We start from the raw sequence: 57,671 nt of genomic DNA, 5'->3' as shown, positions 1-57,671 counted from the left end.
CGAGCTGCACCGCCAGCAGACCACCCTGGAGATGATCGCCTCCGAGAACTTCGCCCCGGTGGCGGTCATGGAGGCCCAGGGCTCGGTGCTGACCAACAAGTACGCCGAGGGCTACCCCGGCCGCCGCTACTACGGCGGCTGCGAGCACGTCGACGTGGTCGAGCAGATCGCGATCGACCGCATCAAGGCGCTGTTCGGCGCCGAGCACGCCAACGTCCAGCCGCACTCCGGCGCGCAGGCCAACGCCGCCGCGATGTTCGCGCTGATCAAGCCGGGCGACACCATCCTGGGTCTGAACCTGGCCCACGGCGGCCACCTGACCCACGGCATGAAGATCAACTTCTCCGGCAAGCTCTACAACGTGGTGCCGTACCACGTGGACGACAAGACCAGCCAGGTCGACATGGCCGAGGTCGAGCGCCTCGCCAAGGAGCACCGCCCGCAGCTGATCATCGCCGGCTGGTCCGCCTACCCGCGCCAGCTCGACTTCGCCGAGTTCCGCCGGATCGCCGACGAGGTCGGCGCGCTGCTGATGGTCGACATGGCGCACTTCGCCGGCCTGGTCGCCGCGGGCCTGCACCCCAACCCGGTGCCGTTCGCGGACGTGGTCACCACCACCACCCACAAGACCCTGGGCGGCCCGCGCGGCGGCGTCATCCTCTCCAAGGCCGAGCACGCCAAGAAGATCAACTCCGCGGTCTTCCCCGGCCAGCAGGGCGGCCCGCTGGAGCACGTCATCGCCGGCAAGGCCGTCGCCTTCAAGGTCGCCGCCTCGGAGGAGTTCAAGGAGCGCCAGCAGCGCACCCTGGACGGCGCCCGGATCCTCGCCGAGCGCCTGCTGCAGACCGACGTCACCGAGGCCGGCGTCTCGGTGCTGTCCGGCGGCACCGACGTCCACCTCGTCCTGGTCGACCTGCGCAACAGCCGGCTCGACGGCCAGCAGGCCGAGGACCGTCTGCACGAGGTCGGCATCACCGTCAACCGCAACGCCATCCCGAACGACCCGCGCCCGCCGATGGTCACCTCCGGCCTGCGGATCGGCACCCCGGCGCTCGCCACCCGCGGCTTCCAGGCCGAGGACTTCCGCGAGGTCGCCGACATCATCGCCGAGGCCCTGAAGCCGGCCTTCGACGAGGGCACCGCCGAGGCGCTCAAGGCCCGGGTCACCGCCCTGGCCGAGAAGTACCCGCTCTACCCCAACCTGTAGGTCCCGCCGTTCGGCGGCCGGTGACCGGGCTCACCCCGCCCGGACACCGGGGATTCCGGGGCACCGCGCACACTGGAGAGTGCGCGCGGTGCCCCGACCCGTGTCAGCCGCCCGCCCACGCCCGACCCACCCCTCCCGCCACCGCCGTCCTCCCCTCCCTGCCGGCACCACCCACGAGACCAGACAAGGACGTCCCTCCGTGGCCATCAGCGTCTTCGACCTCTTCTCCATCGGCATCGGCCCCTCCAGCTCCCACACCGTCGGGCCGATGCGCGCAGCCCGGATGTTCGCCCGCCGCCTGAAGTCGGAGGGCCTGCTGACCGAGGTGACGGCCGTCCGCGCCGAGCTTTACGGCTCGCTGGGCGCCACCGGCCACGGCCACGGCACCCCGAAGGCGGTGCTGCTGGGCCTGGAGAACGCCTCCCCGCGCACCGTCGACGTCGACCAGGCCGACCGCGACGTCGAGCGGATCACCGCGGAGAAGCGGATTCACCTGCTCGGCGTGCACGCCATCGACTTCGACCCCGACACCCAGCTGGTGCTGCACCGGCGCCGCTCGCTGCCGTACCACGCCAACGGCATGACGCTGTGGGCCTTCCGGGCCGACGGCTCCACCGTGCTGGAGAAGACCTACTACTCGGTCGGCGGCGGCTTCGTCGTCGACGAGGACGCGATCGGCGCGGACCGGGTCAAGCCCGACGACACCGCGCTGAAGTACCCCTTCCGCACCGGCGAGGAACTGCTGCGGCTCACCCGGGAGACCGGCCTGTCGATCTCCGGTCTGATGCTGGAGAACGAGAAGGCCTGGCGCACCGAGGAGGAGATCCGCGCCGGACTGCTGGAGATCTGGCGGGTCATGCAGGAGTGCGTCCGGGCCGGCATGTCCCGCGAGGGCATACTCCCCGGCGGCCTCAAGGTGCGCCGCCGCGCCGCCGCGGCCGCCCGCGCGCTGCGCGCCGAGGGCATCGGCCCGGCCAACGCGATGGAGTGGGTGACCCTCTACGCGATGGCGGTCAACGAGGAGAACGCCTCCGGCCGCCGGGTGGTCACCGCCCCGACCAACGGCGCGGCCGGCATCATCCCCGCCGTCCTGCACTACTACCTGAACTTCATCCCGGGCGCCGACGAGGACGGCATCGTCCGCTTCCTGCTCGCCGCCGGCGCGATCGGCATGCTCTTCAAGGAGAACGCCTCCATCTCCGGCGCCGAGGTCGGCTGCCAGGGCGAGGTCGGCTCGGCCTGCTCGATGGCCGCCGGCGGCCTCGCCGAGGTCCTCGGCGGCAGCCCGGAGCAGGTCGAGAACGCCGCCGAGATCGGCATCGAGCACAACCTCGGCCTCACCTGCGACCCGGTCGGCGGCCTGGTCCAGATCCCCTGCATCGAGCGCAACGGCATGGCGTCGGTCAAGGCCGTCACCGCCGCCCGGATGGCCCTGCGCGGCGACGGCCGCCACCACGTCTCCCTCGACAAGGCGATCAAGACCATGAAGGAGACCGGCGCCGACATGAAGATCAAGTACAAGGAGACCTCGCGCGGCGGCCTCGCCGTCAACGTCATCGAGTGCTGATCCCGCACCCGGCCGGTACGGCGCCCCCGCCATCCCGGCGGGGGCGCCGCCGTCTCCGGACTCAGCCCGCCGTCACGATCGCCCGCACACCGGGCAGGTCGGCGAAGGCCGCCGAGGCGTCGGTGGTCACCACCGTCCGAGCGGTTGCCAGTGCCGTGGCCGCGGTGATCAGGTCGTGGGCGCCGCGAGGACGGCCCTGTCGGCGGACGTGTGCCATCAGCCGCGCGTGGATCCGGGCCGTGTCGGGCGTGTAGTCCTCCACCGGAACGACCGCGAGCACCGCGTCCACGAAGCCCTGCCGCCCGAGCCGGCGCGAGTCGCTCGCCAGTTCTACGCCCAGATGGAGCTCGGCCGCCGTGACGGCGGCGATGGCCACATCGTCCTCCGGATCGAACAGGATCCCCCCGCCGCTCCGCTCCGCCTGGATCAGTACACCGGTGTCGAGGATCAGTCGACGGGCCACTCGGCCACCTTGTCTTCGAGCAGGGAACGCGCGGACTCGACGTCCGCGGCGAAGTCGTCGTCCGGGCGGAAGCGCCGCAGCACGTCGTTGAGGGCCGCCCCGTTGCCGGACGGGGCCGGCCCGATGACGGCGATCCTCCGACCGCCGCGGGTCACGACGATCGTCTCACCGTGCTCCGCCGAATCGAGAACGGCGGCAAAGCTTCTGGAAGCCTCTGTTGCGGTCATCAGCCTCATGGAATCAGATTATCTGAGGCAGGTGTCCCGCGTCGATGCTCTCACCGCTTCCCCGCACGCGCCGAAGCGCACCGGACGTCACGCGCTCGCTCGCAGGGGTGAACCACCGCCCATCCAGGCGGCGGGGGTCCGCGGTGACTGCCATCGTGGCCGCAACACCACCCCCACGAGCCCCCGGAGCGCGGATGAAGCACACCCGAACCGGTGTCCGCACCCTCACCGCCCTGCTGCTGGCCGCCGTCCTCGGCGCGGCCGCCACCACCCCCGCCGCGGCCCGCGCCGCGCTGCCGGACGCCACCGACGCGGCCTTCGCCGACGACTGCCTGCGCGCCCACAACGAGTACCGCGCCCGGCACGGCGTCCCGGCGCTGACCCTGGACCCCGCCGTCCAGGAGTACGCGAAGAGCCGCGCCGCCCGGCTGTCGACGTACGAGCGCCTCTCCGGCGGCCACGCCGGGCTCGACCCCGCGTACGGCGAGAACCAGTCCTGGTTCGCCTCCAGCACCCCCGACCGCGCCGGCTGCCGCCGGGCCGTCGACGCCTGGTACGCGCAGGCCGGGAACTACGACTACGGCCACCCCGGCTACTCCTCCGCCACCGGCCTGTTCACCCAGGTGGTCTGGAAGTCCTCCACCCGCCTCGGCTGCGCCCGCGCCTACGGCCGCGGCGACACCTGGTACGAGACCTACGTCGTCTGCGACTACAACCCGCCGGGCAACGTCTCCCCCGAGTACGCCGACAACGTGCCGCCGCCGCGCGGCTGACCCCGGCGCCGGCCCGCCGCCGCGGCCGTCAGCCGGCGGCCAGGCGGCGGTGGAGCTCGTCCGGCGAGGGGTCCTCCAGGTGGGTCAGGAAGACCCACACATGGCCCGAGGGATCCCTGAGGACGGCGGTGCGGTCGCCGTGGAACATGTCCGTCGGCTGCTGGAGGACCTCCGCGCCGGCGGCCCCGGCGCGTTCGGTGAGGGCGTCGACGTCCGGGACGAAGACGTGCAGGGTGACGCTGGTGCCGCCGAGCGCGGTCGGGGCGGTGAACGGGGCCCGATCGCCGGCGTCACCCAGCATCAGGACGGACTGCCCGATGCTGATCTCCGCGTGCAGGATGCCGCCGCCGGGCGCGTCGAGCCGGAAGTCCTCGCGGGCCCCGAAGGCCTTCACGTAGAAGTCGATCGCGGCGGCGGCGTCGCCGACCATGATGTGCGGGACGACGGCGTAGCGGTAGCGGTCGGGAACGACGCTGTCGGTGGCGGTCATGACGGATCCCCCTCAGTGGGCGCCGCCGGCCGTTCACCGGCGGTCTGAAGAGGACCGTAGGAGCTGAAGTCGGCTTCAGGTCAAGGGCCGCGGACCGAGCACGGCGGCGAGCAGGCCCGGGAAGGCCGCGTCCGTCTCCGCCCGCCGCAGGGACATGATCCGGGCCTTGCCGTCCGCGCGGGTGTCGGTGAGGCCGGCCTCGCGCAGGATGCGCCAGTGGTTGGAGAGCGTGGAGCGCGGCACGTCCAGGCCCTCGGGGCTGCACGCGCACTCGCCGTCGGCGGCCATCCGGCGGACCAGCTCCAGCCGGACGGGATCGCCGAGGGCGTGCAGAACGGCGGCCATCTCCATCGGGCACTCCCTTCCGCCGCTCCTCCTACGCCCCGTAGTATGCGGCTCGATTCGTCGTTTCGGGAAAATCGAAATGATCAAGGAGCCCGCGATGCCCGTCCTCCGGACCTTCACCCGCGTCTACGTCGACGAGCTCGACGCCGCCCTGCCCACATTCGTCGAACTCACCGGCGAGCAGCCCTCGTTGCGCTTCCCCTACCTCGACCTCGAACTCGCGGCGGTCGGCCCCCACCTGCTCGTCGCCGGCACCCCGGAGGCCCTCGCCCCCTTTCGGGCCACCCACGCCACCGCGATCGTCACGTCCCTGGACGAGATCCTCGCGCTCCTGGGCACCCACGGCGGCGAGATCCTCGACGGCCCCAACACCGTCCCCACCGGCCGCAACCTCACCGCCCGCCACCCCGGCGGCGCGATCGTCGAGTACGTCGAGCACCACGAGGAGGCCCGGGCGAGCCTGGGCATCGCCTAGGGAAAATAGTGTCGATCATGAATAATCTCAGGCGCCGACGTGAACCTATGCAAATTCCCAAGGTGAACTAAGTTACAAACCTTGAAATCGAAGCCACCTGGTTTGCCCACATGCTGAGATCCGTGCGATAGTCGAGTTGTCCGACGGCGGACGCCAGCGACTGGCGCGCGCCCTGGGCGACGATGACTTCGGCTGGCCCGACCTGGCACGGCCGACGCCCATCGCGCGGCACGCACCCCCTTGGCCGGCGCGATGACCTGCAGGGGCCCCCAGCCACCGGACCACGGTGAATTCGGGGGCCCCGCGTGTTTTCCCGGAACCTTCCGGACCGCCCGGGGCCCTCCCCGGACCGGGCGGCTCAGACCGCCCGGTCGCGGACCTTCAGCTCGAACCAGACGCCCTTGCCGCGCGGCAGCAGGTCCGCGCCCCAGCGGTCCGCCAGGTCGTCGACCACCTGGAGCCCGCGCCCGCGCTCGTTGACCGGCAGCGGCTCCGCCAGGATCATGCACGGCAGCGCCCGCGAGGAGTCCCGCACCTCCACCCGGACCCAGCCCGGCTTGCGCGCCACGTGCAGTCCGATGGTCCGACCGGCGGCATGCCGCAGCGCATTGGCGACGAGCTCGCTGGTGAGTAACTCACCGACCTCCAGGTGCTGGTGCAGGTCCCAGTTCTCCAGGGCCGCGAGCACCAGCCGCCGCGCCAACGGGCCGGTCGCCGGCCGGGACGGCAGCCGCACCTCGTGCGGCGCCTCCCGGTCGCACAGCTTCCCGACGTACAACTGCTCCAGCTCGTCGGAGCTGAGCCGCTCCAGGGCCGCGAGGGCGTCCTGGAACGGTGCCCACGACGCGTCAGCGACCAAGCTGGATCCCGGAAGTGATGACTGATCTGTTTCGCCCCAACCCGCCATGCGCCCCATCATTGCGGAACGCAAGCGGCCGCGTACGGACAATGAGCAAACGATCACGGGTGTTTCGGCATATGCCGCGTGCAACCCGAACCCGCGTTCGGGCAGGTCCGGGTCACGCGGGTCGCGATTGGGCGGGCGCTGCGGCTACCAGGCGCTCCAGTCGAGGTTCCAGCCGCTGAGACCGTTGTCCGGCGCGACCTGGCCGCGGCTGGAGTTCTGCACGGTGACGACGTCCCCGACCAGCGAGCCGTCGTAGAACTTGCCGGCCGAGGTGCCCGAGCCGCCGCCGTTGACGTCCTTGAGGCCCACGCAGCCATGGCTGACGTTGTCCTCGCCGAAGGCGTTGCTCCAGTAGTTGCCGTGCACGTAGGTGCCCGAGTCGGTGAGCCGCATGGAGTGCGGGACCTGGAGGTCGTAGGGATCGCCGGTCATCCCGGGCAGGGTGCTGGACTGCATCCGCACCACGCCCTCCTTGGACATGACGACCATGGTGCCGTTCCAGGTCGGGTGCTCCGTCGAGCCGGAGGTGATCTCGACGACCGAGCTCTGACCGCCCTGGACGACCGTCATCCGGTGCGTCTTGGCGTCAACCGTCGAAATCTGGGATCGCCCGATAGTGAAGGGCTCGTCCCGGTCGACTCCCCCGTAGACGCCCGGGGCGATCTCCACGCTCTTCAGCCGGTACTGGACGGTGACCTTGGTGCCCGGGTTCCAGTACTTCTCGGGACGGAAGTCCAGCCGGCGGTCGCCGAACCAGTGGCCCTTCACCGCGGTGCCGTCGCTGGTCCTGAAGGTGATGCCGCGCGCCACCGCGTCCTTGTTCTTCACGTCCTTGTCGAAGGCGACCGAGACGATCATCCCGACGCCGTAGGTGGCGTCGTCCTCGATGTTGTCGCTCGCCTTCGCCTCGCGCTCGGGCGTGAGCGTGGTGAAGCTGCTGTCCGCCGAGGCGACCAGGCCGCCGGCGTCCGCCGCCAGCGCGCTCACCCGGTAGGCGGTGCCGACCGCCAGCGGAGCGGACGGGGTCCAGCTCGACCCGTCGGCGGCGATGGTGCCGGCCACCTCGGCGCCCGCCTTGTCGCTCACCTTGACGGTGGTCAGCCTGCCGCCGGAGACCGCGACCTTGAGCGCGCCGTCCGGGGCGACGTCCACCGCGCCGGCCCTCGGCTCGATGTCCACCACGGCCTGCGACACCTTGGGGGCCGCGCTGGTGGCGGGCGCGCCCGTGGGCGGCGCCGACGGGACCCCCGCGGCCCCGCCCAGCTCCGCCTTGGCCGCCCCCGCGTTCCCGCCGCCCCCGTCCCCGCTCGCGCCGCCGCCGGCGCCGCAGGCGCTGGTCAGCACCAGCGCTCCCCCGACCAGCCCCGCGGCCACCGCCCTGCGTATCGCTCCCACCGTCGGTATCGACTTCACCGTCGTCTCCCTCCCTCGTGTCCGATGTCCGACAGTTACACGCGCTGTCCCCCGGACGAGGTTGCGCCGTCCGGGGCACGACCCGCCCGGAGAATGCGAGCGGCCCGACCCTCACGAGTGAGGATCGGGCCGCTCGTCGCCGTACGGGACGGACGTGCCTTCCGGCGGGCGGGACTACCAGTTGGCCCAGCCGATGTTCCAGCCGCTCAGGCCGTTGTCGGGGGCGACGGTCTTCTCCTTGGAGTTCTTGATGACGACCACGTCTCCGACGATCGAGTCGTTGAAGAACTTGCCCGCCACCGAGCTGTCGCTGCCGCCCTTCTCGTCCTGCATCGAGATGCAGCCGTGGCTGGCGTTGGTCTTGCCGAAGGGGCTGGCCCAGTAGTTGCCGTGCACGAAGGTGCCGGAGGTGGTCAGCCGCATCGCGTGCGGCACGTCCGGGATGTCGTACTCGCCGCCGAGACCGACGGTCTGCGAGTTCATCCGGGTGACCTTCTCCTTGCTGGAGATCACCATGGTGCCGTTCCAGGACGGGTTCTTCTCGTCGCCGAGGGTCACCGGCACGGTGTGGCTCGCGCCGTCCCTGGTCACGGTCATCTGGTGGGTGGCCGAGTCGGCGACGGAGACCTGCGAGCGGCCGATGGTGAACGGCTCGTCCTTGTCGATGTCGCCGTAGACGCCCGGGGCGACCTCGACGTTCTTCAGCCGGTACTTGATGGTCACCTTGGTGCCCGGCGCCCAGTACTTCTCGGGGCGGAAGTCCAGGCGGCGGGCGCCGAACCAGTGGCCCTTGACCGTCGTGCCGTTGTTGGTCTCGAAGCTGATGCCCTGGAGGACCGCGTCCTTGTTCTTGATGTCCTTGTTGAAGACCACCGAGACGATCATGCCGACGCCGTAGGTGGCGTTGTCGGCGATGTTGTCGTTGGTGGAGACCTTCTTCGCGGGCGTCAGCGTGGTGAACGAGGTGGTCGACGCGGCGACCAGGCCGTCGGCGTCGGTGGCCTGGGCGTTCACCTTGTACGCCATGCCGACGGCCAGCGCGGCGTTGGGCTTCCAGCCGCTGCCGTCCGCGGCGAGGGCGCCCTCGACCGGCTTGCCCTCCTTGTCGGTCACCTCGACCGTGGTGAGCTTGCCGTTGGCCACCGAGACCTTGAGCGCGCCGTCCGGGGCGACGTCCTGGGAGCCGTCCTTGGGCTCGACGGTCAGCACGGCGGCCGAGGTCTTCGGCGCGGCCGAGGACTGGCCCGGCGCCGGGTTGCCGGTACCGGCGTCCCCGCCGGTGGCACCGGCCGTCGCGGTGCTCTCGCCGCCTGCGTCGGTCTTGTCGTCGCCGCTGTTGCAGGCCGCGGTGAGCAGCAGCACCCCGCCCATCGCCAACGCCACCGCGCTCCGGCGGACGCGGCGGCGGGTGACGGTGGTGCGTATCGCGGCGTCGGCCGCCCTAACCTGCTTCACGGTTTCTCCCCTCCCGGTGTACATCCTTGTGGACGCCCTGTTCGCCCGGACGGGTTGCACCGGACCGGCGATCTTTCGCGCCGGTCTTCGGCGCGGCAAGTCAGGATAGCTGGGCCGAACGAGTGAATCCCGGGGAGGCCACCGGTGAACACCGGTGAAGATCATCCGTAGCCGGCAGTCGCGGCGCCGGCGTTGACGAGGGCGCTCCCGGCCACCCACTGCGCCCAGGGCAGGTTCCACCCGTTCAGACCGTTGTTCGGCGGCACCACCTCCCCCGTCGCGGCCCTCACCTCGAACACGTCCCCCGGGATCGTGTGCTCGAACAGCCAGCCCGCCGGGGTCTCGGCACTCGCCCCGCCCTTGACGTCGGCCAGCCCGATGCAGCCGTGGCTGGTGTTGTCGCTGCCGAACACCGCCGGGTTCGCCCAGTAGTTGCCGTGCACGAAGGTGCCCGAGCCGGTCAGCCGCATCGCGCGCGGCACGTCCTTGATGTCGTACTCGTCGCCCATCCCGACCGTCTGCGAGTTCATCCGGGTCACCCGGTACTTCTCGGAGACCACGAGCACGCCCCGGTACGTCGTGTGCCTGGCGTCCCCGCCGGACACCTTGAGCGTGCGCACCGGCCGGCCGCCCTGGCCCGCCCGGACGGTCAGGGTGTGGGCGTCCAGGTCGACGGTGGACACCTGGGCGCGGCCGACGGTGAACCGGACCTCCTTGTTCTGGGTGCCGAACTCGCCCGGCGCGCCCTGCACGCCCCCCAGCCGCAGCGCGACCGTGACCCTGGTGCCCGGCGCCCAGTACTCCCGGGGCCGGAAGTCCAGCCGCTGACCACCGAACCAGTGCGCGGCCACCTCCACCGGCGGGTCGGCGGTCACCGCGACGGCGCGCTCCACCGCGGCCCGGTCGGTGACCGGGCGGCTGAACCGCAGCGAGACCGGCATGCCGACGCCGACCGTGGAACCGTCCTCGGGGGTGAAGAAGGCGACGAAGGTGTGGGCGCGGGCGGTCGTGGAGAAGTCGGTGTGCTGGACCGCGCGCTGGCCCCGGTCGTCCTCGGCGACGGCGTCCAGGGTGAAGGCGGTGCCCAGTGGCAGCGGACCGTTCGGGGTCCAGCCGGTGCCGTCCGCGGCGAGCGTGCCGGGGACCTCGGTGCCCCGGGTGTCGGCGAGCCGGACGGAGACCAGCCGGCCCTGGGTGACCGTCACCCGGACCGGGCCCTCGGCCGGCAGGTTCTGGGTGTCGTCGGCGGGCAGCGCGGTGATCGACGCCCGCGAGGGCGGCGGAGGACCGGCCGGACCGGCCCCCACGGCGTCGGCGCCGGGCTCCTCCGGCGCACCGCCACCGCCGGAGCACCCGGCCAGCACCGCCAGGCAGCAGCCCAGCGCCGCCAGCCGCCGTACCCACATCCGGGGCCTCCCGCCCTCGCCGTCCGCCATCCCCCACAACGAGACCGGTCCCACCAGGACACGCCGGACCCGTCCCGCGGCCGCTCCGGGCGGACCGGCCCGCGGACCGCCTCCCCCGGAGCGGAAAGCCGGACCGGCCGGCTTCCGGGGTGCGCGCCGGGGCGCCATCTGCCGGTAAGACGGCGTTCAGCCGCTTCCGTCCGGTGCGAACAGGGAATGAGAGACCGCACGGGGTCCGGGACACCCCGCCAGGGAGGGCACCGCCATGGCGTCAGGGCAGGAGCCGGCCACCGCCGTACGCACACAGCACGGCGGCGCGGTGCCGTGGCCGGGCAGCCGACAGCCGCTGGGCGCCCGCTTCCACCCCGGCCCGGACGGCCGCCCCGGCACCAACTTCGCGCTCTGGGCCGCCGGCGCCGAGGCCGTCGACCTCTGCCTCTTCGACGAGGACGGCCGCGAGACCCGGCTGCGCCTCACCGAGCAGGACGCCCGGACCTGGCACGGCTTCGTCCCCGGTGTCCTCCCCGGCACCCGCTACGGCTACCGCGTGCACGGCCGCTGGGACCCGTGGACCGGCGCCCGCTGGAACCCGGCCAAGCTGCTGCTCGACCCCTACGCCCGCGCCGTCGACGGCGGCTACACCTCCCACGGTGCCGCCTGCGCCGCCGTCCGCGGCTGGCCCGAGGCGGACGTCGCCGACACCGTCCGGGACAACCGCGACTCGGCCCCGTACGTGCCGAGATCCGTCGTCGTCCGGGACGACGACGACTGGTCCGACGACCACCGTCCCAAGACCCCCTGGGCCGAGACCGTCCTCTACGAGCTGCACGTGCGCGGCTTCACCCTGCGCCATCCCGACGTCCCCCCCGCACTGCGCGGCACCTACGCCGGCCTGGCCCACCCCGCCACCCTCGCCCACCTCACCGGTCTCGGCGTCACCGCGGTCGAACTGCTCCCGGTCCACCACCACGTCAGCGAGGACCACCTCCAGGCCCGCGGCCTCGTCAACTACTGGGGTTACAACACCGTCGGCTACTTCGCCCCGCACGCCGGCTACTCCGCCTCCGGCTCGCGCGGCGGCCAGGTCGGCGAGTTCAAGCGGATGGTCCGCGCGCTGCACGCCGCCGGCATCGAGGTGATCCTCGACGTCGTCTACAACCACACCGCCGAAGGCGCCGAGCTGGGCCCCTCGCTCTTCCTGCGCGGCATCGACAACGCCGGCCACTACCGCCTGCCGCCCAACCGCCCGCGCGGCTACGCCGACTACACCGGCTGCGGCAACACCCTGGACACCCGCCGCCCCCAGGTGATCCGGCTGATCACGGACTCGCTGCGGTACTGGGTGCACGAGATGGGCGTGGACGGCTTCCGCTTCGACCTCGCCGCCGCCCTCGCCCGCGGCGACGACGACGTCACCACGGACCACCCGCTGCTCTCCGCCATCGCCCAGGACCCCCTGCTGAGCCGGGTGAAGCTGATCGCCGAACCCTGGGACGTCGGCCCCGGCGGCTACCGGGTGGGCGGCTTCCCCCCGCCCTGGGCCGAGTGGAACGACCGCTACCGCGACACCGTGCGCGACTTCTGGCGCGGCGCCCGCCCCGACGTCCGGGAGCTCGGCTACCGCCTCTCCGGCTCCTCCGACCTCTACCAGCACGCCGGGCGGCGCCCGTACGCCTCCGTCAACTACGTGACCGCGCACGACGGCTTCACCCTGCGCGACCTGGTCTCCTACGACCGCAAGCACAACGAGGCCAACGGCGAGGCCAACCGGGACGGCACCGACGACAACCGCTCGTGGAACCACGGCGCCGAGGGCGACAGCGCCGACCCCGATGTCACCGCCCTGCGCCACCGCCAGCTGCGCAACCTCCTCGCCACCCTGCTGCTCTCCGCCGGCGTCCCGATGCTCACCGCCGGGGACGAGTTCGGCCGCACCCAGCGCGGCAACAACAACGCCTACTGCCAGGACAACGAAGTCAGTTGGCTGGACTGGTCGCTGCTCGACGACCCGGCCTGGCGCGCCCTGCGCGACTTCACCGCCGCTCTGGTGCGGCTCCGCCGCCGCCACCCCGTGCTCCGGCAGCGGGCGTTCTTCTCCGGCCGGGCCACCACCGCGGGCGGACGGCCCGATCTGCTCTGGTTCACCCCGCTTGGCCGGGACATGACCGAGACCGACTGGTTTGCGCCGTCCGCGGCGCTCGGCATGCTCCTGTCGGGAACCGCGATCTCCGCACGCGACGCGTGCGGCCGTCCGCTGCTCGACGACAGCTTCCTTCTGCTCCTCAACGCCGGTGCGCGCCCACTTCCCTTCGTCCTGCCGGGCGCTCCCTGGACGGCCGACGGCACCCGCTACGAGACCGTCGTCGACACCGCCGCGGAGGTCTACACCACCCCCACCGGTCTACACCTTCCGAAGGACACGGTGCTGCTCACCGGCCGCTCCCTGCACCTTTTCCGGGTGACGCCCTGATCCGGCCGTGCACTTGGCCGGTAATCGACGGTGCGTTCGATACCTGACTGAGCGATAGAGGGTATCCGGCCTATTCTCGCCACGATGGCCAAGAACCCAGTCCTTGACACAGCCACCGATTCCGTCGCAGTGCCCGGCACCGCGCCTCCCGCGCCGGGCCGTTCGACAGTGCGATCGCTCCTCCGGCTGTGGCCCTACGTCCGTCCCGTCCGCACGCGCCTGGTCGTCTCGGTGGCCGCCGCGATGCTCGCCTCCCTCAGCACTCTCGTCATACCGATCGTACTCGGATGGATCGTCGACGGTCCGATCGCCGAGCACGACCTCGCAGCCCTCTGGCCCTACGCGGCCCTCCTGCTCCTGCTCGGCCTCTCCGAGGCCGTCTTCTTCCACGCCCGACGGGTCGTCCTGGCCCGGCCGCTGGCCGGCGTCGAATCGACGATGCGCGGCGAGCTGTTCGGCAAGCTGCAACGCCTGCCGGTCTCCTTCCACGACCGTTGGGGCTCCGGCCAGTTACTCTCCCGCGCGATGTCCGACCTGTACGTCGTGCGGACTTACCTGGCGTTCCCCCTGATCTTCCTCGTCGTCAACTCGCTGACCTTCCTGGCCGGCATCGCGCTGATGTTCACCCAGGACTGGCGGCTCGCCCTCATCACCCTCGCTCCGACCCTCCCGCTGTTCCTGCTCACCCGCCGGTTCGAGTCCCGCTACTCCCGCGCCACCCGCATGACGCAGGACCGGAACGGCGACCTCGCCACCCTCGTCGAGGAGTCCGTCCTCGGCATCCGGATCCTCAAGGCCTTCGGCCGCCACCGCTCGATGTCGGAGCGGTTCCACGAGCAGTCCGCCGTGCTCCGCCGGACCGAGCTGGAGAAGGCGGGCATGCTCGCCAACCTCTGGTCGATCGTCATCGGTCTGCCCGAGCTGGCCCTCGGCTGCTCCCTCGCGGTCGGTGCCTACCTGGTCGCGCACGACGAGATGAGCGCCGGCGCGCTCGTCGCCTTCCTCTCCACCGCGCTGACCATCCGCTGGCCGATCGAGTCGCTCGGCTGGCTGATCGCCTACTCCAACGAGGCCGCCACCGCGGCCGACCGCTTCTTCGAGGTACTGGACGCGCCCGACGCCGAACCGGCCGAAACCGTTCGCACGACCACACCCTCGACCACACCCTCCGCCGTACCCTCGACCACGACCACGGCCGTGAAGACCGTCACCACCCCCGACGGCATCCGGCTCACCGGCGTCCGCTTCCGCTACCCCGACGCCCCCGCGGACACCCCCGACCTGCTCCGCGGAATCGACCTGCACATCCGCAGCGGCGAGACGATGGCCCTGGTCGGCGCCACCGGCAGCGGCAAGACCACGCTGACCGCCCTCCTCCCCCGCCTCTACGAGGCCACCGCCGGCACCATCACCCTGGACGGCCGGGACATCCGCGAGCTGGACCGCTCGCGGCTGCGCGAACTGGTCGCGGTCGCCTTCGAGGACCCCACCCTGTTCTCCGCCACCATCCGCGAGAACGTGCTGATGGGCGCACCCGGCGCGGGCGAGGACCGGCTGCGCGCCGCCCTCGCCACCGCCCAGGCCGGGTTCGTCGACCACCTGCCCGAGGGCGTCGACACCGAGGTCGGCGAGCAGGGCCTGGGCCTGTCCGGCGGCCAGCGCCAGCGGCTCGCGCTGGCCCGCGCGGTGGTCGGCGACCCGTCGTTCCTGATGCTCGACGACCCGCTCTCCGCACTGGACGTGCACACCGAGGCGCTGGTCGAGCGCGCCCTGCGCGAGGTCCTCGCCTCCACCACCGCGCTGGTGGTCGCCCACCGTCCGAGCACCGTGATGCTCGCCGACCGGGTCGCCGTCCTCGCCGACGGCCGGATCGAGGCGGTCGGCACCCATCAGGAACTGCTGCAGAGCTCGGCGCGTTACCGCGCACTCATGTCGGGCGAGGCCACCCTCGCCCCCGAGGGGAGCACCGCCCGATGACCACCACCTGCGAGCCCGTCGACACCCGGACGAAGGACGTCCACCCGCACGCCGACCTGCCCGAGGACGAGCCGGCGGCCCCGCCGGACGACGAGGAGGACATCCCCGTCCCGCCCGGCGCGCCCAGCGCCCTGCTGCGCTCGCTGCTCGGCCCGCACCGGCGCCGGATCGCCACCGCGATGACGGTGATCCTGCTCCAGCAGGCCGCCCTGCAGGCCGGGCCGCTGATGGTCGCCCTCGCGCTGGACCGCGGCATCCCGGCGCTGCGCGACGACAACGCCGGCCCGCTGATCGCGGTGGTCGTCGCCTACCTGGGCTGCGCGCTGCTCGGCACGCTGCTCCAGTGGTCCTTCATCAGGATCAGCGCCCGGGTCAACCAGGACGTCCTGCTGGACCTGCGCGGCCGGATCTTCCGGCACGCCCAGCGGCTCAGCCTGGACTTCCACGAGCGGTACACCTCGGGCCGGATCATCTCGCGCGCCACCAGCGACGTGGAGGCGCTGCGCGAACTGCTGTCCGAAGGACTCCAGGAGCTGCTGACGGTCACCCTGTCGGTCTGCTCCATCTCGGTGATCCTGCTGGTGCTGGACTGGAAGCTCGGCCTGGCCGCGCTGGTCGCCTTCCTGCCGCTGTGGCTGATCACCCAGTCGTTCCGGCACCGCTCGCAGCCGGTCTACCGGCGCTCGCGCACCGCGGCGGCCTCGCTGATCGTCCGCTTCACCGAGACCATGAACGGCATCCGCCCGGTGAAGGCGTTCCGCCGCGAGCGGGCCAACGACATCGCGTTCGGCGCGGTGAACCGGCAGTCGGCCGCCGCCACCGCGGACGGCCTGCTGGAGGTCGCCCGCTACGGGGGCCTGTCCCGGACCACGGCCAACCTCTGGACCACCGCCGTGGTGGTGCTCGGTGCCTACCTGGTCACCGACGGCTCGGTCGAGCTGGGCGTGCTGACCGCCTTCGTGCTCTACCTGCACCGGCTGTTCGAGCCGATCGACCAGCTGGCGATGTTCCTGAACAGCTACCAGTCGGCGGCCGCCGCGCTGGAGAAGATCGCCGGCCTGCTCGCCCACGAGCCCACCGTGGCCGATCCGGCGGAGCCCAGGGAGCTGCCGGCCTCGACCGTCAAGGGCCGGGAGGTGCACTTCGAGAAGACCCGGTTCGCCTACCGGGCCGGCAAGGAGGTGCTGCCGACGTTCGACCTGCTGCTGCCGGCCGGGCAGACCGTCGCCGTGGTCGGCGCGACCGGGGCCGGCAAGTCGACGGTGGCCAAGCTGCTCGCCCGGTTCTACGACCCGACCGAGGGCCGGATCACCCTGGACGGGGTGGACCTGCGCGACCTGACCGGCCCGGAGCTGCGGCGCGGGGTGGTGATGGTGACCCAGGAGTCCTTCCTGTTCTCCGGCACGGTCGCCGAGAACATCGCCATCGGCCGGCCGGGCGCCGAGCGCGCCGAGATCGAGGCGGCCGCCCGGGCGATCGGCGCGCACGACTTCATCGCCGAACTGCCGGACGGCTACGACACCGACGTGCGCAAGCGCGGCGGGCGGATCTCGGCCGGCCAGCGGCAGCTGGTCGCCTTCGCCCGCGCGCTGCTCGCCGACCCGGCGGTGCTGATCCTGGACGAGGCCACCAGCTCGCTGGACGTGCCTGGCGAGCGGGCGGTGCAGCAGGCGATGCGCACCGTGCTGGCCGGCCGGACGGCCGTGATCATCGCCCACCGCCTCTCCACCGTGGAGATCGCGGACCGGGTGCTGGTGATGGACCAGGGCCGGATCGTCGAGGACGGCTCCCCGCGCGAGCTGATCAACGGCGCCGGACGCTTCGCCCAGCTGCACCAGGCCTGGCGCAGCAGTCTGGTCTGACGCCGACACCACCGGTCGTAATAACCCCTAGGCCCTTTCGTCCATTACCGAAAGGGCCTAGGGTCGTTCCCAGGACTCATCGATCCCGGCCCACGAAGGGGAGCGACCATGGTCGACCGTCACCACTGGGAACAGTGGCAGCGCAGCTGGGACCGCCAGCAGGAGTGGTACCTGCCCGACCGCGAGGAGCGGTTCCGGGTGATGCTCGACGTCGTCGAGGCGGTGACCGGGCCCGCCCCGCGCGTGCTCGACCTCGCCTGCGGCACCGGCAGCATCACCGAGCGCCTGTTCGCCCGGCTGCCCGGCGCCACCAGCGTCGGCGTGGACCAGGACCCGGCGCTGATGACCATCGCCCGCGGCGTCCTCGGCGAGGACGAGCGGTTCACCCTGGTCACCGCCGACCTCAAGGACCCGCGGTGGGCCGACGCCCTCCCGCCCGGCCCGTTCGACGCGGTGGTGACCGCCACCGCGCTGCACTGGCTGCCCGGGACCGCCCTGGTCCGGCTGTTCGGCGACCTGGCCGGCCTGGTCCGCCCCGGTGGGGTGTTCCTCAACGCCGACCACATGCCCGACCCGGAGGTCCCGCTGCTCAACACCGCCGAACGGGCCCTGCGGCACGGACGGCAGGAGCGCGAGAAGGACGCGGGCGTCCTGGACTGGGAGGGCTGGTGGCTCGCCGCCGCGGCCGACCCGCTGCTCGCCGAGCAGGTGGCCGCCCGCCACCGGCTGTACGGCTCGCACGCCGACGGCGAGTCGCACCCGGCCGGCTGGCACCTCGAACGGCTGCGGGAGGCCGGCTTCGCCGAGGCCGGGGTGGCCTGGCGCTCGGTCACCGACGCCCTGGTGGCCGCCGTCCGCTGAGGGAAACGGGAGGGGCGCCGGTGCCACCGGTGCCCCTCCCGCCCGCGTTCAGCGCAATAGTCCGGCGTCCATCCCCGCCGTCTCCGGCGGCAGCGCCACCAGGCCGGGCTCGGCGGGCGAGGCCAGCCGGGGATGGGCGGGCAGCACCCGCACGGTGTAGCCGAACGGCCCGGTGCGGCCGAGCTCCAGGGAACCCTCGTACCTGGTCCGCCCGTCGAGGTCGGGCCCGCCGACCGGCTTGAGGGCGAGCAGCGCGGCGTCGGAGATCCGGTCCGACTCGTCGACCCGGCCGGAGACCACCTGCACCTCGACGTCGGCCGGCTCCAGCGGGCCGAGCGCCACCTGCACCCGCAGGGCCAGCGCGCTGCCCAGCTCCTGCGCCTCGTCCGGACAGTCCGCCTCGACGTGCTCCACCCGGACAGCCGGCCAGGCCTCGCGCACCTTCGCCTTCCATTCGGCCAGCTCGTGCGCGGCCCGGAACGCCCCGGTCCCGGCCAGCTCGCGCTGGGCCTGGGCAGCCGGGGCGTAGAGCCGTTCGACGTACTCGCGGACCATCCGGCCGGCCAGCACCTTGGGCCCGAGGGTGACCAGGGTGTGCCGGACCATCGCGATCCACCGGTGCGGCAGGCCGTCCGAGCCCCGGTCGTAGAACCGGGCGGTCACCTGCTCCTCGATCAGGTCGTAGAGCGCGGCGGCCTCGATGTCGTCGCGCCGCTCGGCCTCCCGGCTGTCCGGGTCGAGCACGCCCTCACCGGTGTCGGTGGTGGGGATCGCCCAGCCGTTCTGGCCGTCGAACCACTCGTCCCACCAGCCGTCCAGCACCGACAGGTTCAGGCAGCCGTTGAGGGCAGCCTTCATCCCGGAGGTGCCGCAGGCCTCCAGCGGGCGCAGCGGGTTGTTCAGCCAGACGTCGCAGCCCGGGTAGAGGTGCTGGGCCATCGCCATGTCGTAGTCCGGCAGGAAGACGATCCGGTGCCGGACGGCCGGGTCGTCGGCGAAGGCGACCATCTGCTGGATCAGCCGCTTGCCGCCGTCGTCGGCCGGGTGGGCCTTGCCGGCGACCACGATCTGCACCGGCCGGGTGGGGTGCAGCAGCAGGGCGCGCAGCCGCTGCGGGTCGCGGAGCATCAGGGTGAGCCGTTTGTAGGAGGGCACCCGGCGGGCGAAGCCGATGGTGAGCACATCCGGGTCGAGCACCGAGGAGACCCAGCCGAGTTCGGCCTCGCCGGCCCCGCGCTGGCGCCAGGAGGCGCGCAGCCGTCGGCGGACCTCGTCGACCAGCTGGGCGCGCAGGGTGCGGCGCAGCTCCCAGACCTCGGTGTTGCCGATCCTCTCCAGGCCCGTCCAGCGCTGGGTCTCGCCGGTGGTCATGGCCTCCTCGGCGCGCTCGGCACCGATCTCGGCGGCGCCGAGCCGGACGACCGCCGGGTCGATCCAGGTGGCGGCGTGCACGCCGTTGGTGACGGAGGTGATCGGGATCTCGGCGGCGTCGAAGCCCGGCCAGAGGCCGTTGAACATCGAGCGGCTGACCTCGCCGTGCAGGGTGGAGACGCCGTTGGCGCGCTGGGCGAGCCGCAGGCCCATGGCAGCCATGTTGAACAGCTTGGGGTCGCCGCCGCGCCAGGTCTCGGCGCCGAGCGCGAGCACCTGCTCGACCGGGACGCCGGGCAGCGCGGTGTCACCGCCGAAGTGCCGGGCGACCAGCTCGCGGTCGAAACGGTCGATGCCGGCCGGGACGGGCGTGTGGGTGGTGAACAGGGTGCCGGCCCGGACCGCCTCCAGGGCGGCGGCGAAGTCGAGGCCGGTGTCCGCGACCAGTTCGCGGATCCGTTCGACGCCGAGGAAGCCGGCGTGGCCCTCGTTGGTGTGGAAGACCTCGGGGGCGGGGTGGCCGGTGAGCCGCTGGTAGGCGCGCACCGCCCGGACGCCGCCGATGCCGAGCAGCATCTCCTGGAGCAGCCGGTGCTCGCTGCCGCCGCCGTAGAGGCGGTCGGTGACGTCGCGCTCGGCCGGCGAGTTGGCCTCGATGCCGGAGTCGAGCAGCAGCAGCGGGACCCGCCCGACCTGGGCCTTCCAGATGTGCGCGGCGAGGGTGCGGCCGCCGGGCAGGGCGAGGTCGACCCGGCTGGGGGTGCCGTCGCCCTCGCGGAGCAGGGCGACGGCCAGCTCGTCCGGATCCAGCAGGGGGTAGCGCTCCTGCTGCCAGCCGTCCCGGTCGAGGGACTGCCGGAAGTAGCCGTGCCGGTAGAAGAGCCCGACGCCGATGACCGGGACGCCGAGGTCGCTGGCGGCCTTGAGGTGGTCGCCGGCCAGGATGCCGAGGCCCCCGGAGTACTGGGGCAGTGCGGCGGCGATCCCGTACTCGGGCGAGAAGTAGGCGATGGCGGCGGGCAGCGGGGCGGCGCCCTGTTGCCCGGCGCTCTGGTACCAGCGCGGGCCGGCCAGGTACTCCCGCAGGTCGTCGGCGAGGTCGCCGAGCCTGCGCAGGAAGCGGCGGTCGGCGGCGAGCGCGGCGAGCCGGGCGGCGGGGACCTCCCCGAGCAGCCGCACCGGGTCCTCGCCCGTCGCGGCCCAGACGTCCGGGTCCACGGACCGGAAGAGGTCCCGGGTCTCGGGGTGCCAGGACCAGCGCAGGTTGAGGGCCAGCTCGTGCAACGGCTGGAGTTGTTCGGGCAGGACGGTGCGGACGGTGAATCTGCGGATTGCCTTCACGGCGTGAAGCGTAGCCTCGACGGGTGGCATGATGGTGCGTCAGTTGGGCTATTCGGCATCCGTTCGGCCTATTGATGAGATCGCATTCGGCGCATTGGTCTGCACGGGGGGCGCGCGAGGCGCACTTTCCGCGGCGCCGCGCCACCAATACGTGAACACCGTGGAACAGATCCATTTCCACCGGCGGACCCGCGCCCGATCGTCGTTGAAACTCCTGGCGTACCGCTGCGGAATCGGGGTCACCGGTGCGAGGATGAAGCACGGTCGTTGATGCTGCGGGGTGTGCGGAGACGGGTGGCGTTCCCCCGCGAAGCAGCACGTCCGAATCCTTTTCGCGTTGACCGTTCCTCATCCTGATTGGTCCATTCGGCGCCCATCGCGGACCGCCGCGTGTCCTCGGTCCCGCCCTGATCGTTCACGGGTGGGCTGGGGCACCCGGAGGCGCGCCCCGAGAGGCGTGCGCCGGAACGCGCGCGGGCTCTCGGGCTCTCCGCCACGGGCCGAGCGGGAGCGGGGCAGGTTGCCCGGAACGGCGGCGCGGGCAGGCTTCCGGTCGCACGTCCTCCCCACCCAGCAGTCCTCCCGGTACTCCCCTGGCCGCGCCGGCCCGCGGGAGCTGCCGCCGATCTCGGGCAGGAGTTTGGCATGCACGGCGATACGCGGGACCAGTCCACACCGGTGGCCGACACCCTCGACGCAGCGGTCGCGGAATCCGCCGGACGGATGGATTCTGACACTCGGACAGACGCGGCGATGCCGGGGCCCCGGGGTGCCGGGGCTATCCGTACGGAGCGACCCGACGAACCGGCCCGGCAACCCGGGGCCGACGAGAGCCGGGCCGCACCAGGGCCCGGCCGTGCCGAGGCCCCGCGCAAGCGCACCACCACCCGTCGCAGCGCGAGCACCGCCGACCCCTCCGCCCCCCGGGCCGAGGGCGCCGGACCGGCCCGGGCCGCCGCCGCGCGTCCCGCCGCCGGACGCGCCCGCGCGAAGCCCGCCGCCGCCCGCAAGCCAGCCGCCCGCAAGACGACAGAGAGCGACACCGTGATCGGCCGCATCCCCGTCCTGGACGTCAGCCCCCTCGTAGACGCCGGCCGCCGCCCGGCCAAGGCCGTGGTGGGCGAGACCTTCCTGGTCTGCGCGACCGTGTTCCGCGAGGGCCACGACGCGGTCAACGCCAACGTCGTGCTGCGCGACCCGCGCGGGCGCGGCGGCCCGTGGACGCCGATGCGCGAGCTGGCCGAGGGCACCGACCGCTGGGGCGCGTACGTCACCCCGACCGCCCCCGGCCGCTGGTCGTACCTGGTGGAGGCGTGGTCCGACCCGGTGGCCACCTGGCGCAGGACCGCCTCGGTCAAGCTGCCGGCCGGGATCGACACCGCGCTCGTCCTGGAGGAGGGCGCCCAGCTGCTGGAGCGCGCCGCCGCCGGGGTACCGAAGAAGGAGGGCCGGGCGGTGGTGCTGGCCGCCGCCGAGTCGCTGCGCGACCCGGGCCTGCCGCCGCTGTCCCGGCTGGCCGCCGCGCTCGCCCCGGAGGTGCAGGAGCTGCTCGGCCGCTTCCCGCTGCGCGAACTGGTGAGCGCCTCCCGGCCGGCGCCGCTCCAGGTGGACCGGGAGCGGGCGCTGTTCGGCTCCTGGTACGAGTTCTTCCCCCGTTCGGAGGGCGCGGTGGTGGACCCGTCCGGGGTGGAACCGCCCCGCTCGGGCACCCTGCGGACGGCGGCCGAGCGGCTGCCGGCGGTCGCCGCGATGGGCTTCGACGTGGTCTACCTGCCGCCGGTCCACCCGATCGGGCGAGCCTTCCGCAAGGGGCCGGACAACACCCTGACGGCCGGTCCGCACGACGTCGGCTCGCCCTGGGCGATCGGCTCGCCGGAAGGGGGCCACGACGCCGTCCACCCGGATCTCGGCACCATCGAGGACTTCGACCACTTCGTCGCGGAGGCCACCGCGCTGCACCTGGAGGTGGCGCTGGACTTCGCGCTCCAGTGCTCGCCCGACCACCCGTGGGTGAACAAGCACCCGGAATGGTTCAGCCACCGCGCGGACGGCACCATCGCCTACGCCGAAAATCCGCCGAAAAAATACCAGGATATTTATCCGATCAACTTCGACCAGGACATGGACGGAATCGTCAAGGAGACCGTCCGGATCCTCCGGTTCTGGATGGCGCACGGCGTCCGGATCTTCCGGGTCGACAACCCGCACACCAAACCGGTGGTCTTCTGGGAGCGGGTGCTCGCCGACATCGCCCGCACCGACCCGGACGTCCTCTTCCTCGCCGAGGCCTTCACCCGCCCCGCGATGATGCACACCCTGGGGAAGATCGGATTCCACCAGTCGTACACGTACTTCACTTGGCGCAACAGCAAGGCGGAACTCACCGAGTACCTCACCGAGCTGACCGGCGAGGCGGCCGCCCACATGCGGCCCAACCTCTTCGCCAACACCCCGGACATCCTGCACGCCTTCCTCCAGCACGGCGGCCCGGCCGCCTTCGCGATCCGCGCCGTGCTGGCCGCCACCCTCTCCCCCAGCTACGGCGTGTACGCCGGCTTCGAGCTCCACGAGAACGAGCCGGCCCACCCCGGATCCGAGGAGTACCTGCACTCGGAGAAGTACGAACTGCGCCCCCGGGACTGGAGCCGCACCGACACCCTCGCCCCGCTGCTCACCGTCCTGAACCGGCTGCGCCGCCGTCACCCGGCCCTCCAGCAGCTGCGTTCGCTGCGCTTCCACCCCACCGACAACGACCAGGTGCTCGCCTACTCCAAGACCGCCCTGACACCCGACGGCCTCACCGACCACCTCATCACCGTGGTCAACCTGGATCCCCACCACGCCCAGGAGGCCACCGTCACCCTGGACGGGGACGGGCCCTTCGCGGTCCACGACGAGCTCACCGGTGCCGCCTACACGTGGGGCCGGCACAACTACGTCCGGCTCGACCCCTCAGCCGAGCCGGCCCACCTCCTCACGGTTCGGAGGAACCCAGCGTGACAGTGAACGAGCCCGTCCCCGACACCTTCCCCGAGACCTCGAAGAAGAACCTGGACCCGGAGTGGTTCAAGCGTGCGGTCTTCTACGAGGTGCTGGTGCGGTCCTTCCAGGACAGCAACGGCGACGGGGTCGGGGACCTCAAGGGGCTCACGTCCAAGCTCGACTACCTGCAGTGGCTCGGCGTCGACTGCCTCTGGCTGCCGCCGTTCTTCGCCTCGCCGCTGCGGGACGGCGGGTACGACGTGTCCGACTACAAGTCGGTGCTGCCGGAGTTCGGCGACCTCGCCGACTTCATGGAGTTCGTGGACGCGGCGCACGCCCGCGGCATGCGGGTGGTCATCGACTTCGTGATGAACCACACCAGCGACCAGCACCCGTGGTTCCAGGCCTCGCGGGAGGACCCGGACGGCCCGTACGGCGACTTCTACATGTGGGCCGACGACGACAAGCAGTACCCCGACGCCCGGATCATCTTCGTCGACACCGAGACCTCCAACTGGACGTACGACCCGGTGCGCAAGCAGTACTTCTGGCACCGGTTCTTCTCCCACCAGCCGGACCTCAACTACGACAACCCGCGGGTCCAGGACGAGATGATCGCGGGCCTGCGGTTCTGGCTGGACCTCGGCATCGACGGGTTCCGGCTGGACGCGGTGCCGTACCTGTTCGCCCGGGAGGGCACCAACTGCGAGAACCTGCCGGAGACGCACGAGTTCCTCCAGCGGGTCCGCAAGGAGATCGACGCCAACTACCCGGACACCGTTCTGCTCGCCGAGGCCAACCAGTGGCCGGAGGACGTCGTCGACTACTTCGGCGACTTCGCCTCCGGCGGCGACGAGTGCCACATGGCGTTCCACTTCCCGGTGATGCCGCGGATCTTCATGGCGGTCCGCCGGGAGTCCCGCTACCCCGTCTCGGAGATCCTCGCCAAGACGCCCAACATCCCGCACGGCTGCCAGTGGGGGATCTTCCTGCGCAACCACGACGAGCTGACCCTGGAGATGGTCACCGACGAGGAGCGCGACTACATGTACGCCGAGTACGCCAAGGACCCACGGATGCGCGCCAACGTGGGCATCCGCCGGCGGCTCGCCCCGCTGCTGGAGAACGACCGCAACCAGATCGAGCTCTTCACCGCCCTGCTGCTCTCGCTGCCGGGCTCCCCGGTGCTCTACTACGGCGACGAGATCGGCATGGGGGACAACATCTGGCTGGGCGACCGGGACGGCGTCCGGACCCCGATGCAGTGGACCCCGGACCGCAACGCGGGTTTCTCCCACGCCGACCCGGGCAGGCTCAGTCTGCCGCCCATCATGGATCCGGTGTACGGCTATCAGGTGACCAACGTCGAGGCGCAGCAGAGCAGTTCGAGTTCGCTGCTGCACTGGACGCGTCGCATGATCGAGATCCGCAAGCTCAACCCGGCGTTCGGCCTCGGCAGCTACACCGAACTGCCCTCCAGCAACCCCGCGGTGCTGGCCTTCGTGCGCGAGCACGAGGGGGACCTGGTCATGTGCGTGAACAACTTCTCCCGGTTCGCGCAGCCGACCGAACTGGACCTGAGGCGGTACGGCGGACGGTATCCCGTCGAGCTGATCGGCGGGGTGCGCTTCCCCTCGATCGGCGAGTGGCCGTACCTGCTCACCCTCGCCGGCCACGGCTTCTACTGGTTCCAGCTCCGCCGGCCCCCCTGGCTGAGCGGAACCGGGCGATCGAAGTAACGATCCGGCACCGCCGCAGGCCCCACCGAAGCCTCCGGGGGCGCGAGTTCGCACCCCGCGCCCCCGGTCGTCTCTGCACCACCGCGTACGGAGAACAGCCCAACGGCCACCCACACGAAGGCGTGACACCCGGGCCAACCGCTCGCGTGCCGCCGCCGCCGCGCCGCCGCAATCCGGAAGACTGACGGACCCGGCCAGACCCGTCGGGCGATCCGCCCAGCTCCTCCGGGGAAAGGGAGTCATGTCCGAAACCTCCCGTTCGCAAGCCCCCCTGCACCGTGACGCCCCCGCCGGGCCCGCCACGGCGGCCGCCCCGCGGGGCACCGGGGTCCGGAGGACCGCCCTGGGGGTCAGCGAACTCGTCCAGGCGGCGCTGCCGCTGATCGCCGAGTGGCTCCCCACCCAGCGCTGGTACGCCGGGAAGGGCCGGCCGATCACCGGCCTGGTCCCCCTGGTCGGCACCCCCCTCCAGGTCGGCGACCCCGCCCTGCTGCACCTGCTCCTCCGGGTCGAACACGCCGCCACCGCCGGCGCGCCGCACGGCGACCTCTACCAACTGCTGCTCGGCATCCGCTCGCAGGGTCCGGCCGGCATCGAACCCGCCGCGGTCCTCGGCCGGCTCACCCAGGGCCCGTACGACGGCGCGGCGCTCTACGACGCGGTGCACGACCCCGAGCTCACCGGGCGGCTGCTGGAGCACCTGGCCACCGGCGACCGGTTCGGCTCGCTGTCCTTCCGCCGCACCCCCGGCTCCGGACTCCCCACCAACCTGCCCGGCCGCGCCTCCACCGCCGAGCAGTCCAACAGCTCGGTCATCTACGGCACCTCGTACATCCTCAAGCTGTTCCGCCGCGTCCACCCCGGCACCAACCCCGACCTCGAACTGTCGCTCGCGCTCTCCCGGGCCGGCTCGACCCGCATCCCCCGGGTCGCCGCCTGGTTCGAGAGCCGCCTGGAGCGCGCCGAGCCGGCCACCCTCGGGCTGCTCCAGCGCTACCTCCCCGAGGCCGAGGACGGCTGGGAGCTCGCCCTCGACCAGGTCGGCCGGCTGAAGGGCGACCCGTCGCCGGGCAACTTCGCGATCGAGGCGCACCGGCTCGGCCGGGCCACCGCCGAGGTGCACCGGGTGCTCGCCCGCTCGATGCCGGTCGCCCGGCTGGACCGCACCCAGACCCGGCAGCTGGCCACCGCGATGGCCGACCGGCTGGACAGCGCGGTCGCCGCCGTCCCGGGGCTGATGCGCTACCGGGGCGCGCTGCGCTCGGCCTTCCAGCAGCTGGCCGACGCCCACCCGGACGGCCTGCCGGTCCAGCGGATCCACGGCGACCTGCACCTCGGCCAGGCGATGCGCACCCCGCACGGCTGGGTGCTGCTGGACTTCGAGGGCGAGCCGGCCAAGTCGGTCGCCGAACGGCGCGAGCCGCAGACTGCGCTGCGGGACGTCGCCGCGATGCTCCGCTCCTTCGACTACGCCGCCGCCCACCTGCTGGCCGGCGGGCCGCCCGACCCGGAGCTGGCGCACCTGGCCGCCGCCTGGGCGCAGCGCAACCGCACCGCCTTCTGCGCCGGCTACACCGCGGGCGGCGGCACCGACCCGGCCGCCTCGCCGGAGCTGATGCGCGCCCTGGAGATCGACAAGGCGGTGTACGAGGTGGTGTACGAGGCCCGGCACCGGCCGAGCTGGCTGCCGATCCCGCTGGCCGCGATCAACCGGCTGGCGCTCACCGTCTGACGTCCCTCGTTCCTCCGCCCCGCTCCAAGAGAGGTCCCCGCCGTGACGCCGCTCGACCCGCCAGGCCGCACCACCCGCTCCGTGCCGGCCACCTTCCTGGCCGGCACGGACTCCCCGAAGCGTGAGCCCGCGACCGTCCGGCGGGCCGAGCCGGTCCCCGCCGAACCCCTGCGCTCCGAGCCACTGCCCGCCGAGCCGCTGCCCGCCGCCGAACCGGCGCCCGTCCCGGGACCGGCCCCCGCCCCGGAGCCGGCGCCCGCCGGAGCGCTGCGGCTGCCCGAGGCGCCGCTGCCGCCCGGCGAGGTGGACCGGCTGGTCGGCGGCCAGCACCACGACCCGCACGCCCTGCTCGGCGCCCACTCCGTGCACGGCGGCACCGCGATCCGGGTGCTCCGCCCGTTCGCCGAGCGGGTCGTGGTGGAGACCGGCCAGGGCCCCGTCGAACTCACCCACCAGCAGGGCGGACTGTTCACCGGCCTGCTCGCCGCCCCGCAGGCGCCCGACTACCGGCTGCTGGTGAGCTACCCCGGCGGTGAGCCGATCCGCCAGCACGACGGCTACCGCACCCCGCCCACCCTCGGCGAACTCGATCTGCACCTCATCTCCGAGGGCCGGCACGAGCAGCTCTGGCGGGCCCTCGGCTCGCACCCGCGCACCGTGGCCGGCGTGCCCGGCACCGCGTTCGCGGTCTGGGCGCCGAACGCCGTCGGCGTCCGGCTGATCGGCGACTTCAACCACTGGGACGGCACCGGTCACCCGATGCGCTCGCTCGGCTCCTCCGGCGTCTGGGAGCTGTTCGTCCCCGGCCTCGGCGAGGGCACCCAGTACAAGTACGAGATCCACACCCGGCAGGGCTGGGTCCTGGACAAGGCCGACCCGCTCGCCCGCGCCGCGCAGGTCCCGCCCGGCACCGCCTCGGTCGTCACCGCGTCCACACACCGCTGGCAGGACGGCGAGTGGATGGCCCGCCGGGCGCGCACGGCGCACCACCGCGCCCCGATGTCGGTGTACGAGCTGCACCTGCCGTCCTGGCGCCCCGACCTCACCACCTACCGCGCCATCGCCGCCGAACTCCCGATGTACCTCAAGGAGTTGAACTTCACCCACGTGGAGTTCATGCCGGTCATGGAGCACCCGTTCGGCGGCTCCTGGGGCTACCAGGTGTCCGGCTACTACGCCCCCACCGCCCGGCTCGGCAGCCCCGACGACTTCCGCTTCCTGGTGGACACCCTGCACCAGCACGGCATCGGCGTCATCGTCGACTGGGTGCCCGCGCACTTCCCCAAGGACGACTTCGCGCTCGCCCGCTTCGACGGCGAGCCGCTGTACGAGCCGGCCGACCCGCAGCGCGCCGAGCACCCGGACTGGGGCACCCTGGAGTTCGACTACGGCCGGGTCGAGGTGCGCAACTTCCTGGTCGCCAACGCGGTCTACTGGTGCGAGGAGTTCCACGTCGACGGCCTGCGGGTGGACGCCGTCGCCTCCATGCTCTACCTCGACTACTCGCGCGACAGCGGCGCCTGGACCCCCAACCGGTTCGGCGGGCGGGAGAACCTCGACGCGGCCGTCTTCCTGCAGGAGATGAACGCCACCGTCTACCGGCGCTGCCCCGGCGTGATCACCGTCGCCGAGGAGTCCACCGCCTGGGACGGCGTCACCCGGCCCACCGACCAGGGCGGCCTCGGCTTCGGCCTCAAGTGGAACATGGGCTGGATGCACGACTCCCTGGTCTACATGAGCAAGGACCCGGTGCACCGCAGGTTCCACCACAACGAGATCACCTTCTCGATGGTGTACGCCTACTCGGAGAACTACATCCTGCCGATCTCGCACGACGAGGTGGTGCACGGCAAGCAGGCGCTGGTCGCCAAGATGCCCGGCGACTGGTGGCAGCAGCGCGCCAACCACCGCGCCTACCTCGGCTTCATGTGGGCCCACCCGGGCAAGCAACTGCTCTTCATGGGGCAGGAGTTCGCCCAGGGCGCGGAGTGGCACCACGAGCAGGGCCCGCAGTGGTGGGTGCTCGACGACCAGTGGCCGGCCCACGAGGAGCACCGGGGCGTTCGCCGGCTGGTCGGCGACCTCAACCGGTGCTACCTCGACACCCCGGCGCTGTGGGAGCAGGACACCACCCCGGCCGGCTTCCGCTGGCTCGACGGCGGCGCCGCCGAGGACAACCTGCTCTCCTTCGTCCGCCACGCCGCCGACGGAACCCCGCTGGTCGCCGTCTGCAACTTCTCCCCGGTCGTGCGGCACGCCCACCGGGTGGGCCTGCCGGAGCTGGCCGGGCGCGACCAGTTGTGGGAAGAGGTCCTCAACACCGACGCCACCGAGTACGGTGGCAGCGGAACCGCCAACTCCCTTCCGGTGAAGGCGGATGCGTCCGCGTGGAACGGGCAGCCGCGCAGCGCCGAGCTGGTCCTGCCGCCGCTCGCGACCATCTGGCTCCGCCCGGCATGACGTTCTAGGCTCCCCGGCTGAGACGTCGACAGCGGGCGGGGGGCCTTCTGTGGGATTGGTGCTGGGCTGGGGCTACGTTCTGCTGCCACTGGCCTGTTGGGCCGCACTGGCCCGCACCCGGGCGGTCGGGGTGGCGGTCGCCGCCGTCCTGGCCGCCCTCGCGGTGGTCCCGGTCGGCCTGGAGCGGGGGTGGTTCCACAGCCGGGCGATCGCCGAGTCCCAGTCCGGCTACCCGCTCGCCGCCGGGCTGGTGGTCCTGCTCGGCACGCTGGCCGAACGGCGGCTGTGCGGACCCCGGCCCACCCGGGGGTCCGGACAGCCCGCCGCCGGGGCCACCATCGTGATCGCCGCCCACTCCCTGGTCGGCCTCGTCCTCGGCCTGCTCTACCAGCTCGCCGTCCACGAACCCTTCTCCCCGGAGCGCTCCGAGCTGTCGCTGCCGCCCGGCCTCTCCGTCCGGCAGGACAGCGGCCCCGACCGCAGCTGCGGACTGCACGCCTGCCGCCGCGACCTCGCGATCGTGAGCGCCGACGGCCTGTCCGGCGCCGAGGCCGCCCGCCGGCTGCGCGTCCGGCTGGCCGCCGACGGCTGGACCCCGGGCCCGGGCGGCTGCCTGGTCCACCGGCACGGCTGGCTGCTGGACAAGCGGATCACCCAGCTGTTCCTCATCGAGCAGCCGGACGGCGTGACCGTCCGGCTGGTCGGCCCCGACCGCACGCCGTAGGGCGTGTCCGGTGACCTTCGGCCCCTTGCCGCGAGCCGTCCCGTTCTGCTCGCGGACGGGCGTTCACGGTGCGAAGGTATGGTCGATATGACCACTTCCTGAGACGACGGGACGGAGAGAGCCACGTGGCGCGCAGCGTGTACGTGACCGGGATCGACCGCGGGGACGGCCGCCAGGCGGTGGAACTCGGTGTCATGGAGCTGCTCACCCGCCGGGTGGACCGGGTCGGGGTGTTCCGCCCCCTGGTGCACGCCCATGCACCGGGCGAGGCCGGCTCGGACCACGTGGTCGAGCTGCTGCGCGCCCGGTACCGGCTGGACCTGCCGGCCGCCGAGCTCTACGGCCTCACCTACGAGGAGGCCGCCGCGCTGCAGGCCGCGCACGGCCAGGACGAGCTGGTCTCGGTCCTGGTCGACCGCTTCCACGCGCTGGAGCGGCGCTGCCAGGCGGTCCTGGTGCTGGGCACCGACTTCGCGGACACCAACATCCCCGACGAGCTGGCCTTCAACGCCCGGCTGGCCAACGAGTTCGGCGCCGCCGTGCTGCCGGTGATCGGCGGGCACGGCGAGGACGCCGACACGGTGATCGCCGAGGTCCGCAACGCCCACCGCGCCTACACCGACCTCGGCTGCGAGACCCTGGCGATGATCGCCAACCGGGTCGCCCCGGCCGCCGAGCAGCCGGTCCAGCGCAAGCTCACCGAGAAGCTGCCGATCCCCGCCTACGTCATCCCCGAGGAGCCGGGGCTGGCCGCGCCGACCGTCGCCCAGCTGGTCGACGCCACCGGCGCCGAGGTGCTGCTCGGCGACGCGGCCGGCCTGGCCCGGGACGTCCGCGGCTTCGTCTTCGGCGGCGCCATGCTGCCGACCTTCCTGGACGCGCTGACCGAGGGCGCGCTGGTGGTGGCCCCCGGCGACCGCGCCGACCTGGTGATCGGCGCGCTGGCCGCGCACGCCGCCGGCGCCCCGCCGATCGCGGGTGTGCTGCTCACCCTCGGCCTGCGCCCCGGCCCGAACGTGATGGCGCTGGCCGCCCGGCTCGCCCCCGGAACCCCGGTCGCGGTCGTCCCGGAGGGCAGCTGGCTCACCGCCGCCGCGCTGACCCACCTGGAGGGCAAGCTCTCGACGGCCAGCCCGCGGAAGGCCGAGATCGCCCTCGGCCTGTTCGAACTGCACGTGGACACCGACGAGTTGACCAAGCTGATCGAGGTCGGCCGGTCCGAGCGGGTGACCCCGATGATGTTCGAGCACGAGCTGCTGGAGCAGGCCAGGGCGACCCGCCGGCACGTCGTGCTGCCGGAGGGCACCGAGGAGCGGGTGCTGCGCGCCGCCGAGATCCTGCTGCGCCGCAACATCTGCGACCTCACCCTGCTCGGCGACGCCGACGCCGTCCGCCGCAAGGCCGCCTCGCTGGGCATCGACCTGCCGGCCGAGATCCCGGCCGCCGACCGCGCCCAGGTGCGGATCGTCGACCCGGCCACCAGCCCGCTGCGCCGCCAGTTCGCCGAGCTGTACGCGAAGCTGCGCGCGCACAAGGGCATGACCGTCGAGCTGGCCCTGGACGTGGTCACCGACGTCTCCTACTTCGGCACCCTGATGGTCCAGGAGGGCATCGCCGACGGCATGGTCTCCGGCGCGGTGCACTCCACCGCCGCCACCATCCGGCCCGCCTTCGAGGTGATCAAGACCTCGCCGGGCGCGTCCATCGTCTCCAGCGTCTTCTTCATGTGCCTGGCGGACAAGGTGCTGGTGTACGGCGACTGCGCGGTCAACCCCGACCCGGACGCCCAGCAGCTGGCCGACATCGCCATCCAGTCGGCCGCCACCGCCGCCAAGTTCGGCGTCGAGCCGCGGGTCGCGATGCTCTCCTACTCGACCGGCACCTCCGGCTCCGGCGCCGACGTCGACAAGGTCCGCAAGGCCACCGAGCTGGTGCGCGAGCTGCGCCCGGACATCCTGGTCGAGGGGCCGATCCAGTACGACGCCGCGGTGGACGCGCACGTCGCGGCGACCAAGCTGCCGGGCTCGCCGGTGGCCGGCCGGGCGACCGTGCTGATCTTCCCGGACCTCAACACCGGCAACAACACCTACAAGGCCGTCCAGCGCTCCGCCGGGGCGGTGGCCGTCGGGCCGGTGCTCCAGGGGCTGCGCAAGCCGGTCAACGACCTGTCGCGCGGCGCGCTGGTGCAGGACATCGTCAACACGGTGGCGATCACCGCCATCCAGTCGCAGGAGCGCGGGTCCCAGCCGCGCGGTGAAGGGGGCACGGCATGAGTGGCGGCACTCGGGTCCTGGTGCTGAACGCCGGCTCCTCGTCGGTGAAGTACCAGCTGATCGACATGCTGGACGGCGACCGGCTGGCCTCCGGGCTGGTCGAGCGGATCGGCGAGGCCGGCGGCCGGCTGGTGCACACCCCGCGCGGCGGCGCGGAGCGGGAGACCGTCCAGGCCTTCCCCGACCACGGCGCGGCGCTCAAGGCGGTCTCCGAGGAGCTGTCCGCCGACGGCCTCGGGCTGGACTCCCCCGAGCTGGCCGCGATCGGCCACCGGGTGGTGCACGGCGGCCTGCGCTTCACCGAGCCGACCGTGGTCACCGACGACGTGCTCAAGGAGATCCGCCGGCTGATCCCGGTGGCGCCGCTGCACAATCCGGCCAACATCACCGGCATCGAGGTGGCCCGCGCGCTGCGGCCGGACCTGCCGCAGGTGGCCGTCTTCGACACCGCCTTCCACGCCTCGATGCCCGAGCACGCCGCCCGGTACGCGATCGACAAGGCGGTGGCCGACGAGCACCGGGTCCGCCGCTACGGCTTCCACGGCACCTCGCACCAGTACGTCTCGCGGGCCACCGCGCGGCTGCTCGGCAAGGACCCGGCCGAGGTCAACGTGATCGTGCTGCACCTGGGCAACGGCGCCTCCGCGTCGGCGGTGAGCGGCGGGCGCTGCGTGGACACCTCGATGGGCCTGACCCCGCTGGAGGGCCTGGTGATGGGCACTCGTTCGGGTGACATCGACGCGGGCGTGGTCTTCCACCTGCACCGGGTGGGCGGGCTGTCGATCGACGGCATCGACAACCTGCTCAACCGCCGCAGCGGCCTGCTGGGCCTGTGCGGCGACAACGACATGCGCGAGATCATGCGCCGCGCCGACGAGGGCGACGCCGACGCGAAGCTGGCCTTCGACGCGTACATCCACCGGCTGCGCAAGTACATCGGCGGGTACTACGCGGTGCTCGGCCGGGTGGACGCGATCGCCTTCACCGCCGGTGTCGGGGAGAACGCGGCCCTGGTGCGGGCGGCCGCCACGGCCGGGCTGGAGGAGCTCGGCATCGCCGTCGACCCGGAGCTCAACTCGGTACGCTCGCGCGAGCCGAGGATCATCTCCCCGGCGCTGCTGCCCTCCGGCGGCAGCGCACGGGTGGCCGTCGCCGTCGTCCCCACCGACGAGGAGCTGGAGATCGCCCGGCAGGCCTTCGCCCTGGTGCACCGGTCGTCCGAAAACTGACCCCCCGTCGTCTCGCTCCGCGGACTCCCGGGCGTCGTTTCCTCTCCATTCGGGCCGAATGCACCAATAACACGAACGGATAGACTGATCGATATGCGCCGAGCGAAAATTGTCTGCACCCTGGGTCCCGCGACGGACTCCTACGAACAGCTCAAGGCCATCGTCGAAGCGGGCATGAACGTCGCCCGACTGAACATGAGCCACGGCTCCCACGCGGAGCACGAGGAGCGGTACCGCAAGGTCCGCCAGGTCTCCGAGGACACCGGCCGGACCATCGGCGTTCTGGCCGACCTCCAGGGTCCCAAGATCCGTCTGGCGACCTTCGCCAACGGCCCGGTGACCGTCGACAACGGCGACGAGTTCACCATCACCACCGAGGACGTCCCCGGTGACCAGCACATCTGCGGAACCACCTACAAGGGCCTGCCGGGCGACGTCAAGCCCGGTGACCCGGTCCTGATCAACGACGGCGTCATCGCCCTGGAGGTCGTCAGCGTCGACGGCCCGCGGGTGAAGACCGTGGTCGTCGAGGGCGGCGTGCTCTCGAACAACAAGGGAATCAACCTCCCCGGCGCGGCCGTCAACGTGCCCGCCCTGTCCGAGAAGGACAAGGAGGACCTGCGCTTCGCCCTGCGTCTGGGCGTCGACATGGTCGCCCTGTCCTTCGTCCGCAACGCCGCGGACATCAAGGACGTGCACGCGGTCATGGACGAGGTCGGCATCCGGGTGCCGGTCATCGCCAAGATCGAGAAGCCGCAGGCCGTCGAGGCGATGGAGGAGATCGTCCTCGCCTTCGACGCGATCATGGTGGCCCGCGGCGACCTGGCCGTCGAGTACCCGCTGGAGCGGGTGCCGCTGGTCCAGAAGCAGCTGATCACCCTGGCCCGCCGCAACGCCAAGCCGGTCATCGTCGCCACCCAGATGATGGAGTCGATGATCCACGCCTCGCGCCCGACCCGCGCCGAGGTCTCCGACGTCGCCAACGCCATCCTGGACGGCACCGACGCGGTCATGCTGTCCGCCGAGTCCAGCGTCGGCAAGTACCCGGTCGAGACCGTCCGCACCATGAGCCGGATCTGCGAGAAGGCCGAGGAGGAGCTGGTCTCCCAGGGCCTCCAGCCGCTCAACCCGGGCCGCAAGCCGCGCACCCAGGGCGGTTCCATCGCCCGCGCCGCGTGCGAGCTGGGCGACTTCCTGAACGGCAAGGCGCTGGTCGCGTTCACCAAGTCCGGTGACACCGCGCGCAGGCTCTCCCGCTACCGCTCGCCGATCCCGGTGATCGCCTTCACCCCGGACCACGCCACCCGCAACCAGCTCTCGCTGAGCTGGGGCGTCGAGGCGCACGTGACCGAGCAGGTGGAGACCACCGACGAGATGGTCGCGCAGGTCGACCGCGAGCTGCTGCGGATCGGCGAGCTGGGCGAGGGCGACACCGTGATCGTCACCGCCGGCTCCCCGCCCGGCATCCCCGGCAACACCAACATGGTCCAGGTGCACCACCTGGGCACCCGCAAGGCCTGAGGCAGCGCGGAACACGCCCGTGGGGCGGTCCCTCCGGAGGGAGGGGCCGCCCCACGGGCGTCGGGGGGCGGGCTCAGGCGTTCCCGGGGTAGGGCTGGTCGTCGTTGGACAGCCGCATGCCGGGGATCTTCAGGGTGCCGCCGAACTGACCCGACTGGATCGCGGTCACCCCGGTCAGCTCGATCCACAACGGCAGCTGGAGCTGGCCGATCAGGTCGTACAGCCACTGCGGCAGCGGGCCGTCGGGGGTGAGGGTGAGCTCGCCCAGGTCGATCGGGACCGGCAGGCCGAGCACCTTGGACAGGTGGCCGGAGAGCCGTTCCACGTACATGACGACCGGGCCCTTGCGCATGGTCGAGACCGAGCCGGGCGCGCCCTTCACGTGGAAGGTCTTGCCGTTGCCCTGCAGCGTCGACATGTGCAGGTTCTCGATGTCGACGCTCTCCACCTCGAACTTCAGCACCCGCTTGGTGCCGGTGGGGGTCCGGACGTCGACCACGCCGAGCAGCACGGCGTGGTTCAGGGCGAGCCGGGTGGTCTGCAGGGTCCAGTTCTGGTCCGGGACCAGGATCGGGTTGTCGGCCGGCTTGCCGTTCGGGGCGAGCGCCTTGGTGTCGACCAGGCAGTTCGGGTCCTTGGACGGGGTGGCCGAGGGGCTGCCGGACGCGGTCGGCTTCGCGGCGGAGGCCGCGGAGCCGGAGGCGGTGGCGCCGGCGGACGGCTTCGCCCTGCTGGACGCGGTGGCGGAGGGCGTCGTCGACGCGGCCGGAGCGGTCGGCGTCGTCGACGCGGCCGGTGCGGTCGGCGTCGTCGACGCGGCCGGTGCGGTCGGCGTGGGCGTTCCCGGGGTGGCGGAGGGCGTGGGCGCCGCACCGCCGGTCGGCACGGCCGTCGGTGCGGCGGCCGGGGTGCCGGCGGCGGGAGGCTCGGTGGCCGGCGCAGGGGCGGCCGGGGCCGCGGCACGCACCCCGGCGGACGGGCTCGCGGTGGCGGTGGGGCTCGGCGAGCCGCCCGGGGTGACCAGGCGGGTGACGCCGCCGACGAGATCGTCGATGAGGCCGGCCCGGACGACGCCGCCGTCGGGGTCCGCGCTCGCCCCGGCCGTCGGGGTCGCGGTCGCCGTCGCGCCGGCCGTCGGCTCGGGCACGGCCGTCGGGGCGGCGGTCGGGGCACCCGTCGGCGCGGGCGTCCCGGTGGCCGGGGCCTCGGGCAGCGGCACGGACGGGCCGGGAATCGGCGGCGGCAGCTCGCCCCTGGGCACCGGCGTCTCGGCCACCGCGGGCGGCTGCGGCACGCTGTCCGGGGCGGTGGCGCACGGCTTGCCGGCGGTGGACTCGGCGATCGCCGGGTTCGGCGTGTAGGCGGCGGCCATCAGCAGCGCGGTCGGCACCGCGGCCATCGCCAGCGCCCGGCCGCGCAACCGTGCCCGGACCGGTGTGCGGGGCGCCGCGTGCCGCGGCGAGCGCTGCGCCGGGGCCTGCGGGAGCTCCTCGCGCGGCTCGCTCACCGGGCCTCCTCGGGCGCCGCGGCCTGCTGCGCCGGGACGGTGCCCCCGGCGGCGGCCGGGGGCACCTCGCCGGGCTCCTCGGCCGCGGTGGCGGTGGCCGTCCCCCCGTCGGGCGCGGCGGCGACCGCGGCCTCGGCCCCGGCCTGGTCGGTGGCCTGGAACGGCGCCCAGGCGATCATCAGACCGCCGCCGATCAGACCCGGCAGGATCGACATCCCGAAGCCGCCCAGGTTGGAGACCGGGATCGAGACCAGGGTGAGCAGGGTGGTGGCGATGCCCGCGAACACCCGGACGACCGGCTGGAACCAGGCGGTCAGCCCGAGCACGACCAGCAGCACCCCGATGATCAGCGAGCCCGCGCCGGCCGTGGTGGCCATGGCGAGCGTCATGCCGTTCAACGACAGGTTGGCGTACGGGAAGTACATGATCGGGACGCCGGCGAGGACGGCCAGCAGCCCGCCGTAGAACGGCCGGGAACGGCGGAAGTCACGGAACGCCCGACGGACCCACCTCAGGGGGTTCTCGCGTTCGGCGGGCCGCGGCTCGGCAAGGGTGCTGGACACGGAGCAGCTCCTCGATGGTGTGACGAGGTGAAACGGAAAGGGGGAGCCCGGGGACGGCGGCCCGTGCGGCCGCCGTCCCCCGCCCCCGACCCGCCGTCAGGCGGTCAGCCGGTCAGCCGAGGAACCGGCTCAGAAGCACTCGTGGTCGCCGTCGGTGTAGAGGTTGAGCTTCAGGCCCTTGAGCTTGAAGGTGCCCGCCGAGGTGGCCCACGCGGTCTGCTTCACGCCGTACAGGTCGGCGGTCTCCGCGGCCTGGGCGAAACCGGTCTTGCCGCTGGGCAGGCCGGAGCCGAGCGCGGACTTCCAGTTCTTGGTGGCCTCGCCGGTGAGGGTGGAGGCGTCCTGGCCGATGTTGATGTGGCCGAACTCGGCGTCGGCCTCCAGGGAGTCGAGGTCGATCAGCAGGTTCCCGGCCTGGACCTGACGCGCTTCGTCCTCGCTGTCACCGGCCTCCAGGCGGAGGGTGACCTTCGGGAGCTTGAAGGGCAGCGGGATCACGTTCGGGTCGGTGACCAGCGACTGGCACATCCCCTTGATCCGGGCGGTGTCGAAGGCCGAGACCGCGACCGGGTGGGTCGTCTTGTCGGTCTGGACGTCGATCGAGCCGAACTGCGCGAAGTTGGTGCCGTGCAGCTCCTTCGCGGAGACCTTGAACTGCTGGCCCGAGATGCTGAACGAGGCGGCGAGCGCGCTGTTCGCCAGCCCGACGCCGACCGCGGCGGTGGCCGCGAGGCTCGGCACCATCACCAGGGCGAAGCGCTTCCAGCGGGTCTTGCCGTAGGTCTTGGACATGCGAGTCCTCCTTCTGGGACGTACATCTCCGGCTCCCCGGTGGCGGATGCCGCACCGATGGGGGCCTGGGATGGGAGAGAGCTACGTCCTCGGTAGCGGAGAGCGCCGTGGCGACACGGGCGGTCCCCCCGAGCGACAACCGGCGACCGCGCGGGCAGCGCGGCCGTACGAAGGACAGGAACCGCCGTGGGAGCGGATACCCCCCTGCCCTCGCGCCGGCGGCAGGACCGCCGGCCGCCCGGTGGGGATCCCCTCCTCCGGGTCCGCCGACCGGCTGCCGGCGGGGGTCGAAGTGTGGGGACCGGGCGTGCCGATGCTGCTCGAATCCCCGGCGAAGCACAAGAGGTTGCATTACTGACGGGTAATCCCACACGCGCACGAATGATCATGAAATCGGCACCCTGGACACGCAGCGTGACGAAATGGAGGATTCGTGAGGGCGAAACCCCTAGGAAACGGCAGCGAAACACCCGTGGACGATCACATGTCGTGACCGTCCACGGGTGTTGTCAAGATTTGGTAAACCTCAGAGACGATGACCGTATTGTCGCCAAATCACCAGGCGGCACCGCAGGTCATCCGGCGTGTCACCCGACACCCCGTCAGAACAGCACCCGGGCCAGCGCCTGGCGCGCCGCGGTGACCCTCGGGTCCTCCGGGCCGATCACCTCGAACAGCTCCAGCAGCCGCAGCCGGGCCGCGTCCCGGTCCTCGCCGAAGGTCCTGCCGACCGTCGACACCAGCCGGCCGAAGGCGTCCTCGACGTGCCCGCCGACCAGGTCCAGGTCGGCCGCCCGCAGCTGGGCCTCGATGTCCTTGGGGTCCGCCGCGGCGGCGGTCCGGACGGCCTGCAGGTCCAGTCCCTCGATCCGCTGCAGCAGTTCGGCCTGGGCCAGGCCGACCTTGGCCTCGGCGTTGCCCGGCTGGTCGGCCAGCACGTTCCGGTAGGCCTGGATCGCGCCGCCCAGGTCCCCCTGGTCGAGCGCGTCGTGGGCCGCGGACAGCGCCGGGTCCTCCGGGCGGCGCGGGGCGGCGGCCTCCGCGCCCTCGACGGGCGCGCCGCCACCGGTGCCGACGATGCCGAAGCGCTGCTCGGCGACCAGGATCAGCTGGTCCAGCACCTTGCGGACGTTGGCCTCGTTCTCGGCGCCCTGGAACAGCGGGACCAGCTGGCCGGCCACCACGGCCATCACGGCCGGGATGCCCTGGATGCCGAACTGCTGGGCGATCAGCTGGTTGGCGTCGACGTCGATCTTGGCGAGCACGATCCGGCCGGCGTACTCCTCGGCCAGGCGCTCCAGGATCGGGCTGAGCTGCTTGCAGGGCCCGCACCACTCGGCCCAGAAGTCGACGACCACCGGCACCTCGGTGGACCGCTGGACGACCTCCACCTCGAAGGTGTCCTCGGTGACGTCGACGACGAGCGGGTACCCGACCCCGACCGGGTCGCCCCCGGCCGCATCTCCGGCGGCCGTCTGGCGGGCCCGCTCGGCCCTGGCCTGCTCGGCCTTCTGGGCAGCCTCGCCGGCTGCCTTCACCGCGGCGAGGTCGACCGCACCACGCAGGGCGGCACTGTTGAGACGAGAATTCCGTGGCTGCATGGCACCATCCTCCCCCGCCCGCGCCGCTGGTGGGCACCAACCTCCCGGAAAACGCCCCGCGCGGGCTGCGCGGTGCCGATTCCCGGGGTGGCGGAGCCACTGCCCGATAGCCTGAACCGTTCGGCGCGGATCCCCATCCGCGCCCGCGCCGCTCCCGTCCCACGGGGACACGGCGCCTGGTCGTCGCTTTCGCTACGAGTCGTAGCGTAACTGGAGCCGGGGCACCCGCCGCAACCCCTGCCGAGCCCTGCCGGACGTGAGCTGGGCCACTTTCCCGCACAGCCCGGCTGACCTGGACACGAAGAAGTCGCTACCGTTACCTGCCCCACCCAAGTTACTTACCGGTAAATCGCAGAGGAGGCCCGGTGCCGGCCCCCCAGCCATTCGTCCCGGAGACCCCGGAGACCGCCACCACCCGGGCCAAGGGCCGCCCGCGCAGCGCCGCCGCCGACCGCGCCATCCTGGACGCCACCCGCGAGGCGCTGGCCGAACTCGGCTGGGGCGGGCTCACCATGGGCCATGTCGCGACCCGCGCCGGGGTCGCCAAGACCACCCTGTACCGCCGCTGGCCGTCCAAGAACGAGCTGGTGGTGGATGCCGTCGCCAGTCTCTTCGACGAGCTGGTGATGCCCGACCTGGGAAGTCTGCAGGCCGACATCGAGGCCGTGGTGGCCCAGTTCGCGGACCTACTGGCCCGCCCGGAGAGCCAGGCGGCGCTGCTCGCCCTGTTCGCCGAGGGCACCCGCGACCGGCAGCTGCGCCGGCGGATCCGGGAGTCGATCGTCGACCCCCAGAAGCGGCTGGTCCGGCAGGGCCGCGCGGCCGCCCAGGCCCGCGGCGAGCTGGCGCCGGACTGCGACGAGGCGACCACCCGCGAGGAGGTCGACATCATCTTCGACACCATCGCCGGGACCGTCGAGCACCGGGTGCTGGTCAGCGGCGAGCCGATCACCCCCGAGTGGACCCGGCGCTTCACCGGTCTGCTGCTCGGCCCCTTCCCGATCCCGCGGTCCGGCTGAGGCCGGGCGCGACGAAGGCCGCCCGGCACCCCGCGAAGGGGCGCCGGGCGGCCTTCACGCCCGTGCGGACCGGCTCAGAACCGGGCGGCCTCCCGGTAGATCCCCCACTCCTCGCGCAGCGCGTTGCAGATCTCGCCCAGGGTCGCCTCGGCGCGCACCGCGTCCAGCATCGGCGGGATCATCGACGCGCCGGACCGCGCGGCGGCCAGCATCGCGTCCAGCCCGGCCCGGACCGCGGCCTCGTCCCGGCCCGCCTTGCGCGCGCCGAGACCCCGGACCTGCTCGCGCTCCACCTCGTGGCTGACCCGCAGGATCTCCAGCTCGGGGGTGACGCTGCGCGGGTGGCAGTTGACGCCGACGACCCGCTTCTCGCCCTTCTCCACGCCCTGCTGGTACTGGAAGGCGGCCTCGGCGATCTCGCCGGTGAACCAGCCGTCCTCGATCCCGCGCAGGATGCCGGAGGTGATCGGGCCGATCGCGTGGTCCTCGCGGCCCTTGTCCAGGATCTTGCGGAAGATCTCCTCGGCCTGCTGCTCGATCCGATCGGTCAGCGCCTCGACGTACCAGGAGCCGCCCAGCGGGTCGGCCACGTTGGTGACGCCGGTCTCCTCCATCAGCACCTGCTGGGTGCGCAGGGCGATCTCGGCGGCCTGCTCGGAGGGCAGCGCCAGGGTCTCGTCCAGGGCGTTGGTGTGCAGCGAGTTGGTGCCGCCGAGCACCGCCGAGAGCGCCTCGACGGCGGTGCGGACCACGTTGTTGTACGGCTGCTGGGCGGTGAGCGAGACACCGGCGGTCTGGGTGTGGAACCGCAGCCACTGGGCCTTCTCGGTCTTCGCGCCGAACCGCTCGCGCATCCAGCGGGCCCAGATCCGGCGGGCGGCGCGGAACTTGGCGATCTCCTCGAAGAAGTCGAGGTGCGCGTCGAAGAAGAAGGACAGGCCGGGTGCGAAGACGTCCACGTCCAGGCCGCGGGACAGGCCCAGCTCGACGTAGGCGAAGCCGTCGGCCAGGGTGTACGCCAGCTCCTGCGCGGCCGTCGCCCCGGCCTCGCGGATGTGGTAGCCGGAGACCGAGAGCGGCTTGTACGCCGGGATCCCGTTGGCGCAGTACTCCATGAGGTCGCCGATCAGGCGCAGGTGCGGCTCGGGGGCGAAGAGCCACTCCTTCTGGGCGATGTACTCCTTGAAGATGTCGGTCTGGAGGGTGCCGTTGAGCACCGCCGGGTCGACACCCTGCCGCTCGGCGGCGACCAGGTACATGCAGAAGATCGGCACGGCCGGGCCGCTGATCGTCATCGAGGTGGTGACCTCGCCGAGCGGGATGCCGCGGAACAGCACCTCCATGTCGGCGGCCGAGTCGATCGCGACGCCGCAGTGGCCCACCTCGCCGAGCGAGCGCGCGTCGTCCGAGTCGTAGCCCATCAGGGTGGGCATGTCGAAGGCGACCGAGAGGCCGCCGCCGCCCGCCTCCAGGATCATCCGGTAGCGCTCGTTGGTCTGCTCGGCGTTGCCGAAGCCGGCGAACTGGCGGATGGTCCAGGTCCGGCCGCGGTAGCCGGTCGGGTGCAGGCCCCGGGTGTAGGGGTACTCGCCGGGCCAGCCGATCCGCTCGAAGCCCTCGTGGGCCTGTCCGGGGGCCGGGCCGTAGACCGGCTCGACCTCGTCCCCGGAGAGGGTGGTGAAGTCCGCGTCCCGCTTGCGGGCGCTGTCGTACCGCTGCTGCCAGCGCTGCCGCCCGCGCTCGATCTCCTCGGCGTCCATGACCCCGAACTCCGCTCCGTACGGCCGCCACGCCAGCGGGCGGCACAGCTGTTAGGACGTCCTACCAATTTACTCGGACGTCCTAGTACTTGTCGACGGACATCCGCCTCCGACCGCGCGCACATATGCGCGGGCATACGAAAGGGCACCCTCCCCCGGACGGGGAAGGGCGCCCTCGCGATGTGCCCCGGAGGCTCCGCTCAGACGCCGGCGGGCTGGCGGGCGGCGTCACCGGCGGGCAGCTTGGCGGCGGCCTCGGCGACCACCTTGCGCTCGGCGACGAAGGAGGCGAACGGGATGCAGCCGGCGGCCAGGGTGAAGACCATCCGGCCCAGCGGCCACTTGAGCTTCTGGCCGAGCAGGAAGGTCACCACGAAGTACCCGATGTAGAGGTAGCCGTGCAGCATCGCGACGTAGGTGGTCACGTCCTCGGCCGCGTGGAAGCCGTACTTCGCGACCATGAAGCCGCAGAACACCAGCAGTGCCACACCGGTCGCAATGGCCAGGGCGCGGTACCAGCCCAGCAGGGGGGTCGCCTTCATCGTCTTCATCGCCTCGCTCGGCAGCATCGGGGGGTACGTCCGGATCCGCGCACCGCTCACACGAGGGTAGCCGCCCTCACGCCCCCGGCCGCGCAGCCCCCTCGCCGGACGGCTCGGCGAAGTCGCCCGCCGCCACCCGCAGCGGGCGGAGCAGCTCGAAGACCTCCCGGCACTGGTCGGCGTCGTACTCCTCCAGGCCGAACTCCATCGCCATGAGCTCCCGGGTCGCGCCCTCGACGACCTCGCGGCCCCGGCCGGTGATCGCGGCGAGCACCCCGCGGCCGTCCAGCGGGTTGGGGCGGCGGGCGACCAGGCCGGCCCGCTCCAGGCGGTCGACGGTGTTGGTGACGCTGGTCGGGTGCACCATCAGACGCTCGCCGATCTTGGAGAGCGACAGCTCGCCGGTCCGGCTGAAGGTGAGCAGCACGAGCGCCTCGTAGCGGGCGAAGGTCAGCCCGTACGGCTTGAGCACCGCGTCCACGCGGGAGAGCAGGATCTGGTGCGCCCGCATGACCGAGGTGATCGCCGCCATCGCGGGGACGGTCCCCCAGCGGCGGGTCCACAGCTCGTCGGCGCGGGCGATCGGGTCGAAGTCGAGTGCGAGGGGCTTGGCCACCTCCTTACCGTACCGGCGGGCGCGGGGCGGGCTACCAGGCGTCCTGATGGTGGACAAGCGCGACACGTGGCGGGAACCCGCCAGTCGACCTGTCAGGTACGTACCAGCACGTTGCGGGGGTGTGAACGGGCACCAACCATCCCCGACGGCGGGCCGGTTGGCCCCCGCGGCGGCGTCCGCCCCGCCACCAGGCGTCGGTTCGGGCGGTAACCCGCCGAACGGCGGGGCGATTCGTCCCGTTCGTCACGCCGTTCACCTTCCGTCGCGTTGGCGAGACCTGGCCAATCCATGAACGAGACCTGTCATTTCACTTGTTGGATTGTCATGCTTTCCGCCAGCCCCGTTCGGTGGCCACCGCCCCACTCACCGGTGACCACCGTGGACCGCACGGAGCAGCACGTCAGCGCCCGTTCCGCCCCTCAGGTGCCAAGCCCGGCACCCCGGAGCGCGGCGCGACCGCGCACACGCGGTTTCCCGGAAGGACCTGTACGTGAAGCGAAAGCTCGCAGCCGGCGCCGTACTCTCCGCCACCGCCCTCGTCACCGGCGTCATCCAGGTGAGCACCGCCGCCCAGGCCACCCCCACGCCCTCGGTCCAGGCGCAGGCCGCGCAGCAGCGCGCCGACCTGATCGCGCTGGCGAACGGTCAGGCCGATCCGCTGACCAAGGCCCTCGGGCTGGGCGGCCAGGAGAAGCTGGTCGCCAAGGACGCCGTGGTGGACGCCAACGGCACCCGCCACCTCCGCTTCGAGCGCACCTACGCCGGCCTGCCGGTGCTCGGCGGCGACCTGGTCGTGCACCAGGCCGCCGACGGCGCCGTCAAGGCGGTCGACAAGGCCGTCACCGCGCAGATCGCGGTGCCCAGCCTGACCCCGGGGATCCCCGCCGACCGGGCCGCCGACCAGGCCACCGGCGCGGTGCAGTCCACCGTCGGCATCGCCGCCGACAAGGACGAGTCCCCGGTCACCCGGGTGCACCGGGCCGGCGCCGCCCAGCTGGTCGTCTGGGCCGCCGACGGCAACCCGCGGCTGGCCTACCGGACCACCGTCGAGGGTGTCCGCGCCGACGGCACCCCCAGCAGTCAGTTGCTGGTCACCGACGCCGCCACCGGCCAGGTCCTCTCCAGCCACGAGCAGGTGCAGACCGCCACCGGCACCGGCACCGGCGTCTTCGTCGGCACCGTCCCGCTGACCACCACCCAGAGCGGCTCGACCTACTCGCTCAAGGACGCCTCGCGCGGTGGCCAGTCCACCAGCGACCTCAAGGGCAAGACCTCCGGTTCCGGCACCCTCCTCACCGACACCGACAACGTGTGGGGCGACGGCACCGCCGCCAACCGCCAGTCGGCCGCGGTGGACGCCCAGTTCGGCGCGGCGGCCACCTGGGACTTCTACAAGAACACCTTCGGCCGCAACGGCATCAAGAACAACGGCGTCGGCGCCACCAGCCGGGTCCACTACGGCCGGAACTACGTCAACGCGTTCTGGAACGACTCCTGCTTCTGCATGACGTACGGCGACGGCACCAACAACACCAACCCGCTGACCGCGCTGGACGTCGCGGGCCACGAGATGACCCACGGCGTCACCTCGGCCACCGCCGGCCTGAACTACTCGGGCGAGTCCGGCGGTCTCAACGAGGCCACCTCGGACATCTTCGGCACCATGGTCGAGTGGTACGCCAACCTCCCCGCCGACAAGCCGGACTACCTGATCGGCGAGGAGATCGACATCAACGGCGACGGCACCCCGCTGCGCTACATGGACAAGCCCTCCAAGGACGGCGCCTCGGCCGACTCCTGGTCCTCCTCGGTGGGCGGCCTGGACGTCCACTACTCCTCGGGCGTGGCCAACCACTTCTTCTACCTGCTGTCCGAGGGCAGCGGCGCCAAGACCGTCAACGGGGTCGCCTACGACAGCCCGACCTCCAACGGCTCCACCGTCACCGGCATCGGCCGGGACAAGGCGGCGGCGATCTGGTACCGCGCGCTGACCGTCTACTTCACCTCCACCACCAACTACAAGGCGGCCCGCACCGGCAGCCTGAGCGCGGCGGCCGACCTCTACGGCGCCGGCAGCACCGAGTACAACGCGGTGGCGGCCGCGTGGAGCGGGGTCAACGTCAACTGACGCCCGCCGAGGCAAACGTCCGGGGCCCCGCTGGGAGGGGAGGCCCCGGACGTCTCCGTTCCCTTCGCCCGCGTAGCAACGCCGGACGGTGGCGGCAAGACGCGCCGCTGGCGGGAACCCGCCAGCGGACCGACCGGGACGAACCGGTCAACTGTCGTACCCGAACCCATCCGTGCGGGTCTTGGCGAAACCTGGCCAATCCCCGGCGGCGACCTGTCCTTCCATGCCCTTTATTGTCATGCTTCTGACCAAAGCCCCGTCCGGACGCCCGTCGCCCCCACCCATCGACGGTGCGTCAGGCCGCACGGGACCAGCACGTCCGCGCCCTACCGCCCCCTGGCGCCGACCCCGGCGCCCCGGTACGTGGCGTGACCGCGCACCCGCGGTTTCGTGGAAGGAACCCGTACGTGAAGCGAAAGCTGACAGCCGGCGCCGTACTCTCCGCCTCCGTCCTGCTGGCCGGCGCCATCCAGGTCGCCGCCGCCCCCGCCCACGCCGCCCCCGTCCAGCAGCGCGACTCGCTCATCGCGCTGGCCGGGCAGCAGGCCGCCCCGGTGGCCAGGGCGCTCGCCCTCGGCGGCCAGGAGAAGCTGGTCGTCAAGGACGTGGTGGTCGACGCCAACGGCACGCGCCACCTGCGCTACGACCGCACCTACGCCGGCCTGCCGGTGCTCGGCGGCGACCTGGTCGTCCACCAGAAGGCCAACGGCACGATCGCCTCGGTGGACCGGGCCTTCGACGGCCGCCTCGCACTGGCGAGCCTGACCCCGGCGATCTCCGCCGGCACCGCCTCCACCCAGGCCGTCGACTCGGTCCGGGCCACCGTCGGCATCGCCCCGACCGACAAGGACGCCTCCCCGGTCACCCGGGTCGACGGTGCCGGCACCCCGGCCCTGGTGGTCTGGGCCGGCGACGGCAGCCCGCGGCTGGCCTACCGGACGGCGGTCCACGGCGAGCGGGCCGACGGCACCCCGAGCCGCCAGCAGCTGGTCACCGACGCCGCCACCGGCCAGGTCCTCTCCACCCACGAGGAGGTGCAGACCGTCAACGGCACCGGCAAGGGTGTGCACGTCGGCACCGTCACCCTCAACACCACCCAGAGCGGCGCCACCTACCAGCTCAAGGACCCGTCCCGCGGCAACCAGTGGACCGGCAACGCCAAGAACGGCAACGCGCTGTACACCGACGCGGACAACGTCTGGGGCAACGGCACCCCCTCCGACACCCAGTCCGCCGCGGTCGACGCGCAGTTCGGCACCGGCGCGACCTGGGACTTCTACAAGAACACCTTCGGCCGCAACGGCATCAAGAACAACGGCGTCGGCGCCAGCAACCGGGTGCACTACGGCAACGCCTACGTCAACGCGTTCTGGGACGACTCCTGCTTCTGCATGACCTACGGCGACGGCCAGAGCAACACCCACCCGCTGACCTCCCTCGACGTGGCCGGCCACGAGATGAGCCACGGCGTCACCTCGGCCACCGCCAACCTCACGTACCTCAACGAGTCCGGCGGCCTCAACGAGGCCACCTCGGACATCTTCGGCACCCTGGTCGAGTGGTACGCCAACCTGCCGGGGGACGTGCCGGACTACCTGATCGGCGAGAAGGTCGACATCTTCGGCAACGGCACGCCGCTGCGCTACCAGGACAAGCCCTCCCGGGACGGCACGTCCCCCGACGCCTGGTACGCCGGGATCGGCGGCCTGGACGTCCACTACTCCTCGGGCGTGGCCAACCACTTCTTCTACCTGCTGTCCGAGGGCAGCGGCGCCAAGGTGATCAACGGCGTCAGCTACAACAGCCCGACCTCCAACGGCTCCACCGTCGCCGGCATCGGCCGTGCCAAGGCCGCCGCCATCTGGTACCGCGCGCTGACCGTCTACTTCACCTCCAGCACCAACTACAAGGCGGCCCGCGCCGCCACCCTGAACGCCGCCAGGGACCTCTACGGCGCCCCGGAGGTCAACGCGGTGGCTGCGGCGTGGAGCGCGGTGAACGTCAACTAGCGACGAACGGACCACCCCCGGAAAAGACGGCAGGCTGCCGGGGCCCACTGGGAGAGGGGGCCCCGGCAGCCTGCCGGCGCGTCGCGGGGAGGAGTCAGGCCGCGGCCGGCACCGCGACCTCGCCGCGCTCCTCCTTGGCGAGCATCCGCTCGGCCACGAAGCCGCCGCCGGGCAGCACCGAGAGGATGAACAGCAGGGCGCCGCGCTTGACGTCCCACTTCTGCGTCTGCCAGGCCATGATCCAGAAGACGACGTACAGGATGAACAGGATCCCGTGGACCATGCCCATCACCGGGACGGCGTTGAAGTCGGTGGTGCGCTTGAGCACCGAGCAGAGCAGCAGGAGCAGGAAGGAGACCCCTTCGGGGCCGGAGACCAGGCGCAGGCGGTGGACGGCGCTGCTGTTCACGATGGGTACCTCGATACGCGGGGGACTCTGGAGATCGCTTGTGAACCGGCTCACAAGCATCCGGTCCATTATCACCGATCACCTGTCCGAACCAATCGGCGGGGGTGGTACCGGAGTCCGACCGGCCGCTTTGTCGCAGACGCGTACCAGAACACCGCCGCCCCCTCCCCCGCCGCGCCCGCCGACCGCTAGATTGCGGCCGTGGCACAGTTTCGACTCCAGGGGTCAAAGACGCTCGCCGTCGACATGACCGGCGATTCCGTGAAGGCCAAGAACGGCTCGATGGTCGCGTACACCGGCCAGATGAACTTCAAGAAGCTCAGCGGGGGCGGTGACGGCCTGCGCGGCATGGTGACCCGTCGGCTCACCGGTGAGCAGATGACGGTCATGGAGGTGAAGGGACAGGGCACCTGCTACTTCGCCGACCAGGCCACCGAGATCAACCTCGTGCGGCTGAACGGCGAGACGCTGTACGTCGAGTCCGACAACCTGCTCTGCACCGAGGGCACCCTGAAGACCGGCACCACCTTCACCGGTCTGAACGGCCTGTCCGCCGGCAACGGCCTGTTCACCACCAAGGTCGAGGGCCACGGCTGGGCCGCCGTCACCTCCAAGGGGCCGGCGATCATCCTGCGGGTCTCCCAGGGCACACCGCTTCGGGTCGACCCGGGGGCGTACGTCGCCCACACCGGCAACCTCAACCGCTCCATCAAGTCCGGCGCCGGCTGGAGCACCTTCATCGGCGAGGGCGGCGGCGAGGCCGTCCAGGTGGAGTTCACCGGCGAGGGGCTGGTCTACGTGCAGCCCTCCGAGAAGCTGACCATCGGGGGCGACGTCTGATGGCGTTCACGAAGATCAACAGCAAGATGATCGAGGCCCGGGTCGTCCCGGGCCAGCGGCTGTTCAGCCAGCGCGGCGCGATGCTCGCGTACACCGGCGAGGTGAGGTTCACGCCGAACATCACCGGCGGCCAGGGCGGCGTGATGTCGATGATCGGCCGCCGGGTGGCCAACGAGGACACCCCGCTGATGACCGTCGAGGGCCAGGGCAGCGTCATGTTCGGCCACGGCGGCCACCACGTGCACGTGATCGACCTGACCGGCGACACCCTGTACGTCGAGGCGGACCGGCTGCTGGCATTCGAGGGCTCGCTGCAGCAGTCCACCATGTTCATGGGCTCGCAGGGCGGCGTGATGGGCATGGTCCGCGGCCAGGTGACCGGCCAGGGCCTGTTCACCACCAAGCTCGACGGCAAGGGCTCGGTCGCGGTGATGGCGCACGGCGGCGTCTTCGAGCTGCCGATCACCCCGCACCAGCCGGTGCACGTCGACCCGCAGGCCTATGTCGCGCACCGCGGCCAGGTCCAGAACAAGCTGTCCACCGCGCTCGGGTGGCGCGACATGATCGGCCGCGGCTCCGGCGAGGCGTTCCAGCTGGAGCTGTCCGGGAACGGCACGGTGTACGTGCAGGCGAGCGAGGAGAAGCTCTGATGTCCTACCCTCCGCAGCCCCCGTACGGCCAGGACCCGTACGGCCAGCCGACCCAGCCCGGCTACCCCGCCGCACCGCCGCCCGGCTACCCGCCACAGAACCAGCCGTATCCGCCACAGGGGCAGCCCTACCCGCCGCCGCCCGGCCAGCCGTACCCCCAGCAGGGCCAGCCCCACCCGCCTCAGGGCTACCCCCAGCACGGCTACCCCCAGCAGGGCGGCTACCCGCCGCCCCCGCCGCCCGCCCAGCCGCAGCAGTACGCCCAGGAGCAGTACGGCGGCGCGCAGGCCCCGCTGCCCACGGCGCAGAACGGCTCCGGCCCGGTGGTGCACGACGCGCACAGCCTGCCGTCCAACGACAACGTCAACCCGTACGCCTTCTCGGTCGACCTCAACGGCGCGTACTTCCTCCAGAAGGGCAAGATGATCGCCTACTACGGCGACATCTCCTTCAAGGGCGTCGGCTCCGGCGCGGCCGACCGGCTGCTCGGGCACTTCAACTCCCCCATGCACGCGGCGGACTGGGTGGTCGCCGAGGGCCGCGGCAAGCTGCTGCTGGCCGACCGGGCCTTCGACCTGAACTCCTACGACCTGGAGGACGGAAACCTGACGGTCCGCTCGGGGAACCTGCTGGCCTACGAGCCCACCCTGAAGCTCAAGCAGTCGATCATCCCCGGGTTCCTGACCCTGATCGGCACCGGCAAGTTCGTCGCCGCCTCGAACGGGCCGGTGCACTTCGTCGAGCCGCCGATCCGGGTGGACCCGCAGGCGCTGGTCGGCTGGGCGGACTGCCCGGCGCCGTGCCACCACTACGACCACGACTACATGCACGGGCTGATCGGCGGCCTGCGCCGGCTCACCGGGCTGGGCGGGGCCTCCGGCGAGGAGCACCAGTTCGAGTTCATCGGCGCCGGCCAGGTGCTGCTCCAGTCGAGCGAGGTACTGATGGCCGAGCGCTCGGTCGGCGAGGTGCACGCCGAGGCCGGGGTGCCGATGGGCGGGGTGCCGGGCCAGCACGGCTCGGGCAACAGTCAGTTGCCCAACATGAACGTGCCCGGACTCGGTAACCTGGGCAACCTCGGACGGCGCTTCGGGCTCTGACCGCACGGCCACGGCGCGCGGCGGGCACCCCGCGCGCGCCGTGGCCGGATCGCGTCGGCCGCCCGGCGGGAATGCCGGGAAAGTCGTACAACATTGAACTAAATGCGGTATCGTGGGGTCCATGGAGACGCACACGATCGACCCCGCCGACATCTCAGCCCCACCGGCCGAGGGGCCCGAGGAGGAGACCCCGTGGCTCACCGCCCGGGAGCAGCGGTTGTGGCGCGCCCACCTGGAGGTCGCCAAGCTGCTGGACTACCAGCTCAGCCGTGAACTCCAGCCGCACAACCTCGCGATCAACGACTACGAGATCCTGGTGGTGCTCTCCGAGGCCCCCGAGCGGCGGATGCGGATGACCGACCTGGCCACCGCAACCCTCCAGTCGAAGAGCCGGCTCTCGCACCAGATCACCCGCATGGAGAACGCCGGCCTGGTGCTGCGCCAGGAGTGTCCCGGCGACCGCCGCGGCCTCTACGCCCACCTCACCGAACAGGGCTGGGAGACCATGCAGCGGGTCGCGCCGTGCCATGTGCGCAGCGTCCGGGCGCACTTCATCGACCGTTTCTCCGCCGAGCAGCTCGACGCGATGTACGAGGCGCTGGCGCCCGTCGCCGAGCACCTGCGGGGCCTGCGCGGCCGCGGCTGAGCGGACGGACCGGCGGCCGGCAGCCCGTCCGCGGGGCCGCCGGCCGCCGGTCCGCGCGCGGGGCCGGGCCGGGGCGGGCGTCAGGACGCCGTCAGGCCCGCCACCAGCCGGTCGGCCGCGCCGTACGGGTCCAGCTCGCCGGTCACCACCCGCTCCGCCAGACCGGCCAGCTGCCGGTCGCCGTGCAGATCGCCGATCCGGGCGCGCAGCGCGGCCAGCGCGATCGCCTCGATCTCGTCGGCGGCCCGGCGGCGGCGCCGCGCGGCCAGCTCGCCGTGCTCGTCCAGCCAGGCGCGGTGCTTCTCCAGCGCCTCGACCACCTCGTCGACGCCCTCGCCGCGGGCCGCGACCGTCTTCACGATCGGCGGGCGCCAGTCCCCCGCGTCCCGGGCCTCGCCCAGGCCCAGCATGTGGTTGAGTTCCCGGGCGGTGGCGTCGGCGCCGTCCCGGTCGGCCTTGTTGACCACGAACACGTCGCCGATCTCCAGGATCCCCGCCTTGGCGGCCTGGATGCCGTCGCCCATGCCGGGGGCGAGCAGCACCACCGTGGTGTCGGCCTGCGCGGCGATCTCCACCTCGGACTGGCCGACGCCGACCGTCTCCACCAAAATGACGTCGCAGCCGGCCGCGTCCAGCACCCGCAGCGCCTGCGGGGCCGCCCAGGAGAGTCCGCCGAGGTGGCCGCGGGTGGCCATCGAGCGGATGAACACCTCCGGGTCGGTGGCGTGGTCCTGCATCCGGACCCGGTCGCCGAGCAGCGCGCCGCCGGAGAACGGCGAGGACGGGTCGACCGCCAGCACGCCGACCCGCTTGCCCAGCCGCCGGTAGGCGGAGACCAGCGCCGAGGTGGAGGTGGACTTGCCCACGCCCGGCGAGCCGGTCAGGCCCACCGTGTAGGCGTGCCCGGTGTACGGCGCCAGCGCGGCCATCACCTCGCGCAGCTCGGGCGCGGCGTTCTCGACCAGCGAGATCAGGCGGGCGACCGCCCGCGGACGGCCCTGCCGGGCCTGCTCGACCAGGGTCGGCACATCGATCATCGGTAGCTGCTCCTTGCGCCGAAGGGCCGCGGACCACTTGTGGTGGTCCGCAGCCCCGTCGTGAATCGGTCGGTACTCCGGTCAGGCCTTGGGCACCCGGACGATCAGCGCGTCGCCCTGGCCGCCGCCGCCGCACAGCGCGGCCGCGCCGACGCCGCCGCCGCGGCGCTGCAGCTCCAGCGCCAGGTGCAGCACCACGCGGGCGCCGGACATGCCGATCGGGTGGCCGAGCGCGATCGCGCCGCCGTTGACGTTGACGATCTCCGACGAGACGCCGAGGTCCTTGGTGGACTGGAAGGCGACGGCGGCGAAGGCCTCGTTGATCTCGATCAGGTCGAGGTCCTCGACCGTGATGCCCTCCTTGGCGACCGCGTGCTTGATCGCGTTGGACGGCTGCGACTGCAGCGAGTTGTCCGGGCCGGCGACGTTGCCGTGCGCGCCGATCTCGGCGATCCAGCTGAGGCCCAGCTCCTCGGCCTTGGCCTTGCTCATCACGACCACCGCGGCGGCGCCGTCCGAGATCGGCGAGGAGGTGCCGGCGGTGATGGTGCCGTCCTTGGTGAAGGCCGGGCGCAGCTTGGCCAGGCCCTCCGTGGTGGTGTCGGCGCGGATGCCCTCGTCCTGGCTGAACAGGACCGGCTCGCCCTTGCGCTGCGGGATCTCCACCGGGACGATCTCGGCCTCGAAGACACCGTCGGCCTGGGCCTTGGCGGCCCGCTGGTGCGAGGCGGCGCCGATCTCGTCCTGGACCTCGCGCGGGATACCGAGGCGGGTGTTGTGCTTCTCGGTGGACTCGCCCATCGGGATGTTCTCGTAGGCGTCGGTCAGGCCGTCGTGCGCCATCGCGTCGAGCAGCTCGATCGCGCCGTACTTGTAGCCCTCGCGGGACTTCGGCAGCAGGTGCGGGGCGTTGGTCATGGACTCCTGGCCGCCGGCCACCACGATGTCGAACTCGCCGGCCCGGATCAGCTGGTCGGCCAGCGCGATGGCGTCCAGGCCGGAGAGACAGACCTTGTTGATGGTGAGCGCCGGGACGTTCATCGGGATCCCGGCCTTGACGGCGGCCTGGCGGGCGGGGATCTGGCCGGCGCCGGCCTGCAGGACCTGGCCCATGATCACGTACTGGACCTGGTCGCCGGTGACGCCGGCCCGCTCCAGCGCCGCCTTGATCGCGAAGCCGCCGAGCTCGGCACCGGAGAAGCCCTTGAGGGAGCCGAGCAGCCGGCCCATCGGGGTGCGCGCCCCGGCGACGATCACTGAGGTGGTGTTGGTCATGGGACGAGCCCCTTCGCACGTCGTGGCCAGGTGGAGGATTCCGCTCAATGTACTGACCTGGTACCCGCCCGTCACCGGACCCAAGATGTGATCGAGCGCACTGGCACCATCCAGTCAACACCGTGCCGCGTCGATCCGGGTGAACCCTGCCGCCCGGCCCGTGTGAGCAGACTCGCACCCCGATCGCTGGCGCCGCCGTCCGGCATGCGCTGCACTGTTGCCGTCCCGTCGCACCCGTCCCGGACCGGAGGCCCCCGTGCTCACCCGCATCGACCACATCGGCATCGCCTGCCGCGATCTCGACAAGACCGTCGAGTTCTACCGCGCCACCTACGGCTTCGAGGTGTTCCACAGCGAGGTCAACGAGGAGCAGGGCGTCCGGGAGGCCATGCTCAAGATCAACGACACCGGAGACGGCGGCGCGTCGTACCTCCAGCTGCTGGAGCCGATCCGCGAGGACTCCCCGGTCGGCAAGTGGCTGGCGAAGAACGGCGAGGGCGTCCACCACATCGCCTTCGGCACCGCCGACGTCGACACCGACTCCGAGGAGATCCGGGCCAAGGGCGTGCGGGTCCTCTACGACCAGCCGCGCACCGGCTCGATGGGCTCGCGGATCACCTTCCTGCACCCCAAGGACTGCGGCGGGGTGCTGACCGAGCTGGTCACCGCCGCCGGGCCCGACGCGCACTGAGGGCCGCCGCCGTCGCGGGGCGGCACCCGGCCGTCCGCCGCCCCGCCACCCTCATGACCCGTCAGTAACCTCACCGGGCAACCCGGAAAACCCCCACGCGACCATTCCCCCGCAAGACGCTCCCACTACAATGCCCAGGTGCGCGAAGACTCCGGGGGACGGGGACGACGAGCACGGCCGAAGACAGGCCCGTCCGCCCCGGTGGGAGGCCCGTCGCAGGGGAGTCCATTACGCGGGCACGGCTGAACAGTCGCAAGACGGATCTGTCACCATTCTCCACAAGGCAAGAGTTCGCCCAGGAGTCCACCCGGACGGGGGAACGCGGATCGACCGCGCTCCCGCCCCGGACTCCGACGACCGCGGCGGGCGTCCCCGGCTAGGCAGGGGTGTCCGGACGGCCGCGGATGCAAGGACCAGTCGGACCGGTGCCCGGACAACGGGAGCACGGACCGGCCGGGTCGAGGACGCGACCAGGAGATGGATGGGACCGCGGAGTGCGGGGCTACGACCGCTACGAGGTTGACGATCACCTCTCCCAGTTCGAGGCCGAGATGGATCGGACTCGGAAGGAGCGGGACAAGTCAGTCGAGCATGCCGAGGACCTCGCCTACCAGGTGGAGGTGCTCCGGGCCAAGCTGCACGAGTCCCGCCGCATGCTCGCCCAGCCGCGTGCCTTCGACGCCGTGTCCGGCCAGGCCGAGCAGATGCTCCGCACCGCCGAGATGCAGGCCCAGCAGCTGCGTGCCGACGCCGAGCGCCAGCTGCGCGACTCCCAGGCCGCCACCCAGCGGATCATGGCCGAGGCCGCCGAGCGCACCGCCCGGCTGGAGGCCGAGCTGGCCGCCCGCCGCCGCCAGCTGGAGGAGGAGCTCGCCGAGCTGCGGCGCAGCGCCGAACAGCACGTCAACGAGAACGTCAGCTGGGCCGAGCAGACCCGGGCCGGCACCGAGCAGGAGGCCCAGCGCCTGCTCCAGGAGGCCCGCGCCGAGTCCGAGCGGATGATGGCCGCCGCCCGCGCCGAGGCCGCCGCGCTCTCCGACCACGCCCGCGCCCAGACCGCCGCCGACGTCGACGCCGCCCGCGGCGAGGCCCAGGCCGCCGCCTCGGCCGCCCTCCAGCGCGCCCAGAGCGACGCCGAGCGCCTGCTGCGGGCCGCCTCCGAGCAGGCCCAGCAGGCCGGCGCCCAGGCCGCCGCGGACGTGGACGCCGCCCGTGGCGAGGCCCAGCAGCAGCTCGCCGCCGCGCATGCCGCCGCCGAGCAGCAGCTGGCCGCCGCCCGCGCCGAGATCGGCCGGCTCAAGGAGGCCGCGGCCGCCGAGCAGGCCCGCGCCCAGCAGGAGCTCGGTCACGCCCAGGCGGAGATAGCACGGCTGCGCGCCGAGGCCGTCGCCGAGGCCGAGCGGGCCCGGCAGGAGGCCGCCGAGCTGCGCTCGCAGGCGGAGGCCGCCGCCGAACAGCTGCAGGCCGACGCCGAGGCCGCCGCCGAGCGGAAGGTCGCCGACGGCGAGGCCGCCAACGAGCAGCGCTCGCAGACCGCCCGCGCCGAGGTGGCCCGGATGGTCGCCCAGGCCACCAAGGAGGCCGACGCGATCCGCGCCGAGGCCGCCACCCAGCAGGCCGAGGCGGACGCCGCCAAGGCCGCCGCCGCCGAGGAGAGCGAGCGGCTGCGCGCCACCGCCGAGTCGGTGGCCGGACAGCTGCGCGCCGAGGCCGAGGCCGCGATCGCCGAGCTGCGCGCTCAGGCCGACCGGGACGTCGCCGAGCTGCGCGCTCAGGCCGAGGCCGCCGCCCAGCAGCTGCGCGGCGAGGCCGAGGAGGCCGGCCGGGCGGCCGGGGCCACGGAGGCCGCCGCCCAGCTGGCCAAGGCCGCGAAGTCCGCCGAGGAGATGCTCGACCGGGCCGGCCGCGACGCCGAGGCCGCCCGCACCGGCGCCACCGCCGAGGCCGAGCGGATCCGCGCCGAGGCCGCCGCCGAGGCGGAGCGGCTGCGCGAGCAGGCGCAGGCCGCCGTCGAGGCCGCCCAGAACGCCGCCCTGGACGACGCCGCCGCCGTGCGTGAGCGGATCCAGGAGATGCAGGACGAGGCCGCCCGGCTGCGCGCCGAGGCAGAGGAGCTGCGCTCGCAGGCCGCCGCCGAGGCCGACCGGGTGCGCGGCGAGGCCCGCCGGCAGGCGGTGCTGCAGATCGAGGAGTCGGCGAAGAGCGCCGAGGATCTGCTCACCAAGGCCAAGGCCGACGCGGACGACCTGCGCGCGGGCGCCGCTGCCGAGATCGAGCGGCTGCGCGAGCAGGCCAAGGAGCAGGCCGCCGAGACCCAGGGCCGGGCCGAGCAGACCCTGGAGCGGGCCCGCGCCGAGGCCGCGAAGACCACCGCCACGGCCGAGCAGCAGGGCCGGGACGCGCTCACCGCCGCCAAGGCCGCGGCCGCCGAGAACCGGTCCGCCGCCGAGCGCGAGACCGCCGAACTGCGCCGCGGGGCAACCGAGTTCGACCAGCGGGTGCGCGCCGAGGCGACGGCCGCCGCCGAAGCGGTGCGGGCCGACGCGCAGGCCGAGGCGAACGCCGTGCGCGACGCCGCGGTGGCCGACGCCGAGCGGGTGCGCACCGAGGCCGACACCGAGGCCGCCCGGGCCCGGGCCGAGTCCGAGGCCGCCGCCGAGGCGCTGCGCGAGGAGAGCCGGCGCGAGCGCGCGGAGGCCTCCGCCGGGCTGCTCCGGGAGCGCGAGGAGACCGCCGAGCAGCTGTCCGCCGCCACGGCCGCGCGCGAGCAGGCCGAAACCGCCGCGGCGGAGCTGACCGAGCGCACCGCCGCCGAGACCGCCGCCGTCCGCGAAGCCGCCGAGGCCCACGCCGAACGCGTCCGCACCGACGCCGAAACCGCCGCCACCGAACTCACCGAACGCACCACCGCCGAAACCGCGCGCCTGAAGGCCGAGGCCGAGCGCGCCCTCGAAGCCGCCGAAACCGCCGCCGAACAGCGCCGCGCCGAAGCCGAAACCGCCGCGGCGGAGCTGACCGAGCGCACCGCCGCCGAGGCCACCGCCGTCCGCGAAGCCGCCGAGGCCCACGCCGAACGCGTCCGCACCGACGCCGAAACCGCCGCCACCGAACTCACCGAACTCACCACCGCCGAAACCGCGCGCCTGAAGGCCGAGGCCGAGCGCGCCCTCGAAGCCGCCGAAACCGCCGCCGAACAGCGCCGCGCCGAAGCCGAAA

Annotated in this window: 43 protein-coding genes and 1 pseudogene (1 of these 44 only partly in view); 25 read left to right on the top strand and 19 right to left on the bottom strand. The window is 72.6% G+C overall.

The window, feature by feature from the left end:
* Nucleotides 1-1,207: the 3' portion of a serine hydroxymethyltransferase gene (glyA, locus tag ACFVVU_RS24810; protein ID WP_387792273.1), read on the top strand. Its footprint begins 62 nt before the window's first position; 1,207 of the gene's 1,269 nt are visible here — the last part of the coding sequence; its start codon lies beyond the left edge, outside the window; it ends in the stop codon at nucleotides 1,205-1,207.
* Nucleotides 1,208-1,406: 199 nt separating this feature from the next.
* On the top strand, nucleotides 1,407-2,774 hold the full coding sequence (locus tag ACFVVU_RS24805) for an L-serine ammonia-lyase (RefSeq protein ID WP_380685246.1): 1,368 nt from the start codon (nucleotides 1,407-1,409) through the stop codon (nucleotides 2,772-2,774).
* 61 nt (nucleotides 2,775-2,835) lie between these two features.
* On the opposite strand, the gene ACFVVU_RS24800 is transcribed toward ACFVVU_RS24805, so the two are convergent.
* Together ACFVVU_RS24800 and ACFVVU_RS24795 are read right to left on the bottom strand one after the other, a co-directional pair.
* Nucleotides 2,836-3,237, bottom strand: coding sequence for a PIN domain-containing protein (locus tag ACFVVU_RS24800; protein ID WP_387792271.1), 402 nt, complete (start codon nucleotides 3,235-3,237; stop codon nucleotides 2,836-2,838).
* Nucleotides 3,222-3,473 (bottom strand): type II toxin-antitoxin system Phd/YefM family antitoxin, encoded by a 252-nt coding sequence (locus tag ACFVVU_RS24795; RefSeq protein WP_380683927.1) that lies wholly within the window; start codon nucleotides 3,471-3,473, stop codon nucleotides 3,222-3,224. Before ACFVVU_RS24795 ends, ACFVVU_RS24800 begins: the two co-directional genes overlap by 16 nt.
* Before the next feature lie 185 nt (nucleotides 3,474-3,658).
* Here ACFVVU_RS24795 and ACFVVU_RS24790 point away from each other — a divergent pair, with 185 nt between their 5' ends.
* Nucleotides 3,659-4,237 carry a CAP family protein gene (locus ACFVVU_RS24790; RefSeq protein WP_387792269.1) on the top strand — a complete coding sequence of 193 codons (579 nt, stop codon included), beginning with the start codon at nucleotides 3,659-3,661 and terminating at the stop codon, nucleotides 4,235-4,237.
* A gap of 28 nt (nucleotides 4,238-4,265) precedes the next feature.
* Here the strand turns inward: ACFVVU_RS24790 and ACFVVU_RS24785 are convergent, their stop codons facing one another.
* Both ACFVVU_RS24785 and ACFVVU_RS24780 read right to left on the bottom strand, forming a co-directional pair.
* Nucleotides 4,266-4,727 (bottom strand): VOC family protein, encoded by a 462-nt coding sequence (locus ACFVVU_RS24785; RefSeq protein ID WP_380683929.1) that lies wholly within the window; start codon nucleotides 4,725-4,727, stop codon nucleotides 4,266-4,268.
* 75 nt (nucleotides 4,728-4,802) lie between these two features.
* A complete protein-coding gene (locus ACFVVU_RS24780; protein WP_387792267.1) occupies nucleotides 4,803-5,078 on the bottom strand; it encodes an ArsR/SmtB family transcription factor in 276 nt (91 codons plus the stop codon).
* 91 nt (nucleotides 5,079-5,169) lie between these two features.
* Here ACFVVU_RS24780 and ACFVVU_RS24775 point away from each other — a divergent pair, with 91 nt between their 5' ends.
* Nucleotides 5,170-5,547 carry a hypothetical protein gene (locus tag ACFVVU_RS24775; RefSeq protein WP_387792265.1) on the top strand — a complete coding sequence of 126 codons (378 nt, stop codon included), beginning with the start codon at nucleotides 5,170-5,172 and terminating at the stop codon, nucleotides 5,545-5,547.
* 358 nt (nucleotides 5,548-5,905) lie between these two features.
* Here the strand turns inward: ACFVVU_RS24775 and ACFVVU_RS24770 are convergent, their stop codons facing one another.
* The 4 genes from ACFVVU_RS24770 to ACFVVU_RS24755 form a co-directional block, all read right to left on the bottom strand.
* A complete protein-coding gene (locus ACFVVU_RS24770) occupies nucleotides 5,906-6,406 on the bottom strand; it encodes an ATP-binding protein (RefSeq protein WP_387792263.1) in 501 nt (166 codons plus the stop codon).
* Nucleotides 6,407-6,598: 192 nt separating this feature from the next.
* Nucleotides 6,599-7,867: an Ig-like domain-containing protein gene (locus ACFVVU_RS24765; protein ID WP_387792261.1), complete on the bottom strand. Its 1,269-nt coding sequence runs from the start codon at nucleotides 7,865-7,867 to the stop codon at nucleotides 6,599-6,601.
* A gap of 174 nt (nucleotides 7,868-8,041) precedes the next feature.
* On the bottom strand, nucleotides 8,042-9,322 hold the full coding sequence (locus tag ACFVVU_RS24760) for an Ig-like domain-containing protein (RefSeq protein WP_387792259.1): 1,281 nt from the start codon (nucleotides 9,320-9,322) through the stop codon (nucleotides 8,042-8,044).
* Nucleotides 9,323-9,483: 161 nt separating this feature from the next.
* Entirely contained in the window at nucleotides 9,484-10,728 is a 1,245-nt protein-coding gene (locus ACFVVU_RS24755; RefSeq protein WP_387792257.1) for an Ig-like domain-containing protein, read from the bottom strand.
* 265 nt (nucleotides 10,729-10,993) lie between these two features.
* On the opposite strand from ACFVVU_RS24755, the gene glgX reads away from it, so the two are divergent.
* From glgX to ACFVVU_RS24735, 4 genes are all read left to right on the top strand, one after another.
* Nucleotides 10,994-13,198, top strand: a complete 2,205-nt coding sequence (gene glgX, locus ACFVVU_RS24750) for a glycogen debranching protein GlgX (RefSeq protein WP_387792255.1) — start codon at nucleotides 10,994-10,996, stop codon at nucleotides 13,196-13,198.
* Nucleotides 13,199-13,282: 84 nt separating this feature from the next.
* Complete coding sequence (locus ACFVVU_RS24745; RefSeq protein WP_387792253.1) at nucleotides 13,283-15,175, top strand: ABC transporter ATP-binding protein; 1,893 nt, start codon at nucleotides 13,283-13,285, stop codon at nucleotides 15,173-15,175.
* Nucleotides 15,172-17,037, top strand: coding sequence for an ABC transporter ATP-binding protein (locus ACFVVU_RS24740; RefSeq protein WP_387792251.1), 1,866 nt, complete (start codon nucleotides 15,172-15,174; stop codon nucleotides 17,035-17,037). Before ACFVVU_RS24745 ends, ACFVVU_RS24740 begins: the two co-directional genes overlap by 4 nt.
* A gap of 108 nt (nucleotides 17,038-17,145) precedes the next feature.
* A complete protein-coding gene (locus ACFVVU_RS24735) occupies nucleotides 17,146-17,898 on the top strand; it encodes a class I SAM-dependent methyltransferase (RefSeq protein ID WP_380683938.1) in 753 nt (250 codons plus the stop codon).
* Nucleotides 17,899-17,946: 48 nt separating this feature from the next.
* Here ACFVVU_RS24735 and glgP read toward each other — a convergent pair whose 3' ends face one another.
* A complete protein-coding gene (gene glgP / locus ACFVVU_RS24730; RefSeq protein ID WP_387792249.1) occupies nucleotides 17,947-20,610 on the bottom strand; it encodes an alpha-glucan family phosphorylase in 2,664 nt (887 codons plus the stop codon).
* Between the two features lie 1,044 nt (nucleotides 20,611-21,654).
* Here glgP and ACFVVU_RS24725 point away from each other — a divergent pair.
* The 8 genes from ACFVVU_RS24725 to pyk all read left to right on the top strand — a co-directional run bounded on the left by ACFVVU_RS24725 (nucleotide 21,655) and on the right by pyk (nucleotide 35,270).
* The gene (locus ACFVVU_RS24725; RefSeq protein ID WP_380683448.1) at nucleotides 21,655-23,610 is read left to right on the top strand and encodes an alpha-1,4-glucan--maltose-1-phosphate maltosyltransferase; all 1,956 of its coding nucleotides are present in this window, start codon (nucleotides 21,655-21,657) and stop codon (nucleotides 23,608-23,610) included.
* The gene (gene treS, locus ACFVVU_RS24720; RefSeq protein WP_387792247.1) at nucleotides 23,607-25,331 is read left to right on the top strand and encodes a maltose alpha-D-glucosyltransferase; all 1,725 of its coding nucleotides are present in this window, start codon (nucleotides 23,607-23,609) and stop codon (nucleotides 25,329-25,331) included. Before ACFVVU_RS24725 ends, treS begins: the two co-directional genes overlap by 4 nt.
* 241 nt (nucleotides 25,332-25,572) lie before the next feature.
* A complete protein-coding gene (locus tag ACFVVU_RS24715) occupies nucleotides 25,573-27,063 on the top strand; it encodes a phosphotransferase (protein WP_380683445.1) in 1,491 nt (496 codons plus the stop codon).
* A 42-nt stretch (nucleotides 27,064-27,105) separates the two neighbouring features.
* A complete protein-coding gene (glgB, locus tag ACFVVU_RS24710) occupies nucleotides 27,106-29,523 on the top strand; it encodes a 1,4-alpha-glucan branching protein GlgB (RefSeq protein ID WP_387792245.1) in 2,418 nt (805 codons plus the stop codon).
* 49 nt (nucleotides 29,524-29,572) lie between these two features.
* Nucleotides 29,573-30,247, top strand: a complete 675-nt coding sequence (locus ACFVVU_RS24705) for a hypothetical protein (RefSeq protein WP_387792243.1) — start codon at nucleotides 29,573-29,575, stop codon at nucleotides 30,245-30,247.
* A gap of 125 nt (nucleotides 30,248-30,372) precedes the next feature.
* Nucleotides 30,373-32,520: a phosphate acetyltransferase gene (gene pta / locus ACFVVU_RS24700; RefSeq protein WP_380683442.1), complete on the top strand. Its 2,148-nt coding sequence runs from the start codon at nucleotides 30,373-30,375 to the stop codon at nucleotides 32,518-32,520.
* Nucleotides 32,517-33,749, top strand: a complete 1,233-nt coding sequence (locus ACFVVU_RS24695) for an acetate kinase (RefSeq protein ID WP_387792241.1) — start codon at nucleotides 32,517-32,519, stop codon at nucleotides 33,747-33,749. The genes pta and ACFVVU_RS24695 overlap by 4 nt, the downstream gene beginning before the upstream one ends.
* Nucleotides 33,750-33,842: 93 nt before the next feature.
* Nucleotides 33,843-35,270 carry a pyruvate kinase gene (gene pyk, locus ACFVVU_RS24690; RefSeq protein WP_380683440.1) on the top strand — a complete coding sequence of 476 codons (1,428 nt, stop codon included), beginning with the start codon at nucleotides 33,843-33,845 and terminating at the stop codon, nucleotides 35,268-35,270.
* 73 nt (nucleotides 35,271-35,343) lie between these two features.
* Here pyk and ACFVVU_RS24685 read toward each other — a convergent pair whose 3' ends face one another.
* The 4 genes from ACFVVU_RS24685 to ACFVVU_RS24670 all read right to left on the bottom strand — a co-directional run bounded on the left by ACFVVU_RS24685 (nucleotide 35,344) and on the right by ACFVVU_RS24670 (nucleotide 39,733).
* Entirely contained in the window at nucleotides 35,344-36,777 is a 1,434-nt protein-coding gene (locus ACFVVU_RS24685) for a hypothetical protein (protein ID WP_387792239.1), read from the bottom strand.
* A complete protein-coding gene (locus ACFVVU_RS24680) occupies nucleotides 36,774-37,340 on the bottom strand; it encodes a DUF6114 domain-containing protein (RefSeq protein ID WP_387792237.1) in 567 nt (188 codons plus the stop codon). The genes ACFVVU_RS24685 and ACFVVU_RS24680 overlap by 4 nt, the downstream gene beginning before the upstream one ends.
* A 129-nt stretch (nucleotides 37,341-37,469) precedes the next feature.
* Nucleotides 37,470-38,132, bottom strand: coding sequence for a DUF6230 family protein (locus tag ACFVVU_RS24675; RefSeq protein WP_380689580.1), 663 nt, complete (start codon nucleotides 38,130-38,132; stop codon nucleotides 37,470-37,472).
* Between the two features lie 602 nt (nucleotides 38,133-38,734).
* Nucleotides 38,735-39,733: a tetratricopeptide repeat protein gene (locus tag ACFVVU_RS24670; protein ID WP_387792234.1), complete on the bottom strand. Its 999-nt coding sequence runs from the start codon at nucleotides 39,731-39,733 to the stop codon at nucleotides 38,735-38,737.
* Between the two features lie 365 nt (nucleotides 39,734-40,098).
* On the opposite strand from ACFVVU_RS24670, the gene ACFVVU_RS24665 reads away from it, so the two are divergent.
* Nucleotides 40,099-40,752 carry a TetR/AcrR family transcriptional regulator gene (locus ACFVVU_RS24665; RefSeq protein WP_380689584.1) on the top strand — a complete coding sequence of 218 codons (654 nt, stop codon included), beginning with the start codon at nucleotides 40,099-40,101 and terminating at the stop codon, nucleotides 40,750-40,752.
* Between the two features lie 74 nt (nucleotides 40,753-40,826).
* On the opposite strand, the gene ACFVVU_RS24660 is transcribed toward ACFVVU_RS24665, so the two are convergent.
* The 3 genes from ACFVVU_RS24660 to ACFVVU_RS24650 all read right to left on the bottom strand — a co-directional run bounded on the left by ACFVVU_RS24660 (nucleotide 40,827) and on the right by ACFVVU_RS24650 (nucleotide 43,670).
* On the bottom strand, nucleotides 40,827-42,512 hold the full coding sequence (locus ACFVVU_RS24660; RefSeq protein WP_380687314.1) for a methylmalonyl-CoA mutase: 1,686 nt from the start codon (nucleotides 42,510-42,512) through the stop codon (nucleotides 40,827-40,829).
* A 200-nt stretch (nucleotides 42,513-42,712) separates the two neighbouring features.
* Entirely contained in the window at nucleotides 42,713-43,081 is a 369-nt protein-coding gene (locus tag ACFVVU_RS24655) for a DUF3817 domain-containing protein (RefSeq protein ID WP_355372778.1), read from the bottom strand.
* A gap of 49 nt (nucleotides 43,082-43,130) precedes the next feature.
* Complete coding sequence (locus ACFVVU_RS24650) at nucleotides 43,131-43,670, bottom strand: MarR family transcriptional regulator (RefSeq protein WP_355372781.1); 540 nt, start codon at nucleotides 43,668-43,670, stop codon at nucleotides 43,131-43,133.
* A gap of 490 nt (nucleotides 43,671-44,160) precedes the next feature.
* Here ACFVVU_RS24650 and ACFVVU_RS24645 point away from each other — a divergent pair, with 490 nt between their 5' ends.
* Nucleotides 44,161-45,798, top strand: coding sequence for a M4 family metallopeptidase (locus ACFVVU_RS24645; protein ID WP_387792231.1), 1,638 nt, complete (start codon nucleotides 44,161-44,163; stop codon nucleotides 45,796-45,798).
* A gap of 407 nt (nucleotides 45,799-46,205) precedes the next feature.
* The gene (locus tag ACFVVU_RS24640; protein WP_387792229.1) at nucleotides 46,206-47,807 is read left to right on the top strand and encodes a M4 family metallopeptidase; all 1,602 of its coding nucleotides are present in this window, start codon (nucleotides 46,206-46,208) and stop codon (nucleotides 47,805-47,807) included.
* Between the two features lie 94 nt (nucleotides 47,808-47,901).
* Here ACFVVU_RS24640 and ACFVVU_RS24635 read toward each other — a convergent pair whose 3' ends face one another.
* Nucleotides 47,902-48,276 carry a DUF3817 domain-containing protein gene (locus ACFVVU_RS24635; protein ID WP_387792227.1) on the bottom strand — a complete coding sequence of 125 codons (375 nt, stop codon included), beginning with the start codon at nucleotides 48,274-48,276 and terminating at the stop codon, nucleotides 47,902-47,904.
* 141 nt (nucleotides 48,277-48,417) lie between these two features.
* On the opposite strand from ACFVVU_RS24635, the gene ACFVVU_RS24630 reads away from it, so the two are divergent.
* The 4 genes from ACFVVU_RS24630 (at nucleotide 48,418) to ACFVVU_RS24615 (ending at nucleotide 51,452) form a co-directional block, all read left to right on the top strand.
* A complete protein-coding gene (locus ACFVVU_RS24630; RefSeq protein ID WP_355372792.1) occupies nucleotides 48,418-49,056 on the top strand; it encodes an AIM24 family protein in 639 nt (212 codons plus the stop codon).
* The gene (locus ACFVVU_RS24625; protein WP_380689437.1) at nucleotides 49,056-49,706 is read left to right on the top strand and encodes an AIM24 family protein; all 651 of its coding nucleotides are present in this window, start codon (nucleotides 49,056-49,058) and stop codon (nucleotides 49,704-49,706) included. The genes ACFVVU_RS24630 and ACFVVU_RS24625 overlap by 1 nt, the downstream gene beginning before the upstream one ends.
* Nucleotides 49,707-49,999: 293 nt before the next feature.
* On the top strand, nucleotides 50,000-50,806 hold the full coding sequence (locus ACFVVU_RS24620; protein WP_380689443.1) for an AIM24 family protein: 807 nt from the start codon (nucleotides 50,000-50,002) through the stop codon (nucleotides 50,804-50,806).
* Nucleotides 50,807-50,927: 121 nt separating this feature from the next.
* Nucleotides 50,928-51,452, top strand: a complete 525-nt coding sequence (locus ACFVVU_RS24615) for a MarR family winged helix-turn-helix transcriptional regulator (RefSeq protein WP_380689434.1) — start codon at nucleotides 50,928-50,930, stop codon at nucleotides 51,450-51,452.
* An 80-nt stretch (nucleotides 51,453-51,532) separates the two neighbouring features.
* Here ACFVVU_RS24615 and meaB read toward each other — a convergent pair whose 3' ends face one another.
* Complete coding sequence (gene meaB / locus ACFVVU_RS24610) at nucleotides 51,533-52,489, bottom strand: methylmalonyl Co-A mutase-associated GTPase MeaB (protein WP_380715387.1); 957 nt, start codon at nucleotides 52,487-52,489, stop codon at nucleotides 51,533-51,535.
* Nucleotides 52,490-52,570: 81 nt separating this feature from the next.
* Entirely contained in the window at nucleotides 52,571-53,764 is a 1,194-nt protein-coding gene (locus ACFVVU_RS24605; RefSeq protein WP_380688879.1) for an acetyl-CoA C-acetyltransferase, read from the bottom strand.
* A 256-nt stretch (nucleotides 53,765-54,020) separates the two neighbouring features.
* On the opposite strand from ACFVVU_RS24605, the gene mce reads away from it, so the two are divergent.
* Nucleotides 54,021-54,455, top strand: a complete 435-nt coding sequence (gene mce / locus ACFVVU_RS24600; protein ID WP_355371384.1) for a methylmalonyl-CoA epimerase — start codon at nucleotides 54,021-54,023, stop codon at nucleotides 54,453-54,455.
* Between the two features lie 551 nt (nucleotides 54,456-55,006).
* Nucleotides 55,007-57,671, top strand: a pseudogene (locus ACFVVU_RS24595) (hypothetical protein); the annotation flags it as partial.

Source organism: Kitasatospora sp. NPDC057965 (genome assembly GCF_042887135.1).
Lineage (GTDB): Bacteria > Actinomycetota > Actinomycetes > Streptomycetales > Streptomycetaceae > Kitasatospora.
Note: the sequence above shows the minus strand (reverse complement) of the source record. Positions and strands in the feature narration are given on the sequence as shown.

What these genes read in the sequence shown, in the direction of transcription:
- ACFVVU_RS24775 (WP_387792265.1), top strand. Translation starts at nt 5,170, where the DNA reads ATGCCCGTCCTCCGGACCTTCACCCGCGTCTACGTCGACGAGCTCGAC.
- ACFVVU_RS24745 (WP_387792253.1), top strand. Translation starts at nt 13,283, where the DNA reads ATGGCCAAGAACCCAGTCCTTGACACAGCCACCGATTCCGTCGCAGTG.
- ACFVVU_RS24695 (WP_387792241.1), top strand. Translation starts at nt 32,517, where the DNA reads ATGAGTGGCGGCACTCGGGTCCTGGTGCTGAACGCCGGCTCCTCGTCG.
- ACFVVU_RS24790 (WP_387792269.1), top strand. Translation starts at nt 3,659, where the DNA reads ATGAAGCACACCCGAACCGGTGTCCGCACCCTCACCGCCCTGCTGCTG.
- pyk (WP_380683440.1), top strand. Translation starts at nt 33,843, where the DNA reads ATGCGCCGAGCGAAAATTGTCTGCACCCTGGGTCCCGCGACGGACTCC.
- meaB (WP_380715387.1), bottom strand. Translation starts at nt 52,489, where the DNA reads ATGATCGATGTGCCGACCCTGGTCGAGCAGGCCCGGCAGGGCCGTCCG.
- ACFVVU_RS24785 (WP_380683929.1), bottom strand. Translation starts at nt 4,727, where the DNA reads ATGACCGCCACCGACAGCGTCGTTCCCGACCGCTACCGCTACGCCGTC.
- ACFVVU_RS24740 (WP_387792251.1), top strand. Translation starts at nt 15,172, where the DNA reads ATGACCACCACCTGCGAGCCCGTCGACACCCGGACGAAGGACGTCCAC.
- ACFVVU_RS24780 (WP_387792267.1), bottom strand. Translation starts at nt 5,078, where the DNA reads ATGGAGATGGCCGCCGTTCTGCACGCCCTCGGCGATCCCGTCCGGCTG.
- ACFVVU_RS24755 (WP_387792257.1), bottom strand. Translation starts at nt 10,728, where the DNA reads ATGTGGGTACGGCGGCTGGCGGCGCTGGGCTGCTGCCTGGCGGTGCTG.
- ACFVVU_RS24670 (WP_387792234.1), bottom strand. Translation starts at nt 39,733, where the DNA reads ATGCAGCCACGGAATTCTCGTCTCAACAGTGCCGCCCTGCGTGGTGCG.
- glgX (WP_387792255.1), top strand. Translation starts at nt 10,994, where the DNA reads ATGGCGTCAGGGCAGGAGCCGGCCACCGCCGTACGCACACAGCACGGC.
- ACFVVU_RS24660 (WP_380687314.1), bottom strand. Translation starts at nt 42,512, where the DNA reads ATGGACGCCGAGGAGATCGAGCGCGGGCGGCAGCGCTGGCAGCAGCGG.
- ACFVVU_RS24635 (WP_387792227.1), bottom strand. Translation starts at nt 48,276, where the DNA reads ATGCTTGTGAGCCGGTTCACAAGCGATCTCCAGAGTCCCCCGCGTATC.
- ACFVVU_RS24615 (WP_380689434.1), top strand. Translation starts at nt 50,928, where the DNA reads ATGGAGACGCACACGATCGACCCCGCCGACATCTCAGCCCCACCGGCC.
- ACFVVU_RS24625 (WP_380689437.1), top strand. Translation starts at nt 49,056, where the DNA reads ATGGCGTTCACGAAGATCAACAGCAAGATGATCGAGGCCCGGGTCGTC.
- ACFVVU_RS24675 (WP_380689580.1), bottom strand. Translation starts at nt 38,132, where the DNA reads ATGTCCAAGACCTACGGCAAGACCCGCTGGAAGCGCTTCGCCCTGGTG.
- ACFVVU_RS24605 (WP_380688879.1), bottom strand. Translation starts at nt 53,764, where the DNA reads ATGACCAACACCACCTCAGTGATCGTCGCCGGGGCGCGCACCCCGATG.
- ACFVVU_RS24715 (WP_380683445.1), top strand. Translation starts at nt 25,573, where the DNA reads ATGTCCGAAACCTCCCGTTCGCAAGCCCCCCTGCACCGTGACGCCCCC.
- ACFVVU_RS24795 (WP_380683927.1), bottom strand. Translation starts at nt 3,473, where the DNA reads ATGAGGCTGATGACCGCAACAGAGGCTTCCAGAAGCTTTGCCGCCGTT.
- ACFVVU_RS24735 (WP_380683938.1), top strand. Translation starts at nt 17,146, where the DNA reads ATGGTCGACCGTCACCACTGGGAACAGTGGCAGCGCAGCTGGGACCGC.
- ACFVVU_RS24655 (WP_355372778.1), bottom strand. Translation starts at nt 43,081, where the DNA reads ATGCTGCCGAGCGAGGCGATGAAGACGATGAAGGCGACCCCCCTGCTG.